The following is a 57,671-nucleotide window of genomic DNA, read 5'->3' on the forward strand; positions in this document are numbered from 1 at the left end:
CCTGACCGCCGAGCAGTTGCAGCCGTGGCTGACCGAGCGGCACTACCACGTCAAAACCGCCACGATGCTGCTGCAACGACTGCGGGAAGCAGCCCCCGGGGTCACCGGCGCGGCCGGACAAGCGCTGGCCGGGATCACACAGGCATATCTGGCCGCATTGAACACCGTCATGGCCCAGGTCGAGGCCCTCGAAACGCAGATCACCGACGCTCTCGCATCGCATCCGGACGCGGCGATCTTCACCAGCCTGCCCCGAGCCGGAACCATGCGCGCGGCCCGGCTGCTCGCAGAGATCGGCGACTGCCGTGGCCGGTTCCCGACCGCGGCATCACTCGCGGGGCTGGCCGGGGTCACCCCGTCGACCCGGCAATCAGGTAACAACCGCATCGTCGCGTTCCGCTGGGCCGTGGACAAACAGTTACGCGACGCGGTCTGCAACTTTGCCGGGGACAGCCGCCTGAGCAACCCGTGGGCCGCTGACCTCTATCAACAAGCCCGAGCACGAGGCAAGAACCACAACCACGCCGTCCGGATCCTCGCTCGGTCCTGGCTGAACATCATCTGGAAATGCTGGACCACCAACACCGCCTACCAACCCACCGAACACCGCGCCCTACAACGCCTACTCACCCAACACCCCACCACCGGTTGACACAGGGCACTCCCGCCGAGGGTCGCTTCGCTCCACGTGCGTGAGCGGTTGCGCTTTTGAGGAGCACAACCACTCTCTGCTAGCCCACCGACCACGCGGTGACGAGGCTCCGGGGCGCGGCCTTGGTGCCGGCGATCCCGTAGAGGTGACCCTGGGCGATCTGCGGCGCGGTCGCCAGCGCCGACGTCGAGGCGTCGAGCTTGAGCACCTTCCCGGTGGCCGCCTCGAGGGCCGCCACCGGACGCCCGTCGCCGCGCCATCCGTAGACGACACCGCCCGCGGTCGTGAACGAGACCGGCTGGCTCTCGGCGTACGTCCTCGACCACAGCTTCTTGCCCGTGACGGCGTCGAGCGCGACGACCGCCGCCGGCTCGGACAGGGTTCCGACATAGACCCGGCGCCCGTCGGTGGCGAAGCCGAACAGGTAGCCGTAGCTTGGGAAGTGCGCCGTGGTCTTACCGGTGGCCGCGTCGACGACCTCGATGCCCTCGTCGTTGTTGCAGTTCAGGTAGAACCGCGTGCCGTCCGGCGACGCGCCGATCGGGCTGTGGCAGCCGCGGCCCAGCGACCACAGGCGCTTGCCGGTGGTGATGTCGAAGGCGGCGCCCGGCTCGTCGTCGCCGAACGCGAGGATCCGCCCGCGGGCCGACACCGGCCGGCCGGTCATCGTCACGTCCCGCCCCCACACCGGAGCGCCATCCGAGATCCGGTACGCCCGCAGCACGTACTTGCTGATCGCCGTGTCCCAGATGGTGCCGACCACGATGCCCCGGTCGACGAGCAGGTCGTACAGCGGCGCGGCGATCCGCCGGGTGTAGAGCGCCTTGCCGGTGCCGATGCTCAGCGCGGTCAGGAACGCCTTGCCCGAGTGGCATTCCCGGTAGTGGGCCACGAGCGTGTCGCCCACGATGGCGGCGAGCGTGAAGTCGCGCCGCCCGGCGTCGGCCGTCTGCCACTTCAGCTTGCCGGTAATCGCGTCGTACCCGCTGACCCGGTAGGCGGACGCGGTGACCAGACGATTCCCGGTGATCAGGGGTACGGACGGGTTCGTGCACTTGGCCGCGGCGAGCGGGACCGACCAGTGTTTCCGCACGTTCGGCACCGCCGCCGGGGTCAGCTTCGTCTCGCCCGGGTTGTAGTTGTCGCCGGTCGCGTGGGCCGCCTCATGCCCCCAGGCGTCCATACCGGCCGCCAGAACGGGTGCGGGCAGTGCGGTCAACGTGGTCCCGAGGACCGCAGCAAAGATCAACTTTTTCACAGGACTGAACCTAGGAGCCGGACCGTCCCGCGCCCGCGAGGTCACCCGTTGGCGGGCTTGTCGGCCGCGGAGCTCACCCGTTGGGCTTGTCGGCCGCGGAGCTCACCCGTTGGGCTTGTCGGCCGCGGAGCTCACCCGTTGGGCTTGTCGGCCGCGGAGCTCACCCGTTGGCGGGCTTGTCGGCCGCGGGGTTCACGCGGCCGCAGACTTGCCGGCCGCCCGATCGCTCCGACCGGGCGGCCGAACCACCGCGGGTGACCCTCCGGGCGGCGCCCCAGCCGTCCGCCTGCCCACCCCAGGAAGAGTGACGATCCGCGCCGGTGCCATGGGCGCGTTCCCCACCCCACCACATCTCACGTCGTGCGACCGCCGTGCGGACGTCCCGGCCGGCGCGGCCGGCGCCGCGGCCGGGCCGCGGGTCGGTGCGAGCGGGGCCGGCCCGGGCCGGGTCGTGCGGCATCCGTACGGCAGGGCGACACGCGGGAACCTTCCAGGCATGAGTGACGAGCCCACGCTAACCGCCCGTTCAGGCGCCGGGCACCGTTTAAGCCAGACCTAAGACCGATTTACGGGTCCACTACGGATGCGCCGGTCAGCGCGTCCAGGGTGGAGTGATCACGGTGCCGTCGGCCACCGGACAGCACCAGGAACACGTCCGCGTGGCCCGGCCGATGATCAGGCCGCGGCGCAGGACCGCGGGAGGTGGCGCAGGAACGCTTCCAGCCCGGCCAGATCATCGGTGTTGATGTGGTCGACGTCGGCCGCCACCAGTTCGCACCACACCGCCGTCCGCTCGGGCCCGGCCGCTTCCGGTGTCGCCCAGAACCGCACCCGCTGCCGGTCCGCGTGGGCGTCCCGCACGAAGGCACGAAGGCGCGCCCGCTGATCGGCCGGGATCGGCCCGGCGCCCTGCCAGGTGAACAGGTTGGTCCAGTTGTCGCTGATCAGCGGCACGAACGACGCCTTGGCGCCCGAGTTCAGGTCACTGCTGCGGCCGTCGTAGAACGCGTACCGCACCCGCTGCGCCTCCATCAGCTCGCGCGGCCGGTCCCCGCTGATCACGACGGTCACCGCACCCGGAAAGACCCGGCCGTCACGGTACGACGTCAGCATGCGACGGTACGACCGCAGTACCCGGTCGAGTTCGGCGTACGTCGCCGCGCCGGTGTTCTTGATGTCCACGAGCAACTGGAGCGGGTAGGCGCGACCGCGGCGGGCCAACGGATCGAGATAAAGACTTTGCAGCGTACGCCCGGGAACGACGTCCTCCGGGTCGTGCGCGACGAGCAGCTGCCCGTCGACCAGGTAGATGTCCGCCTCCACGCTGGTGAATCCGTGGGACAGGGCGTCATACAGAGGCCGCTCGTGTTCGTAGTCGTTGTGTGCGTGCGCCCAGGGCCAGCGGGCGAACGCCGTGGGCCTGCGCGGCCGGTGGTGCGAAGACCACGGCCGCGCAGACCGCGAGCAGGACAGCAAGGGCACGTCGAGTCATGCGCCCAAACTAGGCAGTCCGGATGTAGATCACCATGAATGCCCGGTGAACCCTCAGTCCCGTTCGATGTGGTGGCCGATGATCTGCGGACCCATCAGCACGGCCTCGCCCGAACCGTCGCGCCGGGCGTCGGGGCCGGGCAGTTCCACCGGGTCACCGGTGTTCGACGCGCCGACCGGGCGCGGGCCGACCCAGGCCACCGTCAGCCGCGTCTCGCCCTTGAGGAAGCGCTGGGCGCGGACCCCGCCGGTGGCGCGGCCCTTGGCCGGGTAGGAGGCGAACGGCGACACCTTCACCTGCGTACCCGTGGAAGTGACGACCATCGGCTCGCCGTGCTCGGTGTCCTTGGTGTTGACCACGTTGAACGAGAGCACCTCGGCGTCGGCCGCCAGGTTGACACCGGCCATGCCACCGCCCTTGAGGCCCTGCGGACGGACCAGCTTGGCCGGGAAACGCAGCAGCGAGGCGTCGGAGGTGACGAAGACCAGCGACTCGGCCCCATCGGTGAGCCAGGTCGCCTGGAGCACCTCGTCGCCGTCCTTGAGCGTGATGACCTCGAACTCGTCCGACCGGACCGGCCACTCGGGCGCGCACACCTTGACGATGCCGTGCCGGGTGCCCAGCGCCAGACCGGGCGAGCCCTCGCCGGCCAGCGGCGACAGGCCGATCACCCGCTCACCGGAGTCCAGTGGCACCAGCTCGGACACCGACATGCCGCCGCGCACCGACACGGTGCCGGACTGCTCGGGCAGCACCGGCAGCGGCAGGACGTCCACCTTGAACGCCCGGCCCCGGTTGGTCACCAGCAGCACCCGGCCGCGGGCGGTCGAGTGCACCACCGCGCGTACCGCGTCGTGCTTGACCCGCCCGGACCGCCGGCGCCCTTCGTTGGACTCCTCGCTCTCGGCCGCGGTCCGCGCGATCAGCCCGGTGGCCGACAGGATGACCTGGCACGGGTCGTCGGCTACCTCCAGTGGCCCGGCCGGCACCGAGGCGGCCAGCACCTCCTTGAGGTCACCGTCGATCAGGGTGGTGCGCCGGGGTGCACCGAACTCGGACGCCACCTCGGCCAGCTCGTCCGACACGACGCCCTTGAGCACGGCCTCGTCGTCGAGGATCCGGCTCAGCTCGGCGATCTCGTTGCGCAGTCGTTCCTGCTCGGTCTCCAGCTCGATCCGGTCGAACCGGGTGAGCCGCCGCAGCGGCGTGTCGAGGATGTAGGTGGCCTGGATGTCGGTCAGCCCGAACTCGCTCATCAGCGACGCCTTGGCCGCGGCGGCGTCGTCGCTGGCCCGGATGATCGCGACCACCCGGTCGATGTCGATCAGGGCGATCAGCAGCCCGTCGACCAGGTGCAGCCGGTCCTGCCGCTTGGTCCGCCGGTGTTCGGTGCGCCGGGTGACCACTTCGTACCGGTGCTTGAGGAACACCTCGAGCAGTTCCTTGAGCCCGAGCGTCCGCGGTTGCCCGTCCACCAGCACCAGGTTGTTGATGCCGAACGACGACTCGAGCGGGGTGAGCCGGTAGAGGTCGGCCAGCAGCGCCTGCGGGTTGACACCGACCTTGCACTCGATGACCAGCCGGGTGCCGTGCTCGCGGTCGGTCAGGTCCTTGACGTCGGCGATGCCCTGCAGCCGGGCGGCCTGCCGCTGCCCCTTCTTGGGCCCGGAGACGATCAGTTTGCCCTTCACCTCGTCGGTGATGGCCTCGATGATCTTCTCGGTGCCGACGCCGTACGGCAGCTCGGTGACAGTGATCGCCTGCCGCCCCCGGCCACCTTCGAGCGGCCCGGTGACCGCCCGCGCCCGCATCCGCACCACGCCGCGCCCGGTCTCGTACGCCCGCCGCACCTCGTCCAGCCCGAGCAACTGCCCGCCGGTCGGCAGGTCGGGCCCCGGCACGATGCGCATGATCTGGTCGAGCGTCGCCTCGGGCTTGGTGATCAGATGCCGGGCCGCGGCGACAACCTCACCCAGATTGTGCGGAATCATGTTGGTCGCCATGCCCACCGCGATGCCCGACGTCCCGTTCACCAGCAGGTTCGGAAACGCCGCGGGCAGCACCTTGGGCTCGACTTCCGAGCCGTCGTAGTTGGGCTTGAAGTCAACGGTGCCCTCGCCCAGCTCCCCGACCAGCAGCATCGCCTCACGCGACATCCGCGACTCGGTGTTGTGGTTGACGAACGAGCCGGCCAGGAACGAATGGTCCTCGGACATCACCCGTACGGAGTAGACCTCCGCCGGCTCACAGTCCTCCACCGAGGTGACGGCTTCGAATCGGTAGCCCGAATCCATGATCGGCAGGATCGTCGCCAGAATCTCCGGATCCTCGATCCGGTCGATGATCCGCAGCCGCTCGGTCTCCCACCGCTCGACCCGGTCGAAGTTGTGCCGCGTCAGCCGCTTACGGCCACTGCCACGCCGGTCAAAATCCAGCGTGTCACGAACGTAGTCGGCGACGAACGGCACGCTGTCGCTGCTCAGCCGATGAGGACGACGCGGAGAGTCCTTGATCAGCCGGTCGAGCTTCGTCTGCTTCGTCGTGAGAAAGCCGACGCGATCGGAGAAGGCTCGGACGTTACGCATCCCGGAAATGACCAGCCGATGTTCGACCGAACCCGACTTCCGGGTGTACTGACGGTGCACCGCGATCACACCGAACTCCGCCAGCAGCTCCTGGACCTCTCGCGCCAGACGGTCGCTGCAGCTTGTGTACTGGACGGTAAACCCGTCGTCAGCGACTCTCAGTCCGCCGTCGCCCTCGAATGCCGCCATCAGGAATGCGCGCTTCACCCCGGGACCGCCGGCCCAGATGAATTCCGGAACGTACTTCTGCGCGGCTTCGCATCCGACGAACTCGAACATCGGGCTTTCCCGGAAGGCGGCCAGGCCGTCCGAGGATTCCTTGATGGCCATCTCGTGGATGAGCTTGTTGTCCGCCCGGTTGTGACGCTGCGACAGATGGCGTTGCCCACCGACGATCTGGTCGTACGCGTGCAGGACCTCGTCGAAGAAGTGCTTGTCGGTGTTGGTGAACCCGGCCCGCGACTCCCCGGCCCAGCCCTCGGAGGCCCAGGCACCACCGAGCACGCCCAGCATGTGCTCCCGAGCGGTCGGGACGACCTGCGTCCAGGCGTTGCGGGCGATGCAGACGATGGTTCCCGGCTTGATCTCATCGAGCCGGCGCCACTGGAACAGCGGCACACCCATCGGCGCCTCGAGGCAGAGGACGAGGTGGTTGAGCGAGCCGCGTACCGAGAAGCCGGACTTGCTGGTGACCCGCCGGGTTGGGTGCAAGCCCGAGTTGAAGACCTTGTCGACCCGGACCGCCTTGCCGTCCTTGTCGAGCACCTCGAAGTCGGCGTCCCGCTCGGAGTCGGGCGGGAGATCTGCGAGGTCGTCGATCCGCGGACTGGTTCCGTCGGCCAGCCGGAGTCGCGTGTCCCCGGTGACGCAGTACCGTTCGGCGGCCGGGCCGTCGTCGGGAGACCCGAAGTTTCCATGCCCGTCGATGAGCGGGGCATTGAGGGAGAAGTCTTGGGCCAGGCGGACCAGGGCGTCGTAGATGGCCAGGTTGCCGTGGGGGTGGTAGCGGCCCATCACGTCGCCGACGACGCGGGCGGACTTGACGTAGGGGCGGTCGGGGCGGTGGCCCTGCTCGGTCATCGACCAGAGGATGCGGCGGTGGACCGGTTTGAGGCCGTCGCGCGCGTCGGGCAGGGCGCGTGAGTGGATGACCGAGTAGGCGTACTCCAGGTAGGAGTCTTCGACCTCGGTGGTCAGCGAGTTGTCGATGACGTTGGCGCCGGCCTGGTCGAACGCCGACAGGTCCACCCGCTGTGTTTCGTTCTTGCGGCGTGCCATGAACCTCTACCCCTCAGGCGTCGATCGTCTCCTGGTCGATCCGGCCGGCGGCCTCGATCAACCAGTTCTTGCGTGGTTCCACCCGCTCGCCCATCAGCAGTTCGAGCGTGGCTTCGGCCTGCTCGGCGTCGTTCAGGGTGATCCGCCGGACGGTCCGGGTGGCCGGGTTCATCGTGGTGTCCCAGAGTTCGTCGGCGTCCATCTCGCCGAGGCCCTTGAACCGTGGCACCGGCTTTTGGACCTGCTTGCCGGATTTCTCCAGCCGGACGACAGTGGTTTCCATTTCCTGCTGGGTGTACGTGTAGAGCGTCTCGCTGTTGCGGCCCTTGGTGACCACCTTGTGCAGCGGCGGCATGGCGGCGAAGAGCCGGCCCTGCTCGACGACCGGTCGCATGTACTTGGCGAAGAGCGTGATCAGCAGGGTGCGGATGTGGGAGCCGTCGACGTCGGCGTCGGCCATGATCATGACGCGGCCGTAGCGCATCGCGGGCAGGTCGAACGTGCGGCCGGAGCCGGCCCCGAGGACCTGGACGATGGCCGAGCACTCTTGATTGTCGAGGACCTGCTGGAGGCTGGCCTTCTGGACGTTGAGGATCTTGCCGCGGATCGGCAGCAGCGCTTGGTATTCGGAGCTGCGGGCCATCCGGGCGGTGCCGAGCGCGCTGTCGCCCTCGACGATGTAGAGCTCGCTGCGGGCGATGCCGGTGCTTCGGCAGTCGACCAGCTTGGGCGGCATCGACGCGCCTTCGAGGGCGGTCTTGCGGCGGGCCGCGTCCTTCTGCTGTTTCTGGGTCAGCCGGACCCGGGCCGCGTCGACGACCTTTTGCAGGACGGTGCGCGCCTCGGACTTGGTCCGCCGGCCGTCGACGTATTCCTTCAGGTGTTGCTCGACCAGCCCCTGGAGCACCCGGGTGATGCCGGCGGTGGACAGCTCGTCCTTGGTCTGCGAGGTGAACTGCGGTTCGGGCAGCCGGACGTGGATGACCGCGGTCATGCCCTCGAGGTAGTCGTCGAGGACGGGCGCCTCTTCTTTGGGTTTGAGCAGGCCGCGGGTGTTGCGGACGGCTTCGGAGAGGGCGCGTACGACGGCCCGCTCGAAGCCCTTGCGGTGGGTGCCGCCGTGCATGTTGCGGATGGTGTTGGTGAAGCACTCGACGGTGCGGTCGTACCCGGTGCCCCAGCGGAACGCGATCTCCACCTCGGCCTTGCGGATCACGTTGGACTGCATCACGCCGTGCTCGTCGGCGGCGTTCTCCTTGTACGTTCCCTCGCCGGTGACCATCAGGATCTGCGACACCGGTTTGTCGGCGGCGGGGCTGAGGAACTCGACCATGTCGGTGAGCCCGTTGGGGTAGTGGAAGGTCTCGGTGACCGGTTCCTCGACGGTGTCGTCGCGCAGGGTGTATGCCACGCCCGGCACCAGGAACGCCGTGTTGCGCAGCTTGGCCCGGACCACGTCGACGTCGAGCCGCGCGCCGGTCTCGAAGTATCGGGCGTCGTACCAGTAACGGATCGAGGTGCCACCGGCCTCGCCGCGCTTCATCTTGCGCACCAGGCGCAGCCCGGACTCGGGCGTGAACCGGGCCTTGGGCCCGTCGCCGTCGAAGACGCCGGGCACGCCGCGCTGGAAGGAGAGCGTCTGCACCTTGCCGTCGCGCTTGACCGTGACGTCGAACCGCAGCGAGAGCGCGTTGACCGCGGAGGCGCCGACGCCGTGCAGGCCGCCGGAGGTCTTGTAGCCGGAGCCGCCGAACTTGCCGCCGGCGTGCAGCCGGGTGAGCACCAGCTCGACGCCGTTGAGCCCGCTCTTGGTGTTGATCGCGGTCGGGATGCCGCGCCCGTCGTCGTCGACCTGGACCGAGCCGTCGGCGTGCAGCCAGACCGCGACGTTGGTGGCGTGGCCGCCGGCGCCCTCGTCGGTGCAGTTGTCGATGATCTCGTTGGCCAGGTGGTTGACGCCGCGGCTGTCGGTCGAGCCGATGTACATGCCCGGGCGCTTGCGGACGGCGTCGAGGCCCTCGAGATGCGTGAGGTCGTCGGCGCCGTACAAGATCTCGGGTTGCGCGGTCACGGTGCGTTACTCCCCGCTCGGCTGGTGGCTATCAGGTCGCGGCGAGCCTACCGGGGCGGGCTGACGAGTTCGCGCCGACGAGCCGTACAACGAACCGCACGCCGCGGAACAAACGGGATGAAAGTTACTGCTGGTGAGCTAGAACACAAGTTCGAACGTCCTGAGAGAGTGCCCGGAAGAGATCGATGGCGTCGGCGCGGCCGGCCAGCACGGCCGGCGGCAACTCCTGGTAAGCGACACTCAGGTCGGACAGGGATCGGGTCGGGCCGTCGACCACCACGGTGTCGTGCGGGGCGTACGCCTGCAGCCGCGCCGCCGTGGCCACCACACTGCCGCTGACCATGCCGAACCCGCCGTCCCGGGCCGCCCCCTCGTCGACCATGACCTCGCCGGTGGCGACACCCACCCGGGTGCTGATCGCGTGCCGGCCGGCCAGGCGTACCCCCATCAGGGTCTCCTGGATCCCCAGCCCACACCCGACCGCCGCCGCGGCGCCCCCCTCCGGACGCCGCGACGACAGGCCGAACACCGCCATCACGGCGTCGCCGATGTACTTCTCGACTATTCCGCCGTGTTCGCGGACCACGGCCGACACGTGGGTGAAATAGTCCATCTGCAGCGAGTGCACCTCGGCGCAGTCCATGCCGTCGACCAGCGTCGTGAATCCGACGATGTCGACGAACAACACGGACACGGTCTGCCGGCGTACGCCCACCATGATGGTCATCTCCCACGCTCCCCAATCGGCGCTGGTGAGACCACAGGTTGGCAGTCGGCGCGCAGGTCAGGGATCGGCAGAACTACGTAGAAGCCCGTGATACATGAACGGCCGGTCAGTTTTGTGACGCAGATCAGCCTGAACCGACGAGCGGGTGGTACCGGGATCCGGTTTAGGCTCCCGTGCATGACCAGCGAACCGGACGACACGCCCCTTGTCGGGCGGGCCGCGACGCTGGACAAGATCGCCCGTGACCTGGCCGACCCCGGTCCGGGCGGCACGTCGGCGGTCTTCGTCACCGGCGAGAGCGGCGTGGGCAAGAGCCGGCTGCTGCGCGCGGTGGCGGCCATGGCCACCCCGACGCGTACGGCCGTGCTGACCGGCGCCTGCCTCGACATCGGCGACGCCTCCCCGCTGCACCCGGTGCTGGCCGCGCTGCGCCGGGCCGACCCGGGCTTCACCACCGACGGCCCGGACGCGGGCGCCCTGCTCGACCGGGTCTCCCGGGCGCTGCGCGAGGTGGCCGCCGACCGCCGCCTGCTGCTCGTCCTCGACGACCTGCAGTGGGCCGACCGCAGCACCCGCCAGCTGCTGCTCTACCTGCTGGCGGGGCTGGGCGAGGTGCGGCTGTCGGTGCTGGCCGCGGTGCGCGCCGAGTCGCTGCAGGGCACCCATCCGCTGCGCCGGGTGCTGGCCGAGCTGCGCCGGTTGCGCTCGGTGCGGGTGGTCGAGCTCACCCCCTTGGACCGCACGGGTACGCAGGAACTGGTCACCGCCATCGCCGGCGCCGCGGTGCCGGCCGAGGACGCCGACCGGGTGTTCAAGCGCAGCGGCGGTAACCCGTTCGTGGCCGAGGAGCTGGCCCGCGACCTGCGCGACGGCCGGGTCGAGCTGTCCGACACGCTCCGCGAGATCTTCCTGGCCCGGGTCGACGAGCTGCCCCGGGCCGCCCATGACGTGGTCCGCGCGGTGGCCGCCGGGGTCGAGCCGGTGCCGCACGACCTGCTGGCCGGCGTGCTCCCGATGGGCGCCGACGAGCTGATCGACGCGGTCCGGGCGGCCGTCGCCCACCGCTTCGTGACCAGCGCCGACGACGGCTACCGGCTGCGCCACCGGCTGGTCGCCGAGGTCCTCGAACGCGAGGTGCTGCCGGTCGAGCAGGCCGCCCTGCACCGCCGGTACGCCGAGACGCTCGAGCCCGGTGACGACCACGCCCGCCTGGCCCACCACTGGCAGCGGGCGGGCGAGCCGGCGCGGGCGCTGCCCTCGGTGGTGGCCGCGGCCCGGGCCGCCGAGTCGCTGTACGGCTTCGCCGAGGCACACCGGCACTGGACGCTGGCCCTCGACCTGACCAGCGACGCCCCGACCGCCACCAGCGGCCCCAACGGCAACAGCTCCCCCAGCGGCAACAGCGGCGCGGCCGGCGACGGCCTGCCCGACCGCACCGCACTGCTCGGGCACGCGGCCGAGTCGGCCCACCACAACGGCGAGCACCAGCGCGCCCTGGCCCGGCTGGAGGAGCTGGCCGCCCGCCCGGACGGCCCCGGCGCCTGCCAGATCCACCTGCGCCGGGCCCGCTACCTGGCCGCCGCCGGCCGGTCCGCGCCGGCCGAGACCGAATACCGCGCGGCCCTGGCCGCCGCCGGCTGCACGCCCGCGGAAAAGGTCACCGCCGCCGCCCACCTGGCCGAGCTGCTGCTGCACCTGGGCCGCTACGCCGACGCCGGGGAACGGGCCCGCGAGGCGCTCGAGCTGGCCGCCTCGGTCGAGGACTCCACCGCCGACCGGGTCCGCGCGTCCGCCGCGCTCGGCTTCAGCCAGGCGTTCCGGGCCGACCCGGACGCCGGCCTGACCGTGATCCGCGAGGCGGTGGCCATCGCCGAGGAGTCCGGCCGCCCCGACGACCTCGGCGTCGCCTACCTGCACCTGGCCGAGCTGCTCACCGGCCCGCTCAACTCGCTCGAGGAGGGCGTACTGGTCGCCCGGCGCGGCGCCCGGCGGCTGGCCGAGGAGGGTGTCGGTCGCTCGTACCAGCTGCGGCTGCTCGCCATCGCGGCCAACGGCCTGTTCCGGGTCGGGCAGTGGGCCGAGGCCGACCGGATCCTCGAGACGGCCATGCGGCAGCGCCCGTCCGGGGCCGACGCGGTCGAGATCCTGCTGGCCCGCTGCCGGCTCTGGGTCGGCTTCGGTGACATCGAGGCGGCCGACCGCGACCTCAACGCGGTCGCCACCCTGCTGGCCGGCGGCGGCGCCCGGCACGTGCTGCCGATGCTCACCCTGCGCGCCGGGCTGGCCATGTGGCAGGGCCGGCACGACGAGGCCCGGGTGGCCGTGCAGCGTGGCCTGACCGAGACCCGCTCCGACGACCTGGTGCTGCTCGGGGTGCTGGCCTGGCACGGCCTGCGGGCCGAGGCCGAGGCCCACAGCGGCGGCGAGGTGCCGGTCGACCGGTCGGCGATCCGCCGGCTGACAGTGGTCGTCGAGCGCATGGCCAAGGGCGTGGACAAGGCCGCGCCACCGGTCCGCGCGGTGATCGACGGCTATCTCGACCTGTGCGCGGCCGAGCTCAGCCGCATCCACGACCAGCACGACCCGGCGGTGTGGGGGCGATCGGCGGCGGCCTGGGACAAGCGCAACCATCCGTACCCGGCGTCCTATTCACGCCTGCGCCAGGCCGAGACGCTGCTGCACCACCGGCGGCGGCCGGCCGCCACGGCGGCGTTGCGGGCGGCGTGGACCACGGCCCAGTCGATGGGCGCGAAACCCCTCGCGGCGGAGATCGCCGCCGTCGCCGCCCGGGGCCGGATCGCGCTGGCCGACGAGGCCACCGAGCCGGCGCCCGCCGCCGCACCGCCGGACGACGCGCTGGCCGTGCTGACCGGCCGCGAGCGTGAGGTGCTGGGTGCGGTGGCCGAGGGCCTGACCAACCGCGAGATCGGTCAGCGGCTGTTCATCAGCGAACGCACGGTCGGCGTCCACGTCGGCCACATCTTCGACAAACTGCAGGTCCGCACCCGGGTCCAGGCCAGCCGGGTGTTCCTGGAAAGTCGCCCGGCCTGATACACGAGCACGCAGATATAGGTAGTTCTACAGATCCGTACGTACCTCCCCGATGAAAGGCTTCTGGCCACGGGGGAGCACCGCCCGGTCGCCGGTTCGGCGCCGGGCGGTGCTTGGGGGCTCTCGCACTTCATGGAGGATCCGATGACCGAGTCGGTCTGGGGACCCGTACATCAGGACATGTGCGCCCTGCTGACACGTCATCCCGAGGACGTGCCGGCGGTGGTGGACCAGCTCACCAAGCTGCAGGATGTCCTCGAACGGGTTCCACCGCTGTTGGCGAGCAATCCGCTGGCCGACTTCAACCAGCTCTACCTGCGCATCACGACAAGCGTGCTGGAACGGCTCTACGAGGGCAGCTTCGAGGACCCGCAGTTCCTGTCGCGGCTCGACGTCGAGTTCGCCGCGCGCTACTTCGACGCGCTGCGCAGTTTCAGCGACGGCAACCCGGGCTGCCCGAGAGTGTGGCACGTCCTGTTCGCGCGGATGGCCGGACCGGACAGCCGCCCGCTGCCGTCGGCCGCCGCCGGTGTCAACGCGCACATCAACTTCGACCTGGCCTTCGCGCTGGTCACCACGTTCGACCACATCGGTTCCGACCCGGTCGACGAGAGCGCTCAGCACCGCGACTACCTGCAGATCAACGAGATCTTCGCCGAGGCCATCCCCGACTTGCGCCGCGGCTACCTGGAAAAGTGGCAGCTGCTGCTGGACACCATGAACGGTGACCTGGACGACTGGTGGCAGGGCGAGATGGTCGAGTACACCCGCAACGTCGCCTGGCGCAACGCGCAGAAGCTGTGGGCCTGCCGGCACGACCTGGCGGCGACGGCCAAGGAGCGTGAGCGGCTCGACGAGACCGCGGCGTCGCTGGGCAAGCTGCTGCTCTCGCCGCTGGGAGCTTTCCTGCAATAGAGCCCTTCGACAACGGCCCGGCCTCGGGGGGAGGCCCCGGGTCGTCCGGGAGGCCCGGTCCGCGGCAACGGCCGAGCCTCCCGGGAAGGGTTCCCGGCCGCCGAAGCCTCCCGGGAAGGGTTCCCGGGAGCCGAGCCTCCCGGGAAGGGTTCCCGGCGGCCGAGCCTCCCGGGGAGGGTGGGAGGCTCGGCCGCCGGCCGTCCGCGTCAGCCGATCACGACGAGGCGCGCCGTCGTGGCCGCGGAGTCCTTGGCCCCGGCCACGCCGATCGCGGCGCCGTTCTTGATCGCGCTCGCGTCGACCTTCTTCCGATCCTGTACGACGCGAAGATCGGCCGTCACGTTCCAGGTGAGCGTGAATCCGTCCGAGGATTTCACGGTCAGCGTCTTGCCGTCGGTCGCGGTGACCGTGCCGCGCTGCACGACGACCGTCCGGACGCCGTCCTTGCCCTGCACGGTCATCTCGCCGTGCAGGGTGTTCCGGCGCAGGAACTTGCGGGCGGCGAGCCGGCGCTTGTCCTTGCGGTCGGGCGCGGCCGACGCCTGACCGGACGGGCCGGGCGCCACCTCGGTCTCGTAGCCGACGGCCTGCAACGCCGCCGCCTCGTCCCCCAGCGAGGAGTCGACGGCGGCGGGCGCCGGGGCGGCCGAGGGGCCCGAGGCCAACCCGGCACCACAGGCGGAAAGGCCGAGCACCGCGGCGATTCCCAGGGAGGTCACGGCCAGCATCAGGCGAGGGCGATGCGTATTTGTGCTCAGAGCAAAGCGGGTGCGAGTCATGTCGAAAGCGTGCGGCCGCCGCGAGAAGAGCTCGTCAGGGCTGTGTTCGGGTTACGTAAGAGATGACCGCCGGTGGGAGGGTCACGGTGAACATCGCTCCGCCCTCGGGCGCGTGCCCCGCGGTGATCGTGCCGCCCAGCCGGCCCACCAGGCGCTCGGCCAGCGCCAGCCCCAGGCCGCTGCCGACCTTGCGGATCCCCCGGTAACGCTGGTGCAACGCGCCACGCCGGAACGCCACCGCGAGGTCCTCGTCGGTGAAGCCGGGGCCGCCGTCGCGTACCTCCACAACCCCGCCCGCCGGTCCGGTCCGCACGGCCAGGATCAGCGGCGCGCCCTGCGGCACCGCCCGCAGCGCGTTCTCGCACAGCCCGTCGACCACCTGCCGGATGCGCCCCGGGTCGGTGTTGACCAGCACCGGGTGCGCGGGCAGTTCGGTGCGCAGGTCGGGACCGTCCGGGGCGCAGCGGGGCGCCCAGGCCTCGCCGGCCGTGCGGATCAGATCGGTCAGGTCCACCTCGACGATGTCCAGCGGCAGGTCGGCCGCCTCCAGCCGGGACAACACGAGCAGGTCGGAGATCAGCCGGTCGAGTCGTTCCGCCTCGGCCAGCATCGTCGTGCCGGCCTTGGACGCGCCGTCCTCCCCCACGACGCCGTCGGCCAGGGCTTCGGCGTACCCCCGGATGGTCGAAAGGGGGGTCCTGAGCTCGTGCGAGACGCTGAGCAGGAAGTCGCGCTCGCGGCCCTCGCTGACCTGGAGCGCGCTGGCCAGCCGGTTGAACGCTGCCGCCAGCTCGGCGACCTCGGCCGGCCCCTCGGTGACCAGCCGGATCGAACGGTCGCCGGCCAAGAGGTGACCGGCGGCGACGGCGGCCCGCCGGATCGGGCGGACGGTGAACCGGGCCAGCAGCGCGCCCACGAGCAGGCCACCGAGCAGCCCGGCGGCGAGCGGGAACCAGACCGCGCCGAGCAGACCGCCGGCGATGCCCGAGGCGACCGGTTTGGTCAGGATGACGCCGCTGCTCATGCCCGTGATCGGGCGCCCGACCACGAACACGGCCCGGCCGCCGACCAGGCCGCGGGTGTCGACCTCGCGGCCCTCGGAGACCTGCTGGACGATGCGCTGCGGCAGGCCTGGCGTGTCGACCACGCCGCGCCGGATCAGATACACCGAGATCCCGTCACGGCGCAGGTCGCGGACGATGCGCTCGCGGGCCGGGGCCCGGGCCGGCAGCAGCTCGACGGCCAGGCCGGCCCGCTCGCTCAGCTCGGCGCGGGCCTGGTTGTTGACCGCGCGGACAGCGAACGGCACGGCGACCAGGGCGGTGATGATCACGGCGATGACCGCGGTCGCGGCGGTGACCAGCACGACCCGCGCGGTGAGGGTACGGAAGAGGTTAAGCATCGGCGGTGTAGCCGACCCCGCGTACGGTGCGGATCAGGCCCGCCGCGTCGCCCAGCTTGGCCCGCACCTGGGCGACGTGCACGTCCACGGTCCGGGTGCCGGCGTGCGACGCGTAGCCCCACACCGAGGCCAGCAGCTCCTCCCGGGTGAACACCCGCCCCGGCCGGCCGAGCAGGTGGCCGAGCAGGTCGAACTCGGTCGGCGTGAGAGACAGGGGCGTGCCGTCGACGGTGACCAGCCGCCGGCCGGGGTCGAGGGTGAGCGGGCCGAGCACGCGTACCCGCTCACCGGAATCCGGCCCGGCCGCCCGTCGCAGCAGCGCCTTGACCCGGGCGACCAGCTCGCGCGGGCTGAACGGCTTGGTCACGTAGTCGTCGGCGCCCAGCTCCAGCCCGAGGATCCGGTCGACCTCGTCGTCGCGGGCGGTGAGGAAGATGACCGGCGTCCAGTCGCCGTCGGCGCGCATCCGGCGGCAGATCTCGGTGCCTTCCAGGCCGGGCAGGGCGATGTCGAGGATGCAGGCGACCGGGCGGACCCGGCGGGCGGCGGCCAGCCCCGCCGCGCCGTCGTGCTCGACGTGCACCCCGAAGCCGTCCCGGGTCAGGTAGAGCCGGACCAGGTCGGCGATGGGTCGCTCGTCCTCGACGACCAGCACCAGCCCCTTGGAGTCCACGTACTCATCCTGCCTGGTTTCCATGTTCGGGCGTTGTAAGAGATGCGCGCAGGGTCAGGTAGCGCTGCTCGGGGACGCTGTTCGTGCCGGCCGCGGCCCGCCGGTAGAAGTCGTGCGCGCCGGCCCGGTCGCCGGCCATCTCCAGCAGATGCGCGCGGACGGCGTCGACCCGGTGGTTGCCGTTCATGCGGTCGTCGCCGTCGAGATCACCCAGCACCGCCAGCCCCGCCAGCGGCCCGCGGGCCCAGCCGGTCGCGACCGCCTTGTTCAGGGTGACTATCGGTCCCGGGGTGAGCCGCTCGATCACCTCGTACAGGGCCAGGATCTGCGGCCAGTCGGTCGCGCCAGCCGTCGCCGCCTCGTCGTGCAGCGCGGCGATCGCGGCCTGCAGCTGGTACGGCCCCACCGGCCCCCGGCCCAGGCCGGCCGACACCAGGGCCACCCCCTCGGCGATCAGCTCGTGGTCCCACCGCGACCGGTCCTGCTCGTGCAACGGCACCAGGGCACCCTGGGCGTCGGTCCGGGCGTCCCGCCGCGCGTCGGTCAGCAGCATCAACGCCAGCAGCCCGCCCGTCTCCACGTCGTCCGGCGTCGCCGACCGCAGCAGCCGGGTGATCCGGATCGCCTCCACGGTCAGGTCGTCGCGCCGCAGATCAGGCCCGCCGCTGGTCGTGTAGCCCTCGTTGAACACCAGGTAGAGGGTCTGCCGCACCACCCGCAGCCGCTCGGCGCGCTCCTCGGACCGCGGCAGTCCCACCTTCCGGATGGTGGCCTTGGCCCGGCTGATCCGCTGGGCCATCGTCGCCTCCGGCACCAGGAACGCGCGGGCGATCTCGGCGGTGCTGAGCCCGCCGACCGCCCGCAACGTCAGCGCCAGCTGCGACGGCGGCGACAGCAGCGGATGGCAGCAGAGGAAGAACAGGGTCAGCGTGTCGTCCGCCTCCCCGGCCCCGGACGGCGGCGACGGTTCGAGCCGGAAGTCGTTCTCCTCCCGCCGGCGCCGCGCCGACTCGCTGCGGAACTCGTCCACCAGCCGCCGCCCGGCCACCGCGGTCAGCCACGACCGCGGGTTGTCCGGCACCCCGTCGACCGGCCACTGGGTCGCGGCGGCGAGCAGCGCCTCCTGCACCGCGTCCTCAGCCGCGTCGAACTGCCCGTACCGCCGGGCCAGCGCACCCAGCACCTGCGGGGCGAGCTCACGCAGCAGCTGCTCCACGCCGGTCGTCCTCACACCTCGGGCGGTGCGTCGGCCACCTCACGCAGCTCGACCCGCCGCGCCCAGGGCAGCACCTTGGTGGCCAGCTCGATGGCCCGCGCCTCGTCCTTGACATCCCAGATCCAGAACCCGGCCAGCGACTCCTTGGCCTCGGCGAACGGCCCGTCGGTGACCACCACCTGCCCGTCGCCGGCCAGGCTGATGGTCTTGGCCGCGGTCGGGTCGGTCAGCCCCTCGGCGGACACGAGTTCCCCGGTCGCGGCCAGCTCCTGGATGAAACCCTCCATGAACTGGATCATCTCCCGCACCCACTGCGTGTCGTGGTTCTCCATCATCGTCGCGCCGTCACCGAACATCATCAGCATGTACTTCATGTGCCCTCACTTCGTCGTGTCCTGACCGGTGGTCGGAGCGGCCGGCGCGTTCTCGACAGGTTCCGTGAAAAACCTCAAGAACAAAGTTCAAGAGCCAGATTTTCCCACGTCCGTAGTGGTCCGGACCGCATGCTCCCGCGGGCTCCCGGTCCGTGCGTGGCCGCCCTCCGGCGGACCCCCGAGAGCGCCGGGAAAGCGCTCTCCAAGCAACGGCCTGAGCGCCCGTTTTGTAGGCATACTCACGGCTGGGCATTGACAGGGGGGAAACTCAGGCGTAACACTGCGGCCATCATGGAGAGCGCTTTCCCCGAGCGCTGCGAAGGAGTACCCATGCATCCCCGCCGCCCAAAATTCCTCGAGCGAAGTCTCATCCTCATCGTGCTGGCCGCGTGGCTGGGCATCCCCAGCCCGGCCCAGGCCGCCGACACCCTCCTGTCCCAGGGCAAACCCGCCACCGCCTCGTCGATCGAGGGCAACGACGTCGTCGCGGGCAACGCCGTGGACGGGAACACCGCGACCCGGTGGTCGAGCCAGTTCGGCGATCCACAGTGGTTGCAGGTCGACCTGGGCGCCGCCGCGACGATCACCCAGGTCGTGCTGCGCTGGGAAACCGCGTACGGAAAGGCGTACCAGATCCAGACCAGCACCGACGGCAACGTCTGGACCACCGTCTCGACCCAGACCGCCGGCGCCGGCGGCACCGAGACCCTGACCGTCAGCGGCAGCGGGCGGTACGTGCGGATGTACGGGACAGCGCGCGGCACCGGCTACGGCTACTCGCTGTGGGAGTTCCAGGTCTACGGCTCGACCGGCGGAACCACCCCGCCGCCGGACCCGGAACCGGGCTGGACCAACGTCTGGCAGGACACGTTCGACGGCCCGGCCGGCAGCCCGTCCGCGGGCAACTGGCTGGCCCGGACCGGCACCCAGTACCCGGGCGGCGCCGCCAACTGGGGCACCGGCTCGGTCGAGACGGCCAGCGACTCCACCGCCAACGTGGCCCTGGACGGCGCGGGCAAGCTGAACATCACCGCGCTGCGGGACGGATCCGGGCGCTGGACGTCGGGGCGCATCGAGACGCAGCGGGCCGACTTCACGCCGCAGCGGGGCGAGCAGCTCAGGTTCGCGGCCGTGCTCAAGCAGCCGAACGTGGGCAACGGGCTGGGCTACTGGCCGGGATTCCGGGCGACCGGGGCGGCGTACCGCGGGAACTTCAACAACTGGCCGGGCGTCGGCGAGACGGACATCATGGTCGACGTCAACGGGCGCGGTCAGTTGGCCCAGACGCTGCACTGCGGCACCGCTCCGGACGGGCCGTGCGCCGAGTACAACGGGCGGTCCAGCGGGCTGGCCTCGTGCACCGGCTGCGCCACCGGCTACCACGAGTTCGCGCAGGTGATCGACCGGACCAGGACCGACGAGGAGGTCCGGTTCTACCTGGACGGCAAGCAGACCTGGGTCGTGCGTGAGTCGCAGGTCGGCGTCACGGCGTGGACGGCGGCCGTCCAGCACGGCTTCTACCTGCGACTGGACCTGGCCATCGGCGGGTCGCTGCCGAACGCGATCGCCGGGCGGACCACGCCGGCGGCCGAGACGACCAGTGGCGGCGTGCTCAGCATCGACTCGGTCACCGTGTCCAAGGCGACCGGGACGACGCCGGCGGCGATGACCGATCCGGCCACACCGGGCGGGCCGAGCACGGTGCGGGTCACCGGGTCCCAGGGCAACTGGCAGCTGCAGGTCAACGGTTCACCCTACGAGATCAAGGGGATCACGTACGGGCCACCGCAGGCCGCCGCCGACGGCTACACGCGGGACCTGAGGAACATGGGCGTCAACACGATCCGCACGTGGGGCGTCGACGACGCCAACACGCCGACGCTGCTCGACCGGGCGGCGCAGCAGGGCATCAAGGTGATCGTCGGGCACTGGCTCAATCAGGGCGCCGACTATGTCAACGACACCGCGTACAAGAACGCGGCCAAGGCCGAGATCGTCAACCGGGTCAACGCGCTCAAGAACCGGCAGGGCGTCCTCATGTGGGACGTCGGCAACGAGGTCATCCTGACCATGCAGGACCACGGGCTACCGGCCGACCAGGTCGAGGCGCGCCGGGTGGCGTACGCGAAGTTCGTCGACGAGATCGCGGTGGCCATCCACGCCGCCGACCCCAACCACCCGGTGACCTCGACCGACGCGTACACCCAGGCCTGGACCTACTACAAGCAGTACTCTCCTGCCCTCGACCTGCTCGCGGTGAATTCCTACGGCGCGGTCGACACGATCAAGCGGGACTGGATCGCCGGCGGCTACACCAAGCCGTACGTGTTGACCGAGGGCGGCCCCGACGGCGAATGGGAGGTGCCCAACGACGCCAACGGGGTGCCCAACGAGCCGACCGACCCGCAGAAACGGCAGGGCTACACGGACAGCTGGAACGCGATCAAGGGGCATCCGGGGGTGGCGCTGGGCGCGACCGAATTCCACTACGGGCTGGAGAACGACTTCGGCGGCGTCTGGCTCAACACCACCACCGGGGGATGGCGGCGACTCGGCTACCACGCGTTGCGGCAGGCCTACACCGGACAGGCCGCACCGAACACCCCGCCGGAGATCACCACGATGACGGTCAGCTCACCCACCGCGGTCCCGGCCGGTGGCACGTTCACCGTCGGAGTCACCGCGTCCGATCCGCAGGGTGACCTGATCCGCTACAACCTGATGGCCAGCGACAAACACATCACCGGCGCCACGGGCCTGAAGAACCTGTCGTTCACCCAGAACGGCAACAGCTTCACGGTACGGGCGCCCGACCAGCTCGGCGTCTGGAAGGTGTACGTGTACGCGTTCGACGGCCAGGGCAACGTCGGCATCGAGCAGCGGTCGTTCCGGGTCGTCCCGCCGACCGTGCCCGGCACCAACCTGTCCCGCGGCAAGCCGGTGACCGCGTCGTCGTACCAGCCCACCGGCACCAACGGGCCGCAGCTGCCGGCGTACGCGGTGGACGGCGACTACGGCACCCGGTGGGCGTCGGAGTGGCTGGACACCGCGTGGGTCCAGGTCGACCTGGGCTCGGTGCAGTCGTTCAACCACGTGCAACTGGCGTGGGAGGCGGCGTACGCGACGGCGTACCAGATCCAGACCTCGAACGATGGCACCACCTGGACCACCGCCTATTCGACGGCCGGCGGCGACGGCGGCTTCGACTCGCTCAACATCAACGGATCCGGGCGGTACGTGCGAATGAACGGCACCACCCGCGCCACCACGTACGGCTACTCGCTCTGGGAGTTCGGCGTCTACCGCAGCTGATCCACCCGATGTGGCACCCGGCGTCCACCACGGAAGCCGGGTGCCACTTGAATGACCAGATGCTTTCGGTACGCCGAGATGACGGCCTCCTGCTGACCGACGACCGGGCCGCGATCGACCTGGACCGCGTCCACCACTGGCTCGCCTCCGACACGTGGTGGGCCGCGGAACGCACCCTCGGCCAGATGCGCGGCATCGTCGAGCAGTCCCGCCCGTACGGCGTCTACTCCCCCACAGCCGGCCAGGTGGCGTTCACGCGGGTGGTGACCGACGGCCTGACCTTCGCCTACCTCGCCGACGTGTACGTCGACCGGGCCGCCCGCGGCCATGGCGTCGGCACCTGGATGACCCAGCAGGTCTGCGCCCACCTCGACGCCCAGCGGATCCGCACGGTCGTGCTGGCCACCACCGACGCCCACGACGTGTACGCCCGGGCCGGCTACGAGGACGTCCCGCCCCGCCGCTGGATGTGGCGCACCGGTCTCTAGCGAACCGCGGCGCGCGGTTCGCCGTCGGCCGGGATGCTGCGAATCTCGTAGGTTCCGGCCGAGCTGACCAGCACCGCGGTCGGATGCGGACCGGTCGCGGCATAGGCCGGCGCGTCCGGGAAGATGGACCGCTCGACGTTGCCGGCCGCCGCGAAGCCACCCACGTTGTCCGGGATGCCGGCCGTCGGCGGTCCGGCACTGCGCACGATCAGGACGGCCGCCAGACCGAGAACGACCACGGCGGTGACGGTCCATGGCCGGGCCCGGCGAAAGGCGGCAGACATGACCTCAGTGTCGTCCGGCCGTGCGAGCGTGAACACCGCGTCCGGCTGCGACCAAGAACCAGACGTGATGACAGTGAGCGAGGCGCCGGCCGGGACCGACGCCGACATCGGGCTGCTCTTCGAGCGGCACGCCGACGAGTTGCACCGCTATCTGGCCCGGCGGGTCGGTGCGGCCGCCGACGACCTGGTCGGCGACACGTTCGTGGCGGCGCTGCGGGGAACGTTCGACGCCGGGCGGGGCTCGGCGCGGGCGTGGCTCTACGGGATCGCCACCAACCTGGCCAACAACCATGTGCGGCGGCGCGGCCGAGAGGACGTCGCCACGTCCCGGCTGGCCGCTGTGGATCATGCGGACAGTCATGAGAGCCGGGTCGTCGACCGGGTCGACGCGCAGGTGCGGGCGGCCCAGCTGCGGGTGGCGATCGCCGGCCTGCCCGCCGCCGACCGGGACGTGCTGCTGCTGAGCAGCTGGGCCGGCCTGACCCAGCAGGAGATCGCCGAGGCGCTGGGGGTGCCGGCCGGGACGGTCCGGTCGCGGCTTCATCGGGTACGCCACCAGCTGCGCTCGGTCGCGCCGACGGTGGCCGTGGAGGGAGATGACGACAATGTGGACTGACAGCGAACTGGATCAGGCACTCGCTTCGCAGCCGGCCGGTCCCACCTTCTCGCCGGAGGCCCGGGCGCGGGCGCTGGCCCGCCTGAACGCGGAACGCACGGGGGCCGCGGTGAGCCCGGCGAGCGTGATGGACGCGCCGGGTGCGATGGACGCGCCGGGTGCGATGGACGCGCCGGGTGCGATGGACGCGCCGGGTGCGATGGACGCGCCGGCACCCGTCGCGAAACGCGCCGGGAGAGGGAGAATTTTCGCTCCCGCGGGACTGGCACGAGTGACGCGGCGAGCGCATGCGGGGCGGCCGGCGAGAGCGGGGCGGCGGGCGTGGGTGATGGCGGCGGTCGCCTCGGTTGTCGTTCTCGGCGGGGCCGGGTTCGCCGTCGTCGGGGGGCGGACACCGGCGGCCAGTGCGGCGGCGGTCGTTCAGCTCGACCGGGCCGCGGCGGCCGCCGGTGGCGGTCCCACGGCGCCGGGGCAGTATTTCTACACCGAGACGCATCAGTGGGCACTGAGCGCCGCTCAGACACGAACCGGGAAAAACCTGGCTCAACTGCAGGAGACGATGTACCAGTCGTGGGTTCCGCACGACCGGTCCCAGGACTGGGTGCGTGTCACCACTGTCACCGGGCAGACCCGCTGGCTGGTCGGAGACGACGCGCTGGTGCGGCGGGAAGGTGACGGCGGGCTGCTCTCCCGGCCGGGGCGGACCCGGGAGGCCGGACCGTGCGGCGACTACCCGAGCTGGAACGGTGAGCTGGGCGAGACCGGGCCACGGCCGCCGTGCGACGAGCGGACGGGCGACTGGTACCAGCCGGCGCCCCGCTTCCTGGCCGGGCTGCCGACCGACCCGGAGCGGCTCTACCAGCGGCTGCGGGACGACAACAACGGCTCGCCGGCGGATGTGCTGCCGATGGCCGCCGGTGTGCTGACCGCTGACGTGCCGGCGGCCACCCGTGCGCTGGTCTACCGTGCGCTGACCCAGGTGCCGGGGCTGGACGTCACGTCGGACGCGGTCAACCTGGACGGGCGGCACGGGGTGGCGCTGGGCCTGGCCCAGGGCGGCACACGGCAGGAGCTCGTCATCGATCCCGGCTCGGGCCGGCTGATCGGCCAGCGGCTCGTCCTCACCGCGCCGGGTACCGACATGTGGGCCGGTCTCCCCGCCGGCACGGTGGCCGAGTACTCCGCGGTCGCCACCAGCGTCGTGAACGTGGTCCCCCGCTGAACCCCTGGTGGTAGGCCAGAGCGCTATCCGCATCGCGGATAGCGCTCCTGGCTACCACTGGTTTTGGGGGCGCGACCACTCGCGCACGTGGAGCGGAGCGACCTCGGCGGGAGCAGCGGTCCGCACCACCCACCCCGCTACGACATCATGGTCCTGTTGTGAGGTATTGGGTTTCGGCGCCGCGAACCGCCGGGCTTCCCTTGTCGTTGATGATGCGGTTGATGGTGCCTTGGCCGCCCAGCGACACCGTGACCATGTCGGTGAACCTGATGCCGGGCTTGACCGGCGCCTCGAAGGCCCGTTCGCCGACCACCGACTGGTCCTGCGTGAACACGCAGTAGCTGCCCAGCCCCCACGCCTGGTGGTCGTTGACCGAGTCGGCCACCTTGTAGGCCGCGTAGCCGCGGGTCGCGCCGTTCATCCACGCCGCCTGGTTGGGCATCTCGTACGGCATCTCGTTCTGGTAGAAGTACGTGCGGCCGCGCTCGCCGTTCCAGGTGGTCTGGTATTTCTGGAAGTGCTCGACGAACAGGCCGTACATGCTCACGTCGTCGCCGTTGACGACCAGGCCCTGGTCTGCGGTGTTGACGTTCCAGCCGACGCCGTCGCCGTGGTCGGCCCGCCACAGCCACATGTGGTCGCCGATCACGTCGTCGCTGTTGACGATCAGCGTGTTGGTGGCCTTGCCGACGCCGGGGCCGCCGATCCGGAAGAAGACGTCGTGCAGGGACGTCGGGTTGGCACTGTGGTCGGTGCTGGCACCGGGTGCGCCCACCTCCATGAGGGACTGCGAGTTGGTGGCGCCGGCGTCGAACATGATGCCGGCCACCTTCACGCCGTCCACGTCGGCGATCTTCAGCGGGGTGACGCCGTTGTCGGCGAAGAACGTGGCCAGGCCCAGGCCCAGGATCACGGTGTTCGGCCGGGTGACGTTGATGGTCTGGTTGACGTGGTGGGTGCCCGGCGTGACGAGCAGGTGCTTGCCCGCGGCCAGCGCGTTGTTGATGGTCGCCGCGCTCGTGCCGGGCCGGACGATGAAGAAGTCGGCCAGCGAGATCGAGGTGCCGGCGGGTGTCTTGTTGTACCAGCTGGTGCCGGTGCTGTTCTGCCGCAGGGCCGGGACGAACACCCGGTACTCACCGTTGGCGAAGTAGAGGAACGGCTTCTCGCGTACCACCGGGGTGGTGTTGACGACCGTGTGGGACGGGTTCGGGAAGTGCGGCGGCGGGGCGCCCTGCACGCCCTGGAAGACCATGTTCCAGACCGAGCCGCTCCAGCTGCCGAACTCGCTGTTGCGGGAATACCACTGCTGCTGCGAGCCGGAGACGACCGCACCGTCCACCTTGGTGTCGGCCATCAGGCCGCCCGACGACCAGCCGTCGCCGCCGTTCCAGAGCTGGATCTGGTTCTGCGCGCCCTTCAGGTGCATGCGGCGGTACGGCGCGGCCTGGGAGACCGCGTACCGCTCGACGGTGGTTCCGGCCGGGAGTGTGACCGACAAATTTTCCGCCGTACGCCAGAAGTTCTGCGTGGCATTGCCGTTCATCCAGGCCGCCTCGACCCGCACGTGGCCGTTCAGGTTGACGTCGTCCGGGGACATCCCGAGGCCGGCCACCTGCTCGAAGAAGCCCAGGTTGACGTCGGCGGTGTAGCTGCCCGGCTTGAACAGCACGGCGTAACGCTCGGGGCCGAACTGGTTGCGCTCCTGGGCGGTGAACAGCTGGTTGAGCCGGTTCTGGATGGTGGCCGTGGGCGTCGACGGGTCGTAGACGTCGACGTTCGGGCCGAAGTTGGGGTTACGCGGGTCGGTCGGCTCGACCGGGTCACCGCTGCCGGGCGGCGGTTCGCTCGGGCCGCCGTCGCCGCTGAAGGCACGTAGTTCCCACAGCGAGTAGCCGTAGCCGGTGGCCCTGGCGGTGCCGTAGAGGCGCAGGTAGCGGCCGGTCCCGGTGACGCTCAGGCTCTGCGTGCCGCCGGTGCCGGTGGTCGTCGAGTAGATGTTCGTCCAGCTGGTGCCGTTGGCGCTGGTCTGGATCTGAAAGCTCTTGCCGTACGCGGACTCCCACTGCAGGTCGACCTGGCAGAGCGTGACCGTGCTGCCCAGGTCGACCTGGATCCACTGCGGGTCGGCGAACGCGCTGGCCCAGCGGGTGCCGGTGTTGCCGTCCACGGCCAGCCCGGCCGCGTAGCCGGCGCCCTCGGCCGAGCTGGAGGTGGCCGGTTTGTTCAGGGCCACGTTGGTGGTGCCGCAGGCGGCGGCCTGGGCGGTGGCCACGCCGGCCACGGCCATGCCGAGCACGGTGGTGAGGCCGGTTGCGGCGGCGATGAGGATGCGACGGGTACGGCGGGTACGCCGTCTGATGTCCGGTGTCATGGTCCTGCCTGTCAAGGGGATGTGGGGCGACCCGGCCCGCCGGGGAAACGGGCCGGGTCGCGTGGGGACGGAAGGGGATATCGATAGGAAAGCGCTCTCCTAGATGGGGCGATTGTTTCCTCCACGTTGCGGGCCGTCAATACGTTCCCGGTTCCGGAAATGGTTCCGGAACTTATTCACGCATTGACACGTTCGACGGAAAGAGCCGAGACTTCCGGTGTGTACCGCCATCCCCTCGCCCCCGCCCTGGCCCTGCTGATGACCGCCGGACTGTGCGCATGCGACCGCTCCGCACCGCCCGCACCGACACCCGCCCCGACCGCGGCGGCCGCCGCGGCGAGCTTCGGCGGCACCGACCGGGCCTGGATCGAAATCAACATCGCGATGAACGAGGAGCTCACCCCGCTGCTCGCCCTGACCACCGCACAGAGCCGTGACAACGCCGTAAAAGCACTGTCGGCGCAGGTCAACGAGCTGCACCTCCGTGAGCTGACCGATCTGCGGCAGCTGCACGACGCGGCCGGGCTGCCCGCCGAGAACCCGCACGAGGGCATGCCGATGCCGGGCATGGTGACACCCGACATCGTCCGCCAGGCCGCCGCGGCCGAGGGGCCGGCCTTCGACCGGATCCTCCGCGAACAGGTGAGAGCGCATCTCGATCAGGGCGTGAAGCTGGCGAAGAGCGAGACCACGGCCGGGGTGGAACCGCGTACCAAAGCACTCGCGGAGCGAATGATCAGCGATCGCGAAACCCTTTTGCCGAAGTTCCCCCCGGCCGTGAAATAACCACTCCGAATTTCTGTTATCGGGGCAGCTCGTAATTCTCGTTGAGCGCCGCGCCCCGGTCCGGCTTGTAGAGGTCGAAGCCGCGCGGGTCACACTGGAGACCACCGTTGATGCAGTGGGTGACCAGGGCGGCCAGGGTCGGCGCGTCCCACACGTTGTAGAAGTCGTAGTGGAACGAGTAGCCGCGGCCGCTGGACAGCCGGACGTTGGACATGTTGCCGCTGACCGGGAAGGCCATCTTGAACTCGATCATCGGCACGGCCACCGGGTGACTGTTCGGGCAGACCCCGAGCGTCGGGTACGCCATGTGGCTCTTGTGGTCCGGCGTGTCCAGGTGGATGCCGTCCCAGCAACTCGGCGCCTGCATGCGGATGTTCAGCTGGGTGCCGGCCGGGCAGTTGGCCGGGAAGTCCCAGTTGAACGAGCTGTCACCGCACTCCCAGCCCTCGACCGCGCCCGGGGCGTTGTGGAACTCGTCCTGCGTGGCGCTCGGGCTGCCGACCACGTACCGCAGCCCCGGCGGGGACGGGCGCACGCTGCGGTAGTCGATCACGCCGGACTTGTAGTAGATGACCTGCCGGCCGCTCGGCTGCACGGCGGTGTCGCCGTTGAGCAGCGTCGGCATCCAGTAACCGGTCTTGTCGCCCGGGGTGATGCACGACGTGCCGCCGGCCTGGAGGCTGCCCAGGGTGGAGTTCGCGTTGGTCGAGTTGTTGCCCATGAACGTGTGCGAGTGTGAGGCGCCCGGCAGGCCCGGGAACACGATCGGGTCGTCGGGCAGGTTCGACCGGCTGACCGAGCAGTTCATCTGGAACTCGTGGTGGGTGGTCGGCGGGTTGGTCGGCGGCGGGACCGCGGTGGACGGGACGACGCCGGTGACCGGCGGGTTCGCGTACACGTAGCCGTCGCCGCCGGGCGGGGGCGTGCTGCTGGTGCCGTACACCTGGAACTCGTAGAGCGAATAGCCGTAGCCGGTGCCGCGCTGGGTGCCGTAGACCCGGACGTAGCGGCCGCTGCCGGTGACCGCGAGCGACTGGTTGCCGCCGGTCGCCGTGGTCGTCGAGTAGACGGTGGCCCAGTTGTTGCCGTCGGCGCTGGTCTGGATCTGGAAGGCTTTGGCGTACGCGGCCTCCCAGCGCAGGTCGACCCGGCTGATCGTGGCCGTCGCGCCGAGGTCGACGCGCAGCCACTGCGGATCGGTCCAGGCGCTGCCCCAGCGGGTGTCGTTGCGCCCGTCCACCGCCGCGGCGGCCGGGGCGCCGCCGTTCTCGGTCGACGAGGCGAGCGTGGGCCGGCCCTGCGACAGCAGCGTGTCGGCCGCCTGCGCCTGCGGTGCGTTGACGACCAGCGCGCCACCGAGTGCGACAGTCGCACAGGTGACCAGCAGGCGTCTTCTTCTGGTTCGCATGAGATCTCCAAGGGGATCAACAGGGGTGATTGGAGAGCGCTTTCCGAAGTGTTACGCCGAGGTTGCCGAACGGTCAAGCTCCGGGCGCTTTTGTCCGTTTCCCCGAGACTCGGGGGAGAGCGCTCTCCGAGGGCTGTGCTATAACTCCCCTCATGACCGCCACGAGGGGACGCATCCCGGTCGGCGAACGCCTGCCGACCCTGGAGGACGTTGCCCGCGTCGCCGGCGTCTCCCGCGCCACCGCGTCCCGGGTCATCAACGGCATCCGCAACGTCGACCGGCAGCTGCACGAGCAGGTGTGGAACGCCGTCGGCGCCACCGGCTACGTGCCCAACCGGCTGGCCCGGTCCCTGGTCACCCGGCGCACCGGGACGATCGCGCTGGTGGTGTCCGATTCGGAGGCCCACGACGACGACCCGTTCATGGGCCGCTTCTTCGCCGACCCCTACTTCGGCCGGGTCGTCGGTGGGCTGATGAGCGTGCTCCGTCAGGCCGGCGTGCAACTCGCTCTGCAGATCGTGGGTACGCCCGACCAACGCACCCGCCTGGTCGGCGACCTGCGCCACGGCCAGGCCGACGGCGCCGTCGTGCTGTCACTGCCCGCGCACGACCCGCTCCCCCGCATGCTCACCGACGCCACAGTCCCCGCCGTGCTCATCGGCCGCCCGCCCTCACCGGTTCCCATCGACTACGTCGACCTGGCCAACGACACCGGCGCCGCCCTCGCCGCCGACCACCTGATCGCCCGCGGCGCCCGCCAGATCGCCATGATCTCCGGTCCACTCGACGTGCCGGCCAGCAGCGACCGCGTCGACGGCTTCCGCCGCGCCATGGCCCGCCACGGCCACGGCTGGGTCCCGATCGTCCACGGCAACTTCACCCGCGAGTCCGGCGAGGAGGCGATGCGCTCCCTGCTGGCCTCCACCCCCACCATCGACGGCGTCTTCGCCGCCAACGACCTGATGGCCCTCGGCGCCCAGACCGCACTACGCGCCGCCGGCCGCACCGTCCCCACCGACGTCCGCGTCGTAGGCTTCGACGACAGCAGCGCCGCCACCGCGGCCAGCCCCGCCCTGACGACCATCCGCCACCCTCTGGAAGACATGGCGGCCGAGGGCGCCCGCCTCCTCCTGGCCCGAGTCGAAGACCGCACCATGCGCGTGTCCTCGGTAATCTACGAGCCCACCCTGATAATCCGCGACTCCGCCTGACCCCCGTGCCGCCCTCAACCTGGTGTTGGGCGGGGGTGCGCGGGGGCGGGAAGATGAGCGGCGTGGGGAGTGCCTGGTGGGTTGATGATCCGATTGAGTCGGAGGGGGGCGAGAGCCTGGGTCGGCTGCCGTTTGTGCGGCGGGCCTCGGCCATGCTGGATGAGATCGGCGCGCACGCGAGCAGCACCGTGGTCGCGCTGGTTGGGCCTTGGGGTAGCGGCAAGACCAGCACGGTCAACCTGATTTTGGACTCGCTCCGCGCGGAACGGTGGGGTGTCGCGCGGCTCAACCCGTGGGCGCTGGGGTCGGCTGAGGCGATCGTCGCCGAGTTGCTGGCGGCGATCGGGGAGGCGTTGCCGGGTAAGGCCGTCCGGGCCAGAGAGCGGCTGGCCACGTACGCCGAGGTTGCGGCGCCCTGGCTGGCGCTCATTCCGATGGCGGGGGAGGCGGCCAGTTCGGCGGGCGAGATGCTGGCCCGGCGATTGCGGGGGGACGGCACCGTGCAGACACGGTTCGAGCAGCTGAGCAGCGAGCTGAGCAAGCTCACCCGCTCGGTGCTGATCTTTGTCGACGACGTCGACCGGCTGCAGCCTGACGAGTTGCTGGCCTTGTTCCGGGCGGTGCGGGTGCTCGGGCGGCTGCCGCACGTCCACTACTTCATCGCGTACGACCAGCGGACGCTGCTCGACCTGCTGACCGCGACACCGCTGGCGGGCGGGCGGGAGACGCGGGCCCTGGCGTTCCTGGAAAAGATCGTGACGCTCCGGGTGGACCAGCCGTTGATCCGGGCCGAGCAGTCCGCGCTGCTGTTCAACCGCCGCCTCACCGAGTTGCTCGCCGACCTCGGCGCGAGCCTGGGAGACGAGGAACGCCGGCGGGTTTCCGACGAGTGGGAGCTGCTGCTGGCGGCCGATCTGGCCGAGCCGCGGAGCATCAACCGGTTTCTGGCCCAGCTGCGCGTCTATCTTCCGCTGGTCGGGCGGGACGAGGTCGACCTGGCCGACTTCGTGGTGATCACGCATCTGCGGTCGGCGCATCCGGAGCTCTACAACGCGCTGCTGGCCGACCGGGCGGTGCTGGCGGCGCCGGCCGGTGAGGGCGACGAGACCCGGGCGGCGGCGTGGCGGGAGCGGCGCCGGGTCGCGGGGTCCGACCGGCTGTACGCGGCGGTCGGGCGGATGTTCCCGGCGCTGCGTGCCGACGGGCCGGGCGAGCCGCGCCGCCGCGGGATCGGCCATCCGGACTATGTGGACCGGTACTTCACGTTCATGCCGGCCGACGCCGACGTGACCGACGCCGAACTGCTGGTGGCGCTGCGCGAGTGGGCCGGCGGTGGCATGCCGGGCCGGCACCTGGTCGCCGCCCTGACGCCCGACCGGGACGACCGGCATGAGTGCGAGCGTTCCGCGGGGGTGATCCGCCGCCTCGACGCCGTGCACGACCAGCTCACCTCGGCCGAGGCGGCCACCCTGGTCGGGGGCGTCGTCCCCTACCTGCCGCTGCCGGCGGGTCCCGGTCTGATCCTCGGCGGCCCGGACGCGGCCGTGGCCCGGTGGCTGTCGCATCTGATCCTGATGGCCGAGGCGATCGACCCGGAGCAGGTCACCGCGGTCGCCGCCGGGCGTGGGATCGCCGCGCTGGTCGGCCTGCTGAGGGCGGCGCCCCGGGGCAGCGCGATGGCCGAGGCGGCGGCGGACGCGGGGTGGCGGCTGTTCCGGGAGCATGTCGCGGCGGGGGACGCGGCGCCGGACGCGCCCGCCGAGTCGTTGTTCGCGCTGATCGACGACCTGGCCGGTGCGGCGCGGACGAACCGGCGGCTGCGCCGGGCCGTTGACGACGGGCTGTCCGTCCCGGACCTGGGCGCGCGGCTGGTCGAGATCGGTGTCGAGCCGGGGTCGGGGCGGCCGGTGATCCTCGACTTCGGACCGGAGGCGCTGATCAACCGGCTCGGCCGGGTCCGGGTCCGGGCCGGCGGCGACGTGGGCGGGCCGCTGGATCGAACCGACACGTCGTGGGCGAGCCGTCGGCGGCACGTGCTGGCGGCGCTGCGGGCCGGGCGCGAGCCGATGACCGTGCCCGCGTTGCCGGCGGAGGCGGCGCCGATGCTGCGGGACCACTCGGTGCTCGCGCTGGACACGCCGTCGTCGCCGGAGCTGGCGGTCGGGGTGACCGTGCTGACGCCGGCGCTGGCCGAGGAGCCACGGGTCGGTGGCGCGCCGGCCGGGCCGCCGGGGGACGACGTGGTTCTGCGGGCCATGGAGAACAGTGCGATCGCCGAGTGGCTCCGGTCGCGGGCCGGCGGGGACCGGCCGGGGTGGCGGATCACCGAGGCCGACGGCCGGACCCGGACCCGGGTCGCGGCCGACCTGGGCCCGGCCGGGTCGGGGAGGCCGCCGATCCGGGCCGGGGCCCAGATCCGGAGCGGCCTCGACCATCTGGTGCCGTTCGTCGTCGCCGACTTCCAGGTTGGGCTGTGGGCCGCGCTCTCCCTCGACGAGCTGGTCACGTTGATCGAGGCGATGCTGCGTGGGGCCCGGGAGGCGGCCGTCGCCATCTACCAGGAGCTGCCGGCCCGATCGCCCGACGCCGGCCTGGCCATGCGGCTCGAGGTGACCGCCGAGCGTGGCCTGGACGCGGTCGTCGACCTGGCGGGGCTGGAGCGCGCCGACCCGGCGGAGCGGACGGTCCGGCGGCTGGCGCACGGGATGGCGGGGCCGGCGCGCACGCCGGAAGGGGCGGGGGCGGACGCGGAACTGGCGGTGGCGTTCACGGCCGAGTTGCTGCGGCGTTCGGGCTACCGGGGGTACGAGAGCCGGCTGCGCTGACCGGCCGCCCGCGTAGCCTGCAGCAATGAACCATCGCGTGGCCGTGCTCGTGCTCGACGGGGCGAAACCGCTGGACGTCGGGATCCCCGCGCAGGTGTTCGCCAACCGGCCGACCATGCCGTACGAGGTACGTGTGTGCGGCGCCGCGCCCGGCCCGGTGACCGGCGGCGACGGCCTGGCCTACCTGGTCGCCGACGGGCTGGAGGCGGTCGAGCGGGCCGACACGGTGTTCGTCCCGGGCTACCGGCAGCCGGCCACCACCGAGCCGCCGGCCGCCGTGGTCGAGGCGTTGCGCGCGGCCCAGGCCCGGGGCGCCCGGCTGGCGGCCATCTCGACCGGCGCGTTCGCGCTGGCGGCGACCGGTCTGCTCGACGGCAAGCGGGCCACCACCCACTGGCACTACACGCGGGCGCTGGCCGAGAAGTTCCCGCACGTGCGGGTGGACGAGAACGTCCTCTTCGTCGACGAGGGCGACGTGCTGACCTCGGCCGGCGCGGCGTCCGGACTCGATCTCTGCCTGCATCTGGTACGCCGGGACCACGGCGTCGGCCTGTCCAACATCGTCGCGCGGCGGCTGGTCGCGGCGCCGTACCGCAGTGGCGGGCAGGCCCAGTACGTACCCCGCAGTGTTCCGGAACCGCTCGGGGACGTCTTCGCCGAGACCCGCGAGTGGGCCCTGGCCCGGCTGGGTGAGCCGCTGACCCTGGAGGCGCTGGCCCGCAACGCCCAGGTGTCGGCGCGCACGTTCTCGCGGCGGTTCGTCGAGGACACCGGCTACACGCCGATGCAGTGGGTGCTGCGCGCCCGCGTCGACCTGGCCCGCGAGCTGCTGGAGCTGACCGATCTGGGGGTCGAGCAGATCGCGGCCCGGGTCGGTCTGGGCTCGGCGGCGAACCTGCGGCTGCACTTCCAGCGCATTCTCGGCACGTCGCCGACCGAGTACCGGCACACCTTCGCCGAGACAAGTTGATCATCATGGCGAGATCCTTGCGTACGGTGGCTTTCAAGCCACTGTCGCTCCGGCGGGGCGGACGCCGACGATGAACGCATGACGAGAATCGGCATCAACGGCTTCGGCCGCATCGGACGCAACACCCTGCGGGCCTCGCTCACCCGGGACAGCAAGCTCGAAGTGGTCGGCATCAACGACCTCAGCCCGCCGGGTACGCTCGCCCATCTGCTCAAATACGACAGCACCCTGGGCCGCCTGGCCCGGCCCGTCGCCGTCGAGGACGACCACCTGGTCGTCGACGGCACCCGGATCCGGGTCACCTCCGAGAAGGATCCGGCCCGGCTGCCCTGGGCCGAGCTCGGCGCCGATATCGTGCTCGAGTCCACCGGCCGCTTCACCAAGGCCGACGCCGCCCGGGCCCACCTGACCGCGGGCGCCCGGCGGGTCCTGGTCAGCGCCCCGTCCGACGGCGCCGACGTGACACTGGCCTACGGGGTCAACACCGGCGCGTACGACCCGGACCGGCACGTGATCGTCTCCAACGCCTCCTGCACGACCAACGCGCTGGCCCCGCTGGCCTCGGTGCTGGACGACGTGGCGGTCATCGAGCACGGCTTCATGACCACCGTCCACGCGTACACCCAGGAGCAGAACCTGCAGGACGGCCCGCACCGCGACCTGCGCCGGGCCCGCGCCGCCGCGGTGAACATCGCGCCCACCACGACCGGCGCGGCCAAGGCCATCGGCAAGGTCCTGCCCCGCCTGGACGGCAAGCTCTCCGGCGACTCGATCCGCGTCCCGGTCCCGGTCGGCTCCCTGGTCGAGCTGAACACCACTGTCGGCCGGGCGGTCAGCCGCGACGAACTGCTCACCGCCTACCACGTGGCCGCGGCCGGCGCCCTGGAAGGCATCCTCGAGTACTCCGACGAACCGCTCGTCTCCAGCGACATCACCGGCAACCCGGCCTCGGCCGTCTTCGACGCCGCCCTGACCCGGGTCGAGGGCCGGCACGTCAAGGTGGTCGCCTGGTACGACAACGAGTGGGGTTTCGCCAACCGGGTCATCGACACCCTGGAACTGATGGCCGGGATCAGATGAACGGCCGGCCGACCGGCTGACCCAGGCCCCGGCGGCCCGGGATCGTCCGCTGGGCCGGGGACAAGTTTGGCGGCCCCCGCGGCGGCCATGCCGTCGCGGGGGGCGATCGTGCCGGCCCCGCGAAGCCGGGAGGGGCCGCTGAGAGTCTGGCAATCTTGGTGGATGGTCGCCAAAGTCAAATGGACCGTTTCGGTCCCCGTCCTGGCCATCGCCGCCCTGATCCTGACCTGGGGACGCGACCTGCCACCGCCGGTCGTGGTCGTCGTCGGTCTGTTCCTGGCCGGCTCGGTCCTGGCCGCCGTCCACCACGCCGAGGTGGTGGCCCACAAGGTCGGCGAACCGTACGGTTCCCTGGTCCTCGCCGTGGCCGTCACCATCATCGAGGTCGCCCTGATCGTCACCCTCATGATCAGCGGTGGCGAGAAGACGCAGTCCCTGGCCCGGGACACCGTCTTCGCCGCGGTCATGATCACCTGCAATGGCATCCTGGGCCTGTCCCTGCTGGTCGGGGCCCTGCGCCGCCGCATCGCGGTCTTCAACCCCGAGGGAACCGGTGGCGCCCTGGCCGCCGTGGCCACCATCGCCACCCTCAGCCTGGTCCTGCCCACCTTCACCACGAGCCGTCCCGGCCCCGAGTTCTCCCCCGCCCAGCTCGGCTTCGCCGCCGTGGCGTCCCTGGGCCTCTACCTGTTGTTCGTCATGGTCCAGACCCGCCGCCACCGCGACTATTTTCTTCCCATCACCACCGCCGGCAAGGTCATCGACGAGGAGGAGCACCTCGACCCGCCCACCGGCCGGGCCGCCGGTCTCAGCCTCGGCGTCCTGCTCGTGGCCCTGATCGCCGTGGTCGGCCTGGCCAAGGGCGTCTCGCCGTCCATCGAGGCCGGCGTGGCCGGCGCGGGCCTGCCCCAGTCGGTCGTCGGCGTGGTGATCGCCCTGCTGGTCCTGCTGCCCGAGACCATCGCGGCCGTCCGTGCGGCGGCCCGCGACCGCATGCAGACCAGCCTCAACCTGGCTCTCGGATCGGCCATGGCCAGCATCGGCCTGACCATCCCGGCGATCGCCATCGCCATGATCTGGCTGAGCGGCCCGCTCGTGCTGGGCCTGGGCGGCACGCAGATCGTCCTGCTGGTCCTGACCATGCTGGTCGGCACGCTGACGGTCGTTCCCGGCCGCGCCAACGTCCTTCAGGGCGGCATCCATCTGGGACTGCTGGCCGTCTTCCTCTTCCTTGCCGCGAGCCCGTAGCGTTTTCCCCGAGGGCATCCTTCCGTCAACGTCAAGGGCAAGTTCAAGAGCTTCCTTGGCCCGCGTCCGCCGGGGTACGGACCGTATGCTCCCGCGGGCACCGGGCGAGGGGCCCACCTGACGGTGCCCCTCGCCCTTCCGGGTCCGTGCGCGCAAGCCCCAAACCCAAATCGGGAGGATTCCGGGTGGGGCGGAGCGGGCATCAAACGGGCGTAGGGAGCACGGCGACGAGGCAGGATGGCGAGTATGGCGACGCAGGGTGAGTTCAAGCGGGACATGAACTACATCACCACCCGGATCACCGCGGACGGGCGAGACGGCTACCCGGTCGAGCCGGGCCGGTACCGGCTGATCGCCGCGCGGGCCTGCCCGTGGGCCAACCGGGCGATCATCGTGCGCCGCCTGCTCGGCCTGGAGGAGGTGCTCAGCATGGGCGTCGCCGGGCCGACGCACGACGAGCGCAGCTGGACCTTCGACCTCGATCCGGGCGGACGCGACCCAGTGCTGGGCATCGAACGGCTGCAGGAGGCCTTCCTCAAGCGGGACCCGGACTACCCCAAGGGCATCACCGTGCCGGCCATCGTGGACATCCCGACCGGCGAGGTGGTGACCAACGACTTCGCCCAGATGACCATCGACCTGTCGCTGGAATGGACGAAATACCACCGTGAGGGCGCGCCGCAACTGTATCCGGAACATCTGCGCGCGGAGATCGACGAGGTCAACGACGGTGTGTTCCGGGACGTCAACAACGGCGTCTACCGGGCCGGGTTCGCGTCGTCCCAGGACGCGTATGAACAAGCGTACCGGCGTCTCTTCGATCGTCTCGATCTTCTCGGGGAACGGCTGTCGAATCAGCGTTATCTGGTCGGCGACACGATCACCGAGGCCGATGTGCGGCTGTTCACCACGCTCGTGCGATTCGACACGGTGTACCACGGCCATTTCAAGTGCAACCGGCAGAAGCTGGCCGAGATGCCGGTGCTGTGGGCGTACGCGCGGGACCTCTTCCAAACGCCGGGATTCGGTGACACGATCGATTTCGTGGACATCAAGCGGCATTACTACGTGGTCCACACCAACATCAATCCAACGCGGATCGTGCCGGTCGGACCGGACCTGAGCGGCTGGCTCACGCCACACGGACGGGAGGCGCTGGGCGGCCGCCCGTTCGGCGACGGCACGCCACCGGGACCGCCGGGCGAACCGGTGCCGGCCGGACACGGAGCATGACTAACATCAATGTCGTGAGCATTTCGAGCGGCCCCCATGGCATGGGCCGAGACGAGTAGCCTGCCCAGTCATGATCGACGAGCCTGAGGTACGCGCGTTCGCGGCACAATTCCGTGCGTTCCTCAAGGCCATCGAGGAGTCCGTTCCGGCGCCGAAACCGACCCGGTTGCACCAGCGGCTGGCCGATCATCTGGGCGTCGATCCGACCGAGCTGCCGGTCACCACCGAGGGATTTCCCGCCTACGATCACGCCAATGTCCAGGCGGCGATGGACGCCTACCTGGCCGGTGACGAGGTGAACTCCGATCTGGTCGGCTTGATCGGCGGCGGCCGCGATCACCACAACTTCGCCGATCTGGTCAACAACGCCCGCCGGCAGGGCCAATTCGACATCGGCACGGTCGACTACACGACAGTCACGGTGGGCGTGGGCCGCGAGCGGGCGTGCGTCAGTTTCGGCCTCTATCTGATCAGCGAGGGCGACCAGCGGCTGGCCGTGCTGATGCGATTGAGCAACTATCGTGGCGGCGCGCTGGAGACCCTGGTCGAGGTGATGGCGGCCAGCACCGAGGCCGGGCAGGCGTTCCTGCACCGGATCCGGGCCGAGATCGTCAAGCACCACATCTGCCGCGGCCAGGTGCTGTCGTTCGAGCCGTGGGAGTACGGCGCCGGCATGGGCCCGCTGCGCTTCCACGAGCGGCCCAAGGTCGACGCGGCCGACGTGGTGCTCCCGGCCGGCGTGCTGGAGGCGGTGCACCGGCAGATCCTGGGCGTGGCCGAGCATCGGGAGCGGCTGCTCGCGGCCGGCCACCACCTGAAACGCGGCGTGGTCCTGTACGGGCCGCCCGGCACCGGCAAGACGCACACGGTGCGGCATCTGATCGGCGCGCAGCGGGACGCCACGGTGATCGTGCTGACCGGGCTGGGGGTGCAGTACATCCGCGAGGCGTGCAATCTGGCCCGCGTGATCCCGCCCGCTCTGATCGTGCTCGAGGACGTCGACCTGGTCGCCGAGGAACGGACCGTGTCGTACAGCAATCCCCTGCTCTTCCAGCTGCTCAACGAGATGGACGGGGTAGCCGGGGACGCCGACATCGCCTTCCTGCTCACCACCAACCGCCTCGACCTGGTCGAGCCGGCCCTGGCCCAGCGGCCCGGGCGGGTCGACCTGGTCGTCGAGGTGCCGCTGCCGGACGCGGCGGGGCGGCGCCGGCTGCTGTCCCTGTACGGGGTGTCCGCGCACCTGGACGCCGACGAGGTGGAGTCGGTGGTGACCAAGACCGACGGCTACACCGGTTCGTTCTTCGCCGAGCTGTCCCGCCGCGCCGAGCTGCTCGCCGCCACCGCCGGGGACGTCCGCACCGGCATGAAGCACGTGACAGCGGCCCTGGACGAGCTCAGCCGCAGCCGGGAGGCCGCCGCGTCGTCGGGCCGGCCGATGCCGCCACCCGTGCCCGGCACGCCGTATGTCTAGGGCTCACCAGACGGATCACCGAGGGCTGCGGCGTGGCGCCGAGCGAGCCTCGCACTTGGACGATCCGTCAGATGCGCCCCAGGACCTGTCGCGAATTCAGTCCCGGTCGAAGCGCCCCGGAAGCGAATGCGAGACAGGCCCTACCGCAGGTCTTCGCCCTGGATGATGTGGGTGTGGAAGCCGCCGCGGGCCGCTCGCAGCATCGCCCGGGCCAGTCTGTCGCTGCTGGTGGAATACTTCGGCGCGACCCGGTCGAAGAGGCGCATCAGTGGCGCGCCGACCGCGTAACCGACCTTTGCCCACCGTGGCCTCGGCGCCGCCCCGTGGGTCGGGATGATCAGCCCCGGCCGGAACGCGTACCCGTTCGGCAGCAGCTCGATGATCTCCGCCTCGGCCCGGCCCTTGACCCGCTGCCACATCTGCCGGCCGTCGCGGTCGGTGCCCGCCCCCGATACGTAGACGAAGGTCAACTGCGGATTGAGGCCCTTGAGGGTACGCGCGGCAGCCAACGGAAAATCGTACGAGATCCGGGTGTAGTCGGCCTCGCTCATGCCGACCGACGACACGCCGAGGCAGTAGAAGCAGGCGTCGGCGCCTTTGAGGTCGTCCTCGATCGGGCTCAGGTCGGTGAAGTCGGTCAGGGGGACCTCGCGCAGCTTGGCGTGGCGGACGCCGGTCGGGCTCCGGCCGACGCTGATCACGCTGTCCACGTCCTTGGCGAGCAGGCTCTCGCGCAGCACGCCCTGCCCGACCATCCCGGTCGCTCCGAACACGATGACCTTCACCCGCAAAGTGTCGCACCCCGCTCCTGAGACCTGCCTCAAATCCGGTCCCAGAAAAGCCCCCGGAGACGAATTCGAGGCAGGTCTTAGGGTTACCGGGTGTCCATCGAACGTTGGTCGGTCGAGCAGGTCCGGGCAATCGCCCCCGACCCGGTTTCAGCGCGCGCCGGCCAAGGTCTCGGAGCGCCTTCCCAGTGGTCGGCGGCCGGCCTCTCCGACGCCGTTCTCTGGGGGATTTGCCGCACGTACCAAGTGGCCGTGGATCTCGATGGACCACGTTTCAAGTGCTCCTGCCCGAGTCGGAAAACCCCCTGCAAGCACGCCCTCGGGCTGCTGTTCCGCTGGGCAACCGTCGGAGTCCCCGATGCCGCCGCTCCGGAATGGGCGACATTCCCCGCTCGGCGCGTCAAATCAGACGCTCCCCCCGATCCGGTCGCGGCCGCGAAACGGCAGGCGGTGCGGGCCGACCGCGTCGCCGCCGGGATGAGCGAACTCGGCCGATGGCTCGACGACCAGGTACAGGCCGGGCTGGCGGCGGCCGAACGCGGCGGGTACGACCCGTTCGACGAGATGGCCGCGCGGCTGGTCGACGCGCAGGCACCGGCCGCGGCGGCCACCGTGCGCCGGCTGGGCGGCCTGGTCGGCAGCGGCCCGCACTGGGCCGATCGGGTGCTGGGCGAGATGGGCCTGCTGCGGCTGCTGGTCGACGGGCACGACCGGCTCGACGAGCTGCCATCGGGCCTGGCCGCCTCGGTACGCACCCGGATCGGCTTCCCCACCAGCACGAGCGACGTGCTGGCCGGCCCGCGGGTCACCGACCGCTGGCGGGTGCTGGGCCGGGTCGACGCCGAGGACGGCAACCTCCAGTCCCGGCGGATCTGGCTGCACGGCGCCACGACCGGCCGGTTCGCCCTGCTGCTGTCGTTCGCGGCGCCCGGGCAGAGCCTGCCGTCCGACGTCGTCCCCGGCCGCGACCTCGACGCCGACCTGTGCTTCTACCCCGGCACATGGCCGCTGCGGGCCCTGATCGCCGACCGCCGCGGCGACTTCCCGCTGTCCGCGCCGACCGGCGTACCCATCGCCGCCGCCCTGTCCGGGTGGGCCGCCGCGCTCGCCGCCGAACCGTGGCGGCCCGACGTTCCGGTGCTGCTGGCCGGGGTGCGACCAGCGGCGCCACGACCCGGCGACCAGCGTCCCCCGGACCGGGCCGGCCGCCATCGGCCGGCCGGGGACCGCCGGCCCGACGACGACTGGCTGATCGACGAGGCCGGCGACGCCCTGCCCCTGGCGGCCGGCTTCCGTCATCCGTGGTGGCTGATCGCGGCCGGCGGCGGGCGCCCGGTCACGGTGGCCGGCGAGTGGTCACCGGCCGGCCTGCGCCCGCTCGGCGTCTGGGTCGACGGCGTGTTCGTGGCCGCGCCCGAGCAGACGTTCGACGGGCCCAACCGCCGCGAGCCCGAACTCCCGCCCGACCTGCTGGCGGCCGCGCTCGTCGGCACGGCCCGGCGACCGTGGACCCCGGCCCCCGTGGCCGTCGGTGGCCGGTCCCTCGACCTGCCGGCGGGCAGCCTGCTGGAGGCGGCCGGCAGCGCGCTCGTCTACCGCCGCGCGGGTGTGCGCCCCGGCGCCGGGCACCGTCCGATCGAGGCGGCGCCGGCCGAGACCCAGCCCGCCCTGCCGTGGGCGGCCGGTGAGCGGCTACGCCGGATCCTCACCCTCGGCGAGGCGCCGTTCGGGTCCACGGCCACGCCCATCTACCTGGCCGAGTGGCTGCGGCTGGCCCAGGCGCGGGGCGGCCGGGCCCCCGGTGGCCGGCTGCCCGGCCTGCTCGACCAGGCCACCACCCACGAGGACCTGCGGGCGGCGGTAGCGACGGTGGCCGGGGCGCGCGGCCGGTGGCTGGCCGGTATGCGCGACAAGTGGGAGTGGCTGCTGCCCGCGAAACCGTCGTCCTGGGACACCGGAACGGCCGACGAGCGGGTGGCGCTGCTGCACGCCACCCGGCTGCGTGACCCCGACGCGGGGCGGCGGCTGATCGAGTCGACCTGGGAGGCGGACCCGGCCTCGGATCGCGCCCGCTTCCTGGCCGAGCTGGGCCACGGGCTGTCCCTCGCCGACGCCACGCTGCTCGAACGCTCTCTCGACGACCGCAACGGCGCCGTGCGTAACGCCGGGCTGGAGCTGCTGCGGGCTCTGCCCGGGTCGGCCTGGGCGGGTCGGATGGCGGCCCGGGCCAGGGCCGCGGTACGGCTGGAGCGACGCGTGATCGGCCGGGACCGGCTGGTCGTCACGCCGCCCGAGGAGTTGGACGCGGTGATGCGACGCGACGGCCTCACACCGTCGTCCGGGTCCGGCGCGCGATCTTCGTCTTCGGGCGGCGGCCCACCTTTCGGCGGCGGCCCGGCTTCGGGCGGCGTGGGTGGCGGGCGGCGGACGGGTGGGGCCGGCGCTCATCGGCTGGAGGAGATCGTGGCCGGGACGCCGCTCGTGGTGTGGGCGGAGTATGCGAAGAGTCCCGCCGCGATGATCGAGCTTGCTCGGGGCGACGACTTCGAGGACTCGCTGGTGCACGGGTGGGCGCGGGCGGCGATCGACCAGCGCGACGCGGCCTGGGCGTCGGCGCTGGTGTTGAACGACAACGGCGGCGAAGGGCCGGCGCTGCGGCACATCGTCCGGTGGGACCTGCACGGGGTGCTGCCCGCCACGCACCTGACCCGGATCGTGCTCGACTATCTGGTGCGGCGCGACTATCAGGTCAGCCGCCTGCTCACCCAGCTGACCGGCGAGTGGACGGACGAACTCGCCACCGTGGTCCTGACCGCGTTGCGCCACGGGGTGCGCTCCGACCAGGACGCCTGGCTGGTCCACGAGCTGTGCCCGCCCGCGATCGGCGGCCTGCCGACCCGGTACGCGCCCCGCGTCGCCCAGCTGGCCGAGGAACTCGACCACGAACTGGGCCCGACCGTCCGTACCCGCCCGATCGCCGAGTTGGCCGCCGCGCTCGCCTTCCGCCAGGAAATGCACCAGGAGTTCGGATGACCGCCGACCTCACCCCCACCGCCCCGCGCCTCGCCGCCGCCACCACTTCGTCCCCCGCCGCGCCCTCGGTCGCCGACGCCCCTGCATCCGCCGCCGCGACCACCGCCGCGCCCATTGCCGCCCCCTCGTTTGCCGCCGTCCTGATCGATCTGGAGTTCCTGTGACAGTTCTTCGTCCGCACGCCGAGGATCAGTACGCCGACGAGTTGGCCGCGCTGGCCGCCGTCGACGACCGGCCGCGACCGCCGGGCTGGCGGCTGTCACCGCACGCGGTGGTGACCTACCTGCTCGGCGACGGTGCCAAGATCACGCCGAAGTACGTCGGACCGCGGCGGCTGCTCGAGGTGGCGGTGTCCACGCTGGTCACCGACCGCGCGCTGCTGCTTCTGGGCGTACCCGGAACCGCCAAGACCTGGGTCTCCGAACACCTCGCGGCGGCCATCTCCGGCGATTCGAAACTGCTCGTGCAGGGCACCGCCGGAACGGCCGAGGAGGCGATCCGATACGGGTGGAACTACGCGCGCCTGCTGGCCGACGGGCCGAGCGACGCCGCCCTGGTGCCCAGCCCGGTGATGCGGGCCATGCGGACCGGCGCCATCGCCCGCATCGAGGAACTCACCCGGATGCCGTCCGACGTGCAGGACGCGCTGATCACCGTGCTCAGCGAGAAGGTGCTGCCGGTCCCCGAGCTGAACACCGAGGTGGCCGCCGAGCGCGGCTTCAACCTGATCGCCACCGCGAACGACCGTGACCGCGGCGTCAACGACCTGTCCAGCGCGCTCCGCCGCCGGTTCAACACGGTGGTGCTGCCGCTGCCCGCGTCGGCCGACGACGAGGTGGACATCGTCGCGCGGCGGGTGGCCCAGCTCGGCCGGTCGCTCGACCTGCCCGAGGTGCCGGCCGCGATGGAGGAGATCCGGCGGGTGGTCACGGTCTTCCGGGAGCTGCGGGCGGGGCTGACCGAGGATGGGCGTACGAAGCTGAAGTCGCCGACCGGCACGCTGTCCACCGCCGAGGCGATCTCGGTGATCACCAACGGGATGGCGTTGTCGGCCCACTTCGGAGACGGCCGGCTGCGCCCGGGCGACGTGGCCGCCGGCATCGTCGGCGCGGTGATCAGGGACCCGGTCTCCGACGACGTGGTCTGGCGCGAATACCTGGAGACGGTCGTCCGGGAGCGGGACGGGTGGCGGGACTTCTACCGCGCGGCGCGCGATGCCTGAGCAGCACTACGGGATCCGCCACCACGGGCCGGGTTCGGCGCGGGCGGTGGTCGCCTCGCTGGAGAGCCAGCGGCCGTCGATAGTGCTGATCGAAGGGCCGCCGGAGGCCGACGAGCTGGTCCGGTGGGTGGCCGACGAAGGGTTGCAGCCACCGGTGGCGCTGCTCGGCTACGCGGCCGAGGATCCGCGGCGGTCGGCGTTCTGGCCGTTCGCCGTGTTCTCCCCGGAGTGGCAGGCGCTGCGGTGGGCGGTTGCTTCCGGCGTACCCGTGCGATTCTTTGATCTGCCTTTCAGTTATCGGTTTTCGGCGCCGGTTCAGGCCGACAAGTCGGTCCGGCCGGTCGACCCGATCGGGGAGCTGGCCGCCGCGGCCGGGTACGACGACCCCGAGCGCTGGTGGGAGGACGTCGTCGAACACCGCGGGATGCCGGCGTTCGAGGCGATCGGCGAGGCGATGGGCGCGATCCGCGAGGCGTCGCCGGAAGATCCGGAAGACCTGGTGCGCGAGGCCTACATGCGTACCGTCCTGCGTGAGGTGCGCAAGGAGCACGACGACATCGCCGTGGTGTGCGGCGCCTGGCATGTCCCGGCGCTCAGCCTCAACGCGACCATCAAGGACGATCAGGCGCTGCTCAAGGGGCGGCGCAAGAGCAAGGTCACCTTCACCTGGGTGCCGTGGACGTACGGGCGGCTGGCGTCGTGGTCCGGCTACGGCGCCGGGGTCCGCTCGCCCGGCTGGTACCACCACCTGTTCAGCAGCACGTCCGACGTGGTGCCGCGCTGGCTGGTGGACGCGGCCGGGGTGCTGCGGGCCGAAGGGGTGCCGACCTCGTCGTCGCATGTGATCGAGGCGACCCGGCTGGCCGAGGCGCTGGCGTCGCTGCGGGGGCGACCGCTGGCCGGGCTGGCCGAGGTGACCGAGGCGGCCGAGTCGGTGATGTGCGACGGAGAGCGGCTGCGGGCCGAGCTGATCGACCGGAAGCTGGTCGTCGGCGAACGGCTCGGCGCGGTGCCCGAGGAGATGCCGTCCGTACCCCTGGCCAAGGATCTCGCCGCGCAGCAGCGTGGGTTGCGCCTCAAACCGGAGGCGGCGCAGCGTGCGCTCGACCTCGACCTGCGCCGGGACATCGACCTCAACCGGAGCCGGCTGCTGCACCGGCTGCGGCTCCTGGACGTGCCGTGGGGACAGCCGCAGTCCGGGCGGCAGAGCACCGGCACGTTCCGGGAGGGCTGGCGGTTGCAGTGGCAGCCGGAGTTCGCGGTCAGCCTGGTCGAGGGCAGCATGTGGGGCACCACGGTCGCGGCCGCGGCCACCGCCCGGGTCACCGACCGCGCCCGTTCCGCCGCCACCCTGGCCGACGTCACCGCGCTGGTCGAGGCGTGCCTGCTCGGCGACCTGAAGGAGGCGTACCCGCCGGTCCTGACCGCTCTCGACGCCCGGGCCGCGGAGGACGCCGACGTCACCCACCTGATGGCCGCGCTGCCCGCGCTGGCCCGCACGGTCCGCTACGGCGACGTCCGCCGCAGCGACGTGGCCGGCCTGTCCACCGTGACGACGAGCCTGCTCGGCCGGGTCTGCGCCGGCCTTCCCGCCGCCGCCGGTTCCCTCTCCGACGAGGCCGCGAAGGACCTGCGCAAACACATCGACGGCGTGCACGCGGCGATCGCCCTGCTCGACTCCCCGCCGCTCCGCGACCGCTGGCTGGCCGCGCTGACCTCGGTGGCCGGGCGGGCCGACCTGCACGGGCTGCTCGCCGGGCGCCTCACCCGGCTGCTCATGGACGCCGGCCGCCTCGAACCGTCGGAAGTCCGGCGGCGGCTGCGGCTCCCGCTGACCGTGGGTACGCCGCCGGCGCACGCGGCGGCCTGGGTGGAGGGGTTCCTGTCCGGGGGCGGGTTGCTGCTCGTTCACGACGATCAGCTGCTGGAGTTGCTGGACGAATGGCTGGCGGACATTGGGGAGTCGTCGTTCGATCAGGTGCTGCCGCTGTTGCGGAGGACGTTCGGGGGGTTCGCGGTTGGGGAGCGGAGGGCGATCGCGGACCGGATCGCGCATGGGCGGGGTGCGTCCGGGGGTGCGGAGGTGGTGCTCGACCATGACCGGGCCGCCCAGGTGCTGCCCACGCTGGCCGCACTGATCGGCCGGCCGTCCACATGACATCCCGCCTGTGGACAGCCACGTGTTCCTGTCGTAACCAGCGCCTATAGTCCGACCCACCCAAGTGCCGGGGTGGGGGGTGGCGGCGGGGGCCGCACAAGATCAAAATTATGGAAAGCAGAAGCGATGACCGAGCAGGACGACAGCGCCCGCGGTGAGCGGCAGCGACGGTGGCGGCTCGTCCTGGGCGGGCCCGCCGACGAGGCGCTGGGCGAGGCCGGCGGCCGCGACGGGCAGATGGACGCCGCCCTGGCCGCGCTCTACGACGACGACTCGGCCGCGGGCGACGACCCCGGCGGCTGGCGCCGTGCCGCCGGGCTAAGCGGTTCGGCTCCTCGGGTGGCCCGGTGGCTCGGCGACATCCGCGAGTTCTTCCCGAGCACCGTCGTGCAGGTGATGCAGGCCGACGCCATCGAGCGGCTCGACCTGCACCGGCTGCTCATGGAGCCCGAGATGCTGCAGGCCGTCGAGCCCGACGTGCACCTGGTCGGCACGCTGCTCTCACTCAACCGCGTGATGCCCGACCAGGCCAAGGCCGCGGCGCGCCAGGTCGTGCGTACCGTGGTCGACGATCTGGAGAAGCGCATCGCGCAACAGACCCGCGCGGCCGTGACCGGCGCCCTGAACCGCGCGTCACGCACCAGCCGGCCGCGCCACGCGGACATCGACTGGGAGCGCACCATCCGCGCGAACCTCAAGCATTACCAGGCCGCGCAGCGGACCGTGATCCCCGAGCGCCTGATCGGGTACGGGCGCCGCTCCCACGCCGTGCAACGCGACGTCATCCTCTGCATCGACCAGTCCGGCTCGATGGCGTCGTCGGTGGTCTTCGCCGGGGTGTTCGCCGCGGTCCTGGCGTCGATCCACTCGCTGCGCACGTCTCTCGTGGTGTTCGACACGTCCGTGGTCGACCTGACCGATCAGCTGAGCGATCCGGTCGAGGTCCTTTTCGGTACGCAGCTAGGCGGCGGCACCGACATCAACCGCGCGATCGGGTACGCCCAGCAGCTGATCACCCGCCCCCGCGACAGCATCTTCGTGCTGATCAGCGACCTGTACGAGGGCGGCGTCCGGCACCAGATGCTCCGCCGCGTGGCCGAGATGACCGCCGCCGGCGTGCAGGTGGTGGTCCTGCTGGCATTGTCGGACGAGGGCGCACCCTCCTACGACCGCGAGAACGCGTCGGCGCTGGCCGCGTTGGGGGTTCCGGCTTTCGCGTGTACGCCGGACGCTTTCCCGGAACTGATGGCAGCAGCCATCCAACGCCGCGACCTGCAGACTTTCGCCCAGCGGTTCGCCGACCGCTGACCGCCCCCGTTCCCGCGCCGCCTCTTCGCCCCTCACCGCCCTTGTCCCACCGCCCCCGTCCGCTGCCCTTGCCCACCGCCCTCGTCCGCTGCCCTTGCCCACCGCCCTCGTCCGCTGCCCTTGCCCACCGCCCTCGTCCGCTGCCCTTGCCCACCGCCCTCGTCCGCTGCCCTTACCCACCGCCCCTACCCACCGCCCTCGTCCGCTGCCTTTGTCTGCTGCCTGCCGGCCACTTCAGCGACATGCTGCCGGCGCGCCTGCTGCCCCGCGCGCCTCCCCCGCCCGTGTCTCCTCCCCTCCGCGGCCTCGCGCGTCACCCCCCATCCTCTTATTGCCAAGGTATTGCAATAAGCCGCTAGCGTAACTACCGTCTGGCTTATGGGTGCTTACATCGCGAACGCCGCCGCTTGGCAGGAAAGCTTTGATCGACAGCAGGAGTCCTACCTGCCGGACCGCGAGGAACGATTGGCCGCGATGCTCGACGCGGTCGACGCGGCCACCAACGGAGAGCCCCCGCGCCTGCTCGATCTGGCCGGCGGCACCGGAACAATCTCGCTGCGCACGCTGACCCGTTTCCCCGGTGCCACGGCCACGGTCGTAGACCAGGACCCGGTGCTGCTCGCCCTGGCCCGGGCGTCACTCGGCGGCCGGGCATCGGTGGTAGCCGCCGACCTGAACGACCCCGCATGGGTGGACGCGCTCCCGCACCGCGACTTCGACGCCGTCCTCACCGCCACGGCCATGCATTGGCTGCCCGGCCCTCGCCTGACCGCCCTCTACACCGAGATCCGTGGCCTGCTGCGCACCGGCGGAATCTTCGTCAACGCCGACCAGATGCCCGACGACGGCCTGCCCACGTTCGGCAAGCGCCTGCTAGACCGCGAGGACGAGAAACGAGACGCCCGGTACGCGGCCGGCGCGGCCCTGTCCTGGTCCGCCTGGTGGTCCCACGTACGCACGGACGCTTCCTTCGCCGAGCTCATCGCCGAGCGTGACCGCATCTACCCGCCCGGCCGCAGCGGCCACACCGAGTGGCTGCCGCCCATATCGTGGCACCTCGAAGCCCTACGCAGCGCCGGCTTCAGCGAGACCGGCACCCTGTGGCGCGGCGGCCCCGACGCAGCCGTCATCGGAGTGCGCTGACCCAGAGCCCCAGTACGTCATCGCCGCGCTGCTCCCAGAACCCCGCCCGACACGGGCACGCGCTGCCCCAGAAAAGCAACCGCCATTGCCGCGCGCTGACCCAGAGCCCGGCCGACGTCACCACACGCCAAGCCAGAACCCGGCCGACGTCACCACACGCCAAGCCAGAACCCCGGCCGACGTCACCACACGCTGACTCAAAGCCTTCCCAATGTCGCCGCGCTGCCCGGAACCCCGCTGTCAGCGACGCGCGCCGAGCCAGCGCCCCGACCGTCACCTGCGCCGCCGAGCCCGATCCCCGCCCGAGCCGATCCGCGCCCACTCCGCAGACTCACGAACGTAGGGTTGACCGCATGCCGCTATCGGGTGATTACGAACCGAGCACGTCCAACTGGGCACGGAAGCAGGCGGAGGCCTATGAGTCCTCCGGCGGCACCGAGGCCGACACAATCCAGGGCATGCCGATCATCGTGCTGACCTCGGTCGGCGCGAAGAGCGGCAAGCTCCGCAAGACCGCCCTGATGCGCGTGGAGCACAACGGCGCCTACGCTGCCGTCGGCTCCCTGGGCGGCGCCCCCAAGAACCCGGTCTGGGTCCACAACCTCCGCGCCAACCCCTTGGTCGAACTCCAGGACGGCGCCGAGAAACACGACTACACGGCCCGCGAACTCCCCGAAGGCCCCGAACGAGACGAGTGGTGGAAAATCTGCGTCGAGGCCTTCCCCAACTACGCCGGCTACCAGACCAAAACCGACCGCCTCATCCCGGTGTTCGTCCTGTCCCGCGCCTAGCTCTAGCGCCCCGCTCGACCCTCGGATGCCCGTGCCGCCCCACCTACCCGGCCGGCGTTCGTGCCGACGCGCGTCTGGCTGCCCGGTCGGCCGGCACCACCAGCGGCGTGCCGGTCTGCGGGTCGGGAATCACCTCGCACTTCAGCCCGTACACGTGCTCCACGAGCTCGGCCGTGATGATCGTGGACGGCTCGCCCTGGGCGACAATCTCGCCGCCCTTCATCGCGATGAGATGGGTGGCGTAGCGCGTGGCCTGATTGAGGTCGTGCAGCACCGCGACCAGGGTGCGGCCTTCCTCGTTCAGGTCGGCGCACAGGTCGAGCAGGTCGATCTGGTAGGCGATGTCGAGGTACGTGGTGGGCTCGTCGAGCAGCAGGATGCCGGTCTGCTGGGCGAGCGCCATCGCCATCCACACGCGCTGACGCTGGCCGCCGGAGAGTTCGTCCACCGGCCGGTCGGCGAGCGGCGTCACCCCCGTAGCCTCCATGGCCAGTGCCACCTGCTCTTCGTCCTCGGGCGTCCATTGCCGCAGCAGCTTCTGGTGCGGGTACCGCCCTCGCGCCACCAGGTCGGCGACCGAGATGCCCTCGGGCGCGATCGCCGACTGAGCGAGCAGCCCGAGCCTCCGAGCGACTTCTTTCGCTCGATATGACGAGATAGCCGCGCCGTCCAGCACCACAGCACCGGCTTTCGGGGTGAGCAGCCCGGACAGCGCCCGCAGCAGCGTCGACTTGCCGCAGGCGTTGGGTCCCACGATCACGGTGAACGACCCGTCGGGGATTTCCACGGTCAGCCCGGAGGCGACCACCCGTTGGTCGTACGCGAGGGTCAGGTCCGCACCGGAGAGGCGGGTCATGAGGCTCCCTTCCGCCATTGCACACTGAGCAGCCAGGCCAGGTACGCCCCACCGACCGCGCCGGTGACTACGCCGACCGGCATCTGGGCGGGCGCGAGCAGCCGCTGCGCCACGAAGTCGCTGAGCACCATGAGCAGCGCCCCGGTGATCATCGAGGGTACGAGCGGCAACGTCGCCGACCGTGTCAACCGCTTGGTGATCTGCGGGGCGGCCAGTGCGACGAACGCGACCGGTCCTGTGGCAGCGGTCGCCACCGCGCAGATCGCGACCGCGAGCAGCACCAGGATCAACCGGCTGGGCCCGGCCTTGACGCCCAGCGCGTGGGCCGTTTCGTCGCCCATCTCGAGCAGATGCAACCGTCGGCTCATCAGCAGCAGCGGCGGGGTCAGCACGATCAGCGCCGCCCCCAGCAACTGCACGTAGGTCCAGTTCCGCCCGTTCAGCGTCCCGACCAGCCAGACCGCGGCGGACTGGGCGGCGTCCAGGCGGGCGCGGCTGATCAGGTAGCTGTTGAGCGCCACGAGCATGGCGCTCACGCCGATACCGACCAGCACTACGCGCCGGATCGCTCCGCCGCCGAGCGCTGCCAGCCCGTACACGATCAGCGCCGTTCCGACCCCGCCCACGATCGCGCCGAAGGCCGCCCCGCCGGGCCCGGCGCTGAACGCGATGATCGCGAGTACCGCGCCGGAGGCGCTGCCGGTGGTGAAGCCGACGATGTCCGGGCTGCCCAGTGGGTTGCGCGACAGGCTCTGGAAGACCGCACCGGATGCGGCCAGCGCCGCCCCCGCCAACAGGCCCAGGCACAGCCGGGGCAGCCGGAGGTCGAGCAGGACGAACCGGTCGGCGCGCCGGCCCTGCCCTGCGAACACGTCCATCATGTCGGCGAACGGGATCCGCGTGCCGACGTAGACGATGGTGACCGCGGACGCCGCCAGCACGGCGAGCACGAGCAGGGCGGTCACGCCGCTGGTGCGGAGGTCGAGCCGCAGCGCGATGCCCGCTCCGCGTAGAAGCACCCGCCCCCGCCGCGCGCCGGCCGGCTTGATCGTGGCGGTCATAGCGGCACGATCCGGCGGCGGAGGATCACGGCCAGGAAGATCGGCGCCCCGATGAAGGCTGTGACCAGGCCTGCCTGCAACTCACCGGGCCGGGCGACGACGCGCCCGGCAACGTCGGCCAGGAGCAGGAGCGCGGGTGCGAGCACCAGCGAATAGGGCAGCAGCCACCGCTGGTCCGGCCCGACGAGGGCCCGGGCCAGATGGGGTACGGCCAGGCCGACGAAGGCGATCGGGCCGACCGCCGCCGTCGCGCCGCCGCAGAGCAGCGTGATCGCGATGGCGCTCAGCACCCGGGTGCGTCCTAGGTTGGCGCCGAGCGCCCGTGCGGTGTCCTCGCCGAGCGCGATCACATTGAGGGACGGCCCGAGGCCCAGCGCGAGCAGTGTTCCCGCCCCGATAAACGGCAGTACGCCGAGCACGACGTCCATGTCCCGGCCGGCCAGCCCGCCGACCACCCAGAGCCGGTAGCGGTCGAACGTCGTGACGTCCAGTAGTGCCACCGAGTTCGTGATCGCGAGCAATGCCGCTCCGACCGCGGCACCGGCCAGCGCCAGCCGCTCGGGCGAGGCGCCCGAGCGGCCACGGGTGCCGAGCAGGTAGACGATCACGAACGCCCCGGCCGCCCCGGCGAACGCGAACCAGATGTAGCCGGTCAGCGAGGCCAGGCCGAGCACCCGGATGGCGAGCACCACGGCGGCCGCGGCGCCGGCGTTGATGCCGAGGATGCCCGGGTCGGCCAGCGGGTTCCGGGTCAGCGCTTGCATGAGGGCGCCGGCCAGGCCGAGTGCGACACCGGCGGCGAGACCGAGCAGCGTACGCGGGATCCGCAGGTCTTGGATGATCGTGAGGTCGTCGGTGTGGGACGGATCGGTGACCCGCCCGTCTAGTGCGTCCCAGACCGTGCCCAGCGGGATGGCCTTGGTGCCGATGGCGATGCTCAGCGCCGCCGCCGCGACCAGAACGGCGACCGCCACGACCAGGCCGAGGCCGCGCGTGGTGAGACCGCCGCGCGCCTTGACCCGCTCCGCGGCCGGGAGATAGCCGGCCTTGACGGCCGCCGCCCTGGTGGTCATTTCAGCGCGTCCTGCACCATCGGGACGAACTTCTCCAGCGTGTACGGGGTGCTGAGCACCGAGTTGGTGGAGAACGCGTTGACCAGATCCGCATCGTCGATGATCAGCAGCCGGCCCGCCTTGGCCGCCGGGATGCTGTTGAGCACGGTGTCCTTGCGCAGCTCGGCGCCGGCACCGATGGCGAACATCACGGTCAGGTCGGCGTCCAGGAGCGCGACCCGCTCCTTGGAGACCTCGGCGTAGAACGACTGCGGCTTGAGGTTTTCGATCTTCGGCGAGTTGGTGAAGCCGAGCGCCTCCATGAACTGCACTCGCCCGTCACCACGCGTGTACGCGCCGTACTGTCCGCCGAACGCCGCCGCCACGCACACCGACTTGCCTGCGAACGTGGGGTTCGCCGCCTTGGCGTCGGCCAGCGCCTTGTCGTTGTCGGCGACCAGCTTCTCGCCGTCCGCCTTCCGCCCGAGGATCTCGGCGATCATCACCGTCTGGTCCTTGAGCGTGGTCCCGTAGGGTTGGGTTCCCTTCGGCCCGGACAGCGTGGGCGCGAGCTTCTCCAACTGGTCCCAGGTGGCCTTGACGTTGTCCGACTTGGTGAAGGTGACCAGGTCGGGCCGCAGCGCGGCGACCGCGTCAAAGTTGATCTCTGGCCCCTTGAGCACCTGCGGCTTGGCCCCGTTGAGCTTGTCCTGCGCCCACGGGCCGACGCCGACCGGCCAAGCCTGCAGCCAGTCGAGGATGCCGGTCGGCACTACACCCAGGGCGAGTAGCGCGTCGGCGTCGGCCCAGCCGAGCGAGACGACAGTTTTGGGCGCCGCCGCGAGCGTGGTCGTGCCGAACTGATGGGCGACCGACGTTGGGAACCCACCGCCGCCCGCGCCCGGCGATGCCGTGCCGCCCTGGCTGCCCGAGTCTTCGCCGCCGCCACCGCAGGCGGCGAGCAGGCCGGCAGCAGCGGCACCGACGGCCCCGAAGAGCAGCCCTCGGCGGGAAAGGTAATGGCCGGTCATGAAAGCTCCCAGTTCAAGAAGTAAGGCTTGCCTCACCTTAGCTGGAGGCCTTCTCCCTTGTGCAAGCATCTGGCCTGCACCTATGAGTGTCTGGACTGGACGGTGGTTGACGCGGGGGAATCGCTCAAAGGTGAAAACGGCTGTATTTCCGGCCGCATCGGGACGATCATGGTGGGTATGCGCACACCCCATCAGTCCGTCGACCGGCTCGGCAGCCGTCCCGTGGAGGCGGCGGTCACCCTGCCCGCTCACCACGCCCTGCCGCTGGCCGCGTCCGTCGACGACGGGGACCGCCTGGTCGACGTGGTGGACCTGCTCGCCCTCGACGCGTTCGTCACCGGGCGTGAGCCGTTCGGCCGCAGCAACTACCTCGAGAACGTCCGGGCCGACGCACCACTGAGCACCGAAGACGCCCGCCTTGTGCGGGACGCCGTCGAGGAGGACGGCCAAGGCCGCCTCTCCGTCGGCGAGGGCTGGACGCTGCACGTGACACGCTGGCGCCACAGCCGCCGGGCCCGCGTCACGGTCACCGCGATCTCCGCCGAGCTGGCCGAGTCGGTGCTGGCCGCGGCCACCGCCGGCGCGGTCGAGGAGCCGCAGCCAGCACCGGACAGCGTGCCGATCGGCTTCTGGCACTTCGGCACCCACGGCCCCCGCCGGGTGCAGCGTGAGATCGACGCCGCGCCGTGGCCCAAGATCAAGGGCAACTACGCCTCCCCGGTCGCCGACACTCTGGAGCGCCTGATGACGCTCGACGGCAGCGTGGTGAACGGCCGGCTCCTGCTGCTGCACGGCGAGCCCGGCACGGGCAAGACCACCGCGCTGCGAGCGCTGGCCCAGCAGTGGCGGTCGTGGTGCCAGGTCGACTGCGTCCTGGACCCGGAGCGCCTGTTCAGCGACCCCGCCTACCTGATGAGCGTCGCCCTCGGCACCGGCGACGACGACGAGCCCCGCTGGCGCCTGCTCATGCTGGAGGACTGCGACGAACTGGTCAGCGGCGAGGCGAAGGCCAGCGCCGGCCAGTCGTTGTCCCGCCTGCTCAACCTGACCGACGGCCTGCTCGGCCAGGGCCGCAATGCGCTGATCGCCATCACCACGAACGAGGACCTGGCCTCGCTGCACCCGGCCGTAGTACGCCCCGGACGCTGCCTGGCCAGCATCGAGGTCGGCCGGCTCCCCTACACCGAGGCAGTCCGCTGGCTCGGCACCTCGACGGGCATCAGCCCGGACGGCGCGACGCTGGCCGAGCTTTACGCCCTCCGCACCGGCGCCCAGCCCGTTACCGTGCCGACCACAACGCCCGCCACGGGCATGTATCTCTGACATCTCCGCACCTCCCCTCGATCACGTCGCGGTCACACTGTGCGCGGGTCCCAGCGGAAGAACCGCGATGCCAGCGCCGCCACCGCCGTGGTCACCGCGATGACCGCGACGTCGCGCCAGCCGTCGAGCCACCCGGCGTCCGTCTGCCAGGCCAGACGGACCAACTCCGTCAGTGCACCCCCGGGTAGCAGGAACGCCCACGAGCCGCCGTTCAAGGCCCAGAATCCGCCGCCGAAGAGCGCGAGGAATCCAGGAACGGCTGTCAGCTGAGCCAGCTCCGGAGCAGGGGTCACCACGGCCGTCGCTACCGCCAGCGGCACCGCGAACACGAGGCCCAACACGACCGCGACAACGAGCGGCCACCACCGGGCCGGCGGATCCAGCCCGGCCGCCATCGTCACCCCGATCAGCAGAGCGGTCTGCACCACCCCGAGCAGCATGAGCGGGACCATCAGACCGGCCCACGCACCGGCCGGGGTCAGCGCGCTCTCCCGCAACCGCTTGAGCACCCGTTCCTGCCTCCGCGCGGCTAGCATGGTCACCGCCTGCAGGTAGGGCGTGCAGGCCAGCAACAGCAGCGCCTGCATCGCGACCGCGTCCACGGTCAGGCCTGTCGGCGAGTCACGCGCCAGCAGCATCCAGCCGAGAGCGGCCGCGACCGGCATCACCACAGCGTTGGCCAAGGCGAGTGGGCTACGTCGCAGCAGCACGAGCTCGGCACGGGCCAGTACCGGCCAGATCATCGCTCCTCCCCCATCGACCCGTCGCCCGCCAGCGCCGCGCGGAAGGCCTCCGCCGCGTCGCCGCTCCCCGACCGTGCGACCTGTCCCTCGTGCAGGACCACGAACCGATCCGCGTATTGCGACGCCTCCTCCAGGTAGTGCGTGGTCACCAGCACGGTGGCGCCGGCCGCCACACGGTCGCGAAGCACGTCCCACGCGGCGCCCCGGGACTCCGGGTCAAGGCCCGTGGTCGGCTCGTCGAGCACCAGCAGAGGCGGGTCACCGGACAGCGCGACCGCCAGATCGAGGCGGCGGCGCTCACCGCCGGACAGGTGCCGCACCTTGACCCTGGCCCGGCTGGCCAGATCGACCTCGGCGAGCGAGCCGGTGGCCGCGCGGCCGTTGAGCCCGGTCCACAGCCGCAGGGTCTCGGCGGCGGTCAGTCCGCCGGCGAAGCCGGAGTCCTGTGGGACCAGTCCGATCAACGGGGCGAGGACACGACGCTCACGACGCGGATCGCGGCCGAGCACCCGCACCGTGCCGGTGGCCGGTTTGAGCAGCCCGCGGATGACGTCGACCAGGGTAGTTTTGCCGGCGCCGTTGGTGCCGAGAAGGGCAACGATCTCGCCGCCGCGGACGGACAGGTTGACACCGGCCAGCGCCTCGTGGCCGGCGTAGGAGAAGCGGATCCCGCTGCACTCGATCATGTGACGAGCTTGGCCGCCGGCCGGAGGCGTCAGTAGTGACATCCTGTCATCGAATTCGATGACATTTGTCAGTACCGGCCCGGATCCGCCCGGCGGCATGATGGCCCCATGACTCGCTCCCTGCGATACCTGCGGCACTTCACCGCGGGCTCGCTGCTCTTCTGTGTGCTGGCGGTGGTGGCCCTGTCCCCCAAGCCGGCCACGGTCGTGGCATGCGCTCTCGCAGGCGTCCTCTACGTCCGAGCGCTCTACGCCCGGCCCGGGTCCTGGGTTCTCCGTCTGCTGCCGGTCGCGCTGGTCTGCGCCGTGATCGTCACGGCCCAGGGCGGTGAGCAGATCTGGCCGGCGATCGGCGTCCCCGGCGTGATCGCCTCCGCGGTCATGGCGGCCACCAACTGGCCACGTCTACCGATCGCCGGGACGGGCCTGGCACTCACCGGTGTCACCGTGGCCTTCAGCACCGGCGACTGGGCGACCGGGTTGCTCGCCGCCGGAGCGACGCTGTTGTGCGTGCTCTCGCTCATGGCCCAGTTCTGGGTGTGGGAGGTGGCTGTCCGTCTGGACTTCGAGCGGACCCGTGACGCACGGACGGCGGTGGATCGGGAACGGCAGCGCTTCGCCGCCGACCTGCACGACATCCAGGGCCACAACCTTCAGGCGATCGTGCTGAAAAGTGAACTGGCCGCGCGGCTGATCGCCACCGACCCCGAGCGGGCGGCGGCGGAGATGTGTGAAGTGCGGACGCTGGCCGACGACGCTTTGCGAGACACGCGCAGCGTCGCCCACGGCTATCGGGAGGTGTCGCTGGAGACTGAGGTGACGAACGCGATCGGGCTGTTCCGGGCCGCTGGCGTCCGCTGCCGCACCGAGTTGGTGCCGTGGGGCGAGATCGCGCCGCGTACCAGTCGTCTCCTTGCCCTGCTGGTGCGAGAGGCCACGACGAACATGCTGCGGCACAGCGCAGCCACCGACGCCGGCATCACACTCGCCACGAGCAGCGACGACGTGCGGCTGACCATCCGTAACGATCGCCCGCTCGACGGGAAGGGCGACGACGGTCACGGGCTGGCCAGCCTGGCGGAGCGGTTCGCCGCAGCGGGCGGCTGGCTGCGTTGGACGGGCGACACGGACCATTTCGAGATTGACGCAAGCCTCCCGACGCGGCGGCCGACGCCAGTTGAGCAGCGCGAGGCCGGCTCGCCGAGCCTGGGAACGACGTCATGACGCGGCCAGCCGGAGACTCGGACGCCAAACCGGAGACGGGCCTGGTGGACACCGGTCAACAGCCTCGGTCGACGGGCGTGGCGACGCAACCCGGTCAAAGAATGATCAGACTCCTGCTCGCCGACGACGAGGTGCTGATCCGCGGGGCGATGGCCGCCCTGCTCGACCTCGAGGAAGACCTCGTCGTCGTTGCTCAGGCGGCCGACGGTGAGACCGCGGTCGCGCTGGCCGAGCGGCTTCAGCCGGAC

The 57,671-nt window shown here is 71.3% G+C and carries 43 protein-coding genes and 2 pseudogenes (1 of these 45 running past the window's edge); 25 read left to right on the forward strand and 20 right to left on the reverse strand.

Annotated elements, in window-relative coordinates; translation table 11 throughout:
* The coding region (locus ACGFIO_RS05830; RefSeq protein WP_392822615.1) for a transposase at positions 1-652 on the forward strand (652 nt) is incomplete at its 5' end.
* Between the two features lie 79 nt (positions 653-731).
* On the opposite strand, the gene ACGFIO_RS05835 is transcribed toward ACGFIO_RS05830, so the two are convergent.
* The 5 genes and pseudogenes from ACGFIO_RS05835 to ACGFIO_RS05855 all read right to left on the reverse strand — a co-directional run bounded on the left by ACGFIO_RS05835 (position 732) and on the right by ACGFIO_RS05855 (position 10,063).
* Positions 732-1,910, reverse strand: a complete 1,179-nt coding sequence (locus ACGFIO_RS05835) for a PQQ-binding-like beta-propeller repeat protein (RefSeq protein WP_392822618.1) — start codon at positions 1,908-1,910, stop codon at positions 732-734.
* Positions 1,911-2,585: 675 nt separating this feature from the next.
* Positions 2,586-3,402: pseudogene (locus ACGFIO_RS05840) on the reverse strand (phosphatidylinositol-specific phospholipase C/glycerophosphodiester phosphodiesterase family protein).
* Positions 3,403-3,455: 53 nt separating this feature from the next.
* Positions 3,456-7,163: pseudogene (locus ACGFIO_RS05845) on the reverse strand (DNA gyrase subunit A); the annotation flags it as partial.
* 115 nt (positions 7,164-7,278) lie between these two features.
* On the reverse strand, positions 7,279-9,336 hold the full coding sequence (locus ACGFIO_RS05850; RefSeq protein ID WP_392822620.1) for a type IIA DNA topoisomerase subunit B: 2,058 nt from the start codon (positions 9,334-9,336) through the stop codon (positions 7,279-7,281).
* Between the two features lie 124 nt (positions 9,337-9,460).
* On the reverse strand, positions 9,461-10,063 hold the full coding sequence (locus tag ACGFIO_RS05855; protein ID WP_392822622.1) for an adenylate/guanylate cyclase domain-containing protein: 603 nt from the start codon (positions 10,061-10,063) through the stop codon (positions 9,461-9,463).
* A 177-nt stretch (positions 10,064-10,240) separates the two neighbouring features.
* On the opposite strand from ACGFIO_RS05855, the gene ACGFIO_RS05860 reads away from it, so the two are divergent.
* The gene (locus tag ACGFIO_RS05860) at positions 10,241-13,114 is read left to right on the forward strand and encodes an AAA family ATPase (RefSeq protein ID WP_392822625.1); all 2,874 of its coding nucleotides are present in this window, start codon (positions 10,241-10,243) and stop codon (positions 13,112-13,114) included.
* A gap of 144 nt (positions 13,115-13,258) precedes the next feature.
* A complete protein-coding gene (locus tag ACGFIO_RS05865) occupies positions 13,259-14,029 on the forward strand; it encodes a DUF5995 family protein (RefSeq protein WP_392822626.1) in 771 nt (256 codons plus the stop codon).
* Positions 14,030-14,235: 206 nt separating this feature from the next.
* On the opposite strand, the gene ACGFIO_RS05870 is transcribed toward ACGFIO_RS05865, so the two are convergent.
* The 5 genes from ACGFIO_RS05870 to ACGFIO_RS05890 all read right to left on the reverse strand — a co-directional run bounded on the left by ACGFIO_RS05870 (position 14,236) and on the right by ACGFIO_RS05890 (position 18,473).
* On the reverse strand, positions 14,236-14,757 hold the full coding sequence (locus ACGFIO_RS05870) for a hypothetical protein (RefSeq protein ID WP_392824327.1): 522 nt from the start codon (positions 14,755-14,757) through the stop codon (positions 14,236-14,238).
* A gap of 85 nt (positions 14,758-14,842) precedes the next feature.
* Positions 14,843-16,210 (reverse strand): ATP-binding protein, encoded by a 1,368-nt coding sequence (locus tag ACGFIO_RS05875; protein WP_392822627.1) that lies wholly within the window; start codon positions 16,208-16,210, stop codon positions 14,843-14,845.
* Positions 16,203-16,907: a response regulator transcription factor gene (locus ACGFIO_RS05880; protein ID WP_392822628.1), complete on the reverse strand. Its 705-nt coding sequence runs from the start codon at positions 16,905-16,907 to the stop codon at positions 16,203-16,205. Before ACGFIO_RS05880 ends, ACGFIO_RS05875 begins: the two co-directional genes overlap by 8 nt.
* On the reverse strand, positions 16,888-18,099 hold the full coding sequence (locus ACGFIO_RS05885) for an RNA polymerase sigma factor (RefSeq protein WP_392822629.1): 1,212 nt from the start codon (positions 18,097-18,099) through the stop codon (positions 16,888-16,890). Before ACGFIO_RS05885 ends, ACGFIO_RS05880 begins: the two co-directional genes overlap by 20 nt.
* An 11-nt stretch (positions 18,100-18,110) precedes the next feature.
* On the reverse strand, positions 18,111-18,473 hold the full coding sequence (locus ACGFIO_RS05890) for a YciI family protein (RefSeq protein WP_392822632.1): 363 nt from the start codon (positions 18,471-18,473) through the stop codon (positions 18,111-18,113).
* A 330-nt stretch (positions 18,474-18,803) separates the two neighbouring features.
* On the opposite strand from ACGFIO_RS05890, the gene ACGFIO_RS05895 reads away from it, so the two are divergent.
* Together ACGFIO_RS05895 and ACGFIO_RS05900 are read left to right on the forward strand one after the other, a co-directional pair.
* Positions 18,804-21,785 carry a discoidin domain-containing protein gene (locus ACGFIO_RS05895; protein ID WP_392822634.1) on the forward strand — a complete coding sequence of 994 codons (2,982 nt, stop codon included), beginning with the start codon at positions 18,804-18,806 and terminating at the stop codon, positions 21,783-21,785.
* A gap of 59 nt (positions 21,786-21,844) precedes the next feature.
* On the forward strand, positions 21,845-22,273 hold the full coding sequence (locus ACGFIO_RS05900; protein ID WP_392822635.1) for a GNAT family N-acetyltransferase: 429 nt from the start codon (positions 21,845-21,847) through the stop codon (positions 22,271-22,273).
* Here ACGFIO_RS05900 and ACGFIO_RS05905 read toward each other — a convergent pair.
* Positions 22,270-22,557 (reverse strand): hypothetical protein, encoded by a 288-nt coding sequence (locus ACGFIO_RS05905; RefSeq protein ID WP_392822637.1) that lies wholly within the window; start codon positions 22,555-22,557, stop codon positions 22,270-22,272. The two genes, ACGFIO_RS05900 and ACGFIO_RS05905, sit on opposite strands and share 4 nt — an antisense overlap.
* Positions 22,558-22,624: 67 nt before the next feature.
* On the opposite strand from ACGFIO_RS05905, the gene ACGFIO_RS05910 reads away from it, so the two are divergent.
* Both ACGFIO_RS05910 and ACGFIO_RS05915 read left to right on the forward strand, forming a co-directional pair.
* Positions 22,625-23,173 carry an RNA polymerase sigma factor gene (locus ACGFIO_RS05910; protein ID WP_392824329.1) on the forward strand — a complete coding sequence of 183 codons (549 nt, stop codon included), beginning with the start codon at positions 22,625-22,627 and terminating at the stop codon, positions 23,171-23,173.
* The gene (locus ACGFIO_RS05915; RefSeq protein WP_392822640.1) at positions 23,163-24,395 is read left to right on the forward strand and encodes a CU044_5270 family protein; all 1,233 of its coding nucleotides are present in this window, start codon (positions 23,163-23,165) and stop codon (positions 24,393-24,395) included. The genes ACGFIO_RS05910 and ACGFIO_RS05915 overlap by 11 nt, the downstream gene beginning before the upstream one ends.
* A gap of 145 nt (positions 24,396-24,540) precedes the next feature.
* Here ACGFIO_RS05915 and ACGFIO_RS05920 read toward each other — a convergent pair whose 3' ends face one another.
* Positions 24,541-26,769 (reverse strand): discoidin domain-containing protein, encoded by a 2,229-nt coding sequence (locus ACGFIO_RS05920; RefSeq protein ID WP_392822643.1) that lies wholly within the window; start codon positions 26,767-26,769, stop codon positions 24,541-24,543.
* Positions 26,770-26,895: 126 nt separating this feature from the next.
* Between ACGFIO_RS05920 and ACGFIO_RS05925 the strand changes: the two genes are divergently transcribed.
* Positions 26,896-27,555, forward strand: a complete 660-nt coding sequence (locus ACGFIO_RS05925; RefSeq protein WP_392822645.1) for a DUF305 domain-containing protein — start codon at positions 26,896-26,898, stop codon at positions 27,553-27,555.
* Between the two features lie 16 nt (positions 27,556-27,571).
* Here the strand turns inward: ACGFIO_RS05925 and ACGFIO_RS05930 are convergent, their stop codons facing one another.
* Positions 27,572-28,963 carry a DUF1996 domain-containing protein gene (locus tag ACGFIO_RS05930; RefSeq protein WP_392822646.1) on the reverse strand — a complete coding sequence of 464 codons (1,392 nt, stop codon included), beginning with the start codon at positions 28,961-28,963 and terminating at the stop codon, positions 27,572-27,574.
* Positions 28,964-29,115: 152 nt separating this feature from the next.
* On the opposite strand from ACGFIO_RS05930, the gene ACGFIO_RS05935 reads away from it, so the two are divergent.
* From ACGFIO_RS05935 to ACGFIO_RS05965, 7 genes are all read left to right on the forward strand, one after another.
* Positions 29,116-30,174 (forward strand): LacI family DNA-binding transcriptional regulator, encoded by a 1,059-nt coding sequence (locus ACGFIO_RS05935; RefSeq protein ID WP_392822649.1) that lies wholly within the window; start codon positions 29,116-29,118, stop codon positions 30,172-30,174.
* A gap of 152 nt (positions 30,175-30,326) precedes the next feature.
* Positions 30,327-32,999: a P-loop NTPase fold protein gene (locus ACGFIO_RS05940; RefSeq protein WP_392822651.1), complete on the forward strand. Its 2,673-nt coding sequence runs from the start codon at positions 30,327-30,329 to the stop codon at positions 32,997-32,999.
* 25 nt (positions 33,000-33,024) lie between these two features.
* The gene (locus tag ACGFIO_RS05945; protein WP_392822653.1) at positions 33,025-33,969 is read left to right on the forward strand and encodes a GlxA family transcriptional regulator; all 945 of its coding nucleotides are present in this window, start codon (positions 33,025-33,027) and stop codon (positions 33,967-33,969) included.
* Between the two features lie 78 nt (positions 33,970-34,047).
* Positions 34,048-35,049 (forward strand): type I glyceraldehyde-3-phosphate dehydrogenase, encoded by a 1,002-nt coding sequence (gene gap / locus ACGFIO_RS05950; protein WP_392822656.1) that lies wholly within the window; start codon positions 34,048-34,050, stop codon positions 35,047-35,049.
* Between the two features lie 162 nt (positions 35,050-35,211).
* Positions 35,212-36,297, forward strand: a complete 1,086-nt coding sequence (locus ACGFIO_RS05955) for a calcium:proton antiporter (protein ID WP_392822659.1) — start codon at positions 35,212-35,214, stop codon at positions 36,295-36,297.
* Positions 36,298-36,543: 246 nt separating this feature from the next.
* Positions 36,544-37,530: a glutathione S-transferase family protein gene (locus ACGFIO_RS05960; protein ID WP_392822661.1), complete on the forward strand. Its 987-nt coding sequence runs from the start codon at positions 36,544-36,546 to the stop codon at positions 37,528-37,530.
* Between the two features lie 70 nt (positions 37,531-37,600).
* A complete protein-coding gene (locus ACGFIO_RS05965) occupies positions 37,601-39,004 on the forward strand; it encodes an AAA family ATPase (RefSeq protein WP_392822664.1) in 1,404 nt (467 codons plus the stop codon).
* A gap of 140 nt (positions 39,005-39,144) precedes the next feature.
* On the opposite strand, the gene ACGFIO_RS05970 is transcribed toward ACGFIO_RS05965, so the two are convergent.
* A complete protein-coding gene (locus ACGFIO_RS05970) occupies positions 39,145-39,789 on the reverse strand; it encodes an NAD-dependent epimerase/dehydratase family protein (RefSeq protein WP_392822666.1) in 645 nt (214 codons plus the stop codon).
* Between the two features lie 96 nt (positions 39,790-39,885).
* Between ACGFIO_RS05970 and ACGFIO_RS05975 the strand changes: the two genes are divergently transcribed.
* From ACGFIO_RS05975 to ACGFIO_RS06005, 7 genes are all read left to right on the forward strand, one after another.
* On the forward strand, positions 39,886-42,825 hold the full coding sequence (locus ACGFIO_RS05975) for an SWIM zinc finger family protein (protein ID WP_392822668.1): 2,940 nt from the start codon (positions 39,886-39,888) through the stop codon (positions 42,823-42,825).
* On the forward strand, positions 42,822-42,989 hold the full coding sequence (locus ACGFIO_RS05980) for a hypothetical protein (protein ID WP_392822671.1): 168 nt from the start codon (positions 42,822-42,824) through the stop codon (positions 42,987-42,989). Before ACGFIO_RS05975 ends, ACGFIO_RS05980 begins: the two co-directional genes overlap by 4 nt.
* A complete protein-coding gene (locus ACGFIO_RS05985) occupies positions 42,986-44,047 on the forward strand; it encodes an AAA family ATPase (protein WP_392822673.1) in 1,062 nt (353 codons plus the stop codon). Before ACGFIO_RS05980 ends, ACGFIO_RS05985 begins: the two co-directional genes overlap by 4 nt.
* On the forward strand, positions 44,040-46,205 hold the full coding sequence (locus ACGFIO_RS05990) for a DUF5682 family protein (protein ID WP_392822675.1): 2,166 nt from the start codon (positions 44,040-44,042) through the stop codon (positions 46,203-46,205). The genes ACGFIO_RS05985 and ACGFIO_RS05990 overlap by 8 nt, the downstream gene beginning before the upstream one ends.
* A 126-nt stretch (positions 46,206-46,331) precedes the next feature.
* Positions 46,332-47,513 carry a VWA domain-containing protein gene (locus tag ACGFIO_RS05995; RefSeq protein WP_392822677.1) on the forward strand — a complete coding sequence of 394 codons (1,182 nt, stop codon included), beginning with the start codon at positions 46,332-46,334 and terminating at the stop codon, positions 47,511-47,513.
* A gap of 378 nt (positions 47,514-47,891) precedes the next feature.
* Positions 47,892-48,656, forward strand: a complete 765-nt coding sequence (locus tag ACGFIO_RS06000) for a class I SAM-dependent methyltransferase (RefSeq protein WP_392822680.1) — start codon at positions 47,892-47,894, stop codon at positions 48,654-48,656.
* 353 nt (positions 48,657-49,009) lie between these two features.
* Entirely contained in the window at positions 49,010-49,447 is a 438-nt protein-coding gene (locus ACGFIO_RS06005) for a nitroreductase family deazaflavin-dependent oxidoreductase (RefSeq protein WP_392822681.1), read from the forward strand.
* A gap of 43 nt (positions 49,448-49,490) precedes the next feature.
* On the opposite strand, the gene ACGFIO_RS06010 is transcribed toward ACGFIO_RS06005, so the two are convergent.
* Genes ACGFIO_RS06010 through ACGFIO_RS06025 form a run of 4 tightly spaced genes read right to left on the reverse strand, consistent with a single transcriptional unit; the run spans position 49,491 to position 53,447 of the window.
* Positions 49,491-50,303 carry an ABC transporter ATP-binding protein gene (locus ACGFIO_RS06010; protein ID WP_392822683.1) on the reverse strand — a complete coding sequence of 271 codons (813 nt, stop codon included), beginning with the start codon at positions 50,301-50,303 and terminating at the stop codon, positions 49,491-49,493.
* On the reverse strand, positions 50,300-51,364 hold the full coding sequence (locus ACGFIO_RS06015; RefSeq protein ID WP_392822685.1) for a FecCD family ABC transporter permease: 1,065 nt from the start codon (positions 51,362-51,364) through the stop codon (positions 50,300-50,302). Before ACGFIO_RS06015 ends, ACGFIO_RS06010 begins: the two co-directional genes overlap by 4 nt.
* Positions 51,361-52,437 (reverse strand): iron chelate uptake ABC transporter family permease subunit, encoded by a 1,077-nt coding sequence (locus ACGFIO_RS06020; RefSeq protein WP_392822687.1) that lies wholly within the window; start codon positions 52,435-52,437, stop codon positions 51,361-51,363. The genes ACGFIO_RS06015 and ACGFIO_RS06020 overlap by 4 nt, the downstream gene beginning before the upstream one ends.
* Positions 52,434-53,447, reverse strand: coding sequence for an ABC transporter substrate-binding protein (locus ACGFIO_RS06025; RefSeq protein WP_392822690.1), 1,014 nt, complete (start codon positions 53,445-53,447; stop codon positions 52,434-52,436). Before ACGFIO_RS06025 ends, ACGFIO_RS06020 begins: the two co-directional genes overlap by 4 nt.
* 177 nt (positions 53,448-53,624) lie before the next feature.
* On the opposite strand from ACGFIO_RS06025, the gene ACGFIO_RS06030 reads away from it, so the two are divergent.
* Positions 53,625-54,770 carry a DUF5925 domain-containing protein gene (locus ACGFIO_RS06030; protein WP_392822692.1) on the forward strand — a complete coding sequence of 382 codons (1,146 nt, stop codon included), beginning with the start codon at positions 53,625-53,627 and terminating at the stop codon, positions 54,768-54,770.
* A gap of 32 nt (positions 54,771-54,802) precedes the next feature.
* Here ACGFIO_RS06030 and ACGFIO_RS06035 read toward each other — a convergent pair whose 3' ends face one another.
* On the reverse strand, positions 54,803-55,513 hold the full coding sequence (locus ACGFIO_RS06035; protein ID WP_392822693.1) for an ABC transporter permease: 711 nt from the start codon (positions 55,511-55,513) through the stop codon (positions 54,803-54,805).
* Positions 55,510-56,199, reverse strand: a complete 690-nt coding sequence (locus ACGFIO_RS06040) for an ABC transporter ATP-binding protein (RefSeq protein WP_392822695.1) — start codon at positions 56,197-56,199, stop codon at positions 55,510-55,512. The genes ACGFIO_RS06035 and ACGFIO_RS06040 overlap by 4 nt, the downstream gene beginning before the upstream one ends.
* Before the next feature lie 108 nt (positions 56,200-56,307).
* Here ACGFIO_RS06040 and ACGFIO_RS06045 point away from each other — a divergent pair, with 108 nt between their 5' ends.
* The gene (locus tag ACGFIO_RS06045; RefSeq protein WP_392822698.1) at positions 56,308-57,423 is read left to right on the forward strand and encodes a sensor histidine kinase; all 1,116 of its coding nucleotides are present in this window, start codon (positions 56,308-56,310) and stop codon (positions 57,421-57,423) included.
* A gap of 101 nt (positions 57,424-57,524) precedes the next feature.
* On the forward strand, positions 57,525-57,671 hold the 5' portion of the coding sequence (locus ACGFIO_RS06050; RefSeq protein ID WP_392822700.1) for a DNA-binding response regulator. The gene runs 444 nt beyond the window's last position; 147 of the gene's 591 nt are visible here — the first part of the coding sequence; its start codon is at positions 57,525-57,527; its stop codon lies beyond the right edge, outside the window.

Source organism: Actinoplanes sp. NPDC049265 (assembly GCF_043197135.1).
GTDB lineage: Bacteria > Actinomycetota > Actinomycetes > Mycobacteriales > Micromonosporaceae > Actinoplanes.

What these genes read in the sequence shown, in the direction of transcription:
- ACGFIO_RS06020 (WP_392822687.1), bottom strand. Translation starts at nt 52,437, where the DNA reads ATGACCACCAGGGCGGCGGCCGTCAAGGCCGGCTATCTCCCGGCCGCG.
- ACGFIO_RS06000 (WP_392822680.1), top strand. Translation starts at nt 47,892, where the DNA reads ATGGGTGCTTACATCGCGAACGCCGCCGCTTGGCAGGAAAGCTTTGAT.
- ACGFIO_RS05915 (WP_392822640.1), top strand. Translation starts at nt 23,163, where the DNA reads ATGTGGACTGACAGCGAACTGGATCAGGCACTCGCTTCGCAGCCGGCC.
- ACGFIO_RS05945 (WP_392822653.1), top strand. Translation starts at nt 33,025, where the DNA reads ATGAACCATCGCGTGGCCGTGCTCGTGCTCGACGGGGCGAAACCGCTG.
- ACGFIO_RS05935 (WP_392822649.1), top strand. Translation starts at nt 29,116, where the DNA reads ATGACCGCCACGAGGGGACGCATCCCGGTCGGCGAACGCCTGCCGACC.
- ACGFIO_RS05880 (WP_392822628.1), bottom strand. Translation starts at nt 16,907, where the DNA reads ATGGAAACCAGGCAGGATGAGTACGTGGACTCCAAGGGGCTGGTGCTG.
- ACGFIO_RS05990 (WP_392822675.1), top strand. Translation starts at nt 44,040, where the DNA reads ATGCCTGAGCAGCACTACGGGATCCGCCACCACGGGCCGGGTTCGGCG.
- ACGFIO_RS05920 (WP_392822643.1), bottom strand. Translation starts at nt 26,769, where the DNA reads ATGACACCGGACATCAGACGGCGTACCCGCCGTACCCGTCGCATCCTC.
- ACGFIO_RS06040 (WP_392822695.1), bottom strand. Translation starts at nt 56,199, where the DNA reads ATGATCGAGTGCAGCGGGATCCGCTTCTCCTACGCCGGCCACGAGGCG.
- ACGFIO_RS06025 (WP_392822690.1), bottom strand. Translation starts at nt 53,447, where the DNA reads ATGACCGGCCATTACCTTTCCCGCCGAGGGCTGCTCTTCGGGGCCGTC.
- ACGFIO_RS05960 (WP_392822661.1), top strand. Translation starts at nt 36,544, where the DNA reads ATGGCGACGCAGGGTGAGTTCAAGCGGGACATGAACTACATCACCACC.
- ACGFIO_RS05940 (WP_392822651.1), top strand. Translation starts at nt 30,327, where the DNA reads ATGCTGGATGAGATCGGCGCGCACGCGAGCAGCACCGTGGTCGCGCTG.
- ACGFIO_RS06035 (WP_392822693.1), bottom strand. Translation starts at nt 55,513, where the DNA reads ATGATCTGGCCGGTACTGGCCCGTGCCGAGCTCGTGCTGCTGCGACGT.
- ACGFIO_RS05875 (WP_392822627.1), bottom strand. Translation starts at nt 16,210, where the DNA reads ATGCTTAACCTCTTCCGTACCCTCACCGCGCGGGTCGTGCTGGTCACC.
- ACGFIO_RS06005 (WP_392822681.1), top strand. Translation starts at nt 49,010, where the DNA reads ATGCCGCTATCGGGTGATTACGAACCGAGCACGTCCAACTGGGCACGG.
- ACGFIO_RS05905 (WP_392822637.1), bottom strand. Translation starts at nt 22,557, where the DNA reads ATGTCTGCCGCCTTTCGCCGGGCCCGGCCATGGACCGTCACCGCCGTG.
- gap (WP_392822656.1), top strand. Translation starts at nt 34,048, where the DNA reads ATGACGAGAATCGGCATCAACGGCTTCGGCCGCATCGGACGCAACACC.
- ACGFIO_RS05910 (WP_392824329.1), top strand. Translation starts at nt 22,625, where the DNA reads ATGACAGTGAGCGAGGCGCCGGCCGGGACCGACGCCGACATCGGGCTG.
- ACGFIO_RS06015 (WP_392822685.1), bottom strand. Translation starts at nt 51,364, where the DNA reads ATGACCGCCACGATCAAGCCGGCCGGCGCGCGGCGGGGGCGGGTGCTT.
- ACGFIO_RS05930 (WP_392822646.1), bottom strand. Translation starts at nt 28,963, where the DNA reads ATGCGAACCAGAAGAAGACGCCTGCTGGTCACCTGTGCGACTGTCGCA.
- ACGFIO_RS05955 (WP_392822659.1), top strand. Translation starts at nt 35,212, where the DNA reads ATGGTCGCCAAAGTCAAATGGACCGTTTCGGTCCCCGTCCTGGCCATC.
- ACGFIO_RS05965 (WP_392822664.1), top strand. Translation starts at nt 37,601, where the DNA reads ATGATCGACGAGCCTGAGGTACGCGCGTTCGCGGCACAATTCCGTGCG.
- ACGFIO_RS05980 (WP_392822671.1), top strand. Translation starts at nt 42,822, where the DNA reads ATGACCGCCGACCTCACCCCCACCGCCCCGCGCCTCGCCGCCGCCACC.
- ACGFIO_RS05865 (WP_392822626.1), top strand. Translation starts at nt 13,259, where the DNA reads ATGACCGAGTCGGTCTGGGGACCCGTACATCAGGACATGTGCGCCCTG.
- ACGFIO_RS05995 (WP_392822677.1), top strand. Translation starts at nt 46,332, where the DNA reads ATGACCGAGCAGGACGACAGCGCCCGCGGTGAGCGGCAGCGACGGTGG.
- ACGFIO_RS05900 (WP_392822635.1), top strand. Translation starts at nt 21,845, where the DNA reads ATGCTTTCGGTACGCCGAGATGACGGCCTCCTGCTGACCGACGACCGG.
- ACGFIO_RS05895 (WP_392822634.1), top strand. Translation starts at nt 18,804, where the DNA reads ATGCATCCCCGCCGCCCAAAATTCCTCGAGCGAAGTCTCATCCTCATC.
- ACGFIO_RS06030 (WP_392822692.1), top strand. Translation starts at nt 53,625, where the DNA reads ATGCGCACACCCCATCAGTCCGTCGACCGGCTCGGCAGCCGTCCCGTG.
- ACGFIO_RS05890 (WP_392822632.1), bottom strand. Translation starts at nt 18,473, where the DNA reads ATGAAGTACATGCTGATGATGTTCGGTGACGGCGCGACGATGATGGAG.
- ACGFIO_RS05860 (WP_392822625.1), top strand. Translation starts at nt 10,241, where the DNA reads ATGACCAGCGAACCGGACGACACGCCCCTTGTCGGGCGGGCCGCGACG.
- ACGFIO_RS06010 (WP_392822683.1), bottom strand. Translation starts at nt 50,303, where the DNA reads ATGACCCGCCTCTCCGGTGCGGACCTGACCCTCGCGTACGACCAACGG.
- ACGFIO_RS05855 (WP_392822622.1), bottom strand. Translation starts at nt 10,063, where the DNA reads ATGACCATCATGGTGGGCGTACGCCGGCAGACCGTGTCCGTGTTGTTC.
- ACGFIO_RS05870 (WP_392824327.1), bottom strand. Translation starts at nt 14,757, where the DNA reads ATGCTGGCCGTGACCTCCCTGGGAATCGCCGCGGTGCTCGGCCTTTCC.
- ACGFIO_RS06045 (WP_392822698.1), top strand. Translation starts at nt 56,308, where the DNA reads ATGACTCGCTCCCTGCGATACCTGCGGCACTTCACCGCGGGCTCGCTG.